The sequence below is a fragment of the Vibrio sp. 2CM40D genome (genome assembly GCF_023161825.1).
Lineage (GTDB): Bacteria > Pseudomonadota > Gammaproteobacteria > Enterobacterales > Vibrionaceae > Vibrio > Vibrio alginolyticus.
This window is the reverse complement of record NZ_JALNTL010000001.1, coordinates 436,203-493,873: the sequence shown is the minus strand read 5'-3', so window position 1 is coordinate 493,873 and position 57,671 is coordinate 436,203. Positions and strand designations below refer to the sequence as shown.

51 protein-coding genes and 1 riboswitch (1 of these 52 only partly in view) are annotated in these 57,671 nt (G+C 45.5%); of the genes, 29 read left to right on the top strand and 22 right to left on the bottom strand.

All coding sequences use genetic code 11. The features are described 5' to 3' along the window. The first annotated feature begins 209 nt into the window (after positions 1-209). Positions 210-1,574: a glycerol-3-phosphate transporter gene (gene glpT, locus MTF70_RS02320; protein WP_005380199.1), complete on the top strand. Its 1,365-nt coding sequence runs from the start codon at positions 210-212 to the stop codon at positions 1,572-1,574. A gap of 56 nt (positions 1,575-1,630) precedes the next feature. Continuing rightward, the gene (gene glpQ, locus MTF70_RS02315; RefSeq protein WP_054865661.1) at positions 1,631-2,686 is read left to right on the top strand and encodes a glycerophosphodiester phosphodiesterase; all 1,056 of its coding nucleotides are present in this window, start codon (positions 1,631-1,633) and stop codon (positions 2,684-2,686) included. Positions 2,687-2,767: 81 nt separating this feature from the next. Here the strand turns inward: glpQ and dapD are convergent, their stop codons facing one another. The 5 genes from dapD to MTF70_RS02290 all read right to left on the bottom strand — a co-directional run bounded on the left by dapD (position 2,768) and on the right by MTF70_RS02290 (position 7,541). After that, entirely contained in the window at positions 2,768-3,799 is a 1,032-nt protein-coding gene (gene dapD / locus MTF70_RS02310; RefSeq protein ID WP_206949395.1) for a 2,3,4,5-tetrahydropyridine-2,6-dicarboxylate N-succinyltransferase, read from the bottom strand. A gap of 324 nt (positions 3,800-4,123) precedes the next feature. Continuing rightward, complete coding sequence (locus MTF70_RS02305) at positions 4,124-5,107, bottom strand: GGGtGRT protein (RefSeq protein ID WP_206949394.1); 984 nt, start codon at positions 5,105-5,107, stop codon at positions 4,124-4,126. 23 nt (positions 5,108-5,130) lie between these two features. Further along, positions 5,131-5,823 (bottom strand): iron-sulfur cluster assembly scaffold protein, encoded by a 693-nt coding sequence (locus tag MTF70_RS02300; RefSeq protein ID WP_005380206.1) that lies wholly within the window; start codon positions 5,821-5,823, stop codon positions 5,131-5,133. A 131-nt stretch (positions 5,824-5,954) separates the two neighbouring features. Next, a riboswitch (Fluoride riboswitch) is annotated at positions 5,955-6,030 on the bottom strand. A 156-nt stretch (positions 6,031-6,186) separates the two neighbouring features. Next, complete coding sequence (locus tag MTF70_RS02295) at positions 6,187-6,486, bottom strand: YebG family protein (protein ID WP_005380208.1); 300 nt, start codon at positions 6,484-6,486, stop codon at positions 6,187-6,189. 128 nt (positions 6,487-6,614) lie between these two features. Then, the gene (locus MTF70_RS02290; RefSeq protein ID WP_005391712.1) at positions 6,615-7,541 is read right to left on the bottom strand and encodes a LysR substrate-binding domain-containing protein; all 927 of its coding nucleotides are present in this window, start codon (positions 7,539-7,541) and stop codon (positions 6,615-6,617) included. Between the two features lie 109 nt (positions 7,542-7,650). Here MTF70_RS02290 and MTF70_RS02285 point away from each other — a divergent pair, with 109 nt between their 5' ends. Then, a complete protein-coding gene (locus tag MTF70_RS02285) occupies positions 7,651-8,625 on the top strand; it encodes a TDT family transporter (protein ID WP_005391714.1) in 975 nt (324 codons plus the stop codon). A 75-nt stretch (positions 8,626-8,700) separates the two neighbouring features. Here MTF70_RS02285 and MTF70_RS02280 read toward each other — a convergent pair whose 3' ends face one another. Then, positions 8,701-10,524, bottom strand: coding sequence for a DUF3413 domain-containing protein (locus MTF70_RS02280; RefSeq protein WP_031780218.1), 1,824 nt, complete (start codon positions 10,522-10,524; stop codon positions 8,701-8,703). 252 nt (positions 10,525-10,776) lie between these two features. On the opposite strand from MTF70_RS02280, the gene recC reads away from it, so the two are divergent. From recC to recD, 3 genes are all read left to right on the top strand, one after another. Then, a complete protein-coding gene (recC, locus tag MTF70_RS02275; protein ID WP_248393838.1) occupies positions 10,777-14,268 on the top strand; it encodes an exodeoxyribonuclease V subunit gamma in 3,492 nt (1,163 codons plus the stop codon). 327 nt (positions 14,269-14,595) lie between these two features. Continuing rightward, complete coding sequence (gene recB, locus MTF70_RS02270) at positions 14,596-18,270, top strand: exodeoxyribonuclease V subunit beta (protein WP_213986769.1); 3,675 nt, start codon at positions 14,596-14,598, stop codon at positions 18,268-18,270. Beyond that, a complete protein-coding gene (gene recD / locus MTF70_RS02265; RefSeq protein WP_205461143.1) occupies positions 18,270-20,417 on the top strand; it encodes an exodeoxyribonuclease V subunit alpha in 2,148 nt (715 codons plus the stop codon). The genes recB and recD overlap by 1 nt, the downstream gene beginning before the upstream one ends. A gap of 34 nt (positions 20,418-20,451) precedes the next feature. On the opposite strand, the gene MTF70_RS02260 is transcribed toward recD, so the two are convergent. Both MTF70_RS02260 and argA read right to left on the bottom strand, forming a co-directional pair. After that, the gene (locus tag MTF70_RS02260) at positions 20,452-20,640 is read right to left on the bottom strand and encodes a hypothetical protein (protein WP_005380230.1); all 189 of its coding nucleotides are present in this window, start codon (positions 20,638-20,640) and stop codon (positions 20,452-20,454) included. A 416-nt stretch (positions 20,641-21,056) separates the two neighbouring features. Further along, entirely contained in the window at positions 21,057-22,394 is a 1,338-nt protein-coding gene (gene argA, locus MTF70_RS02255) for an amino-acid N-acetyltransferase (RefSeq protein ID WP_012841478.1), read from the bottom strand. Between the two features lie 162 nt (positions 22,395-22,556). On the opposite strand from argA, the gene MTF70_RS02250 reads away from it, so the two are divergent. The 5 genes from MTF70_RS02250 to MTF70_RS02230 all read left to right on the top strand — a co-directional run bounded on the left by MTF70_RS02250 (position 22,557) and on the right by MTF70_RS02230 (position 26,976). Continuing rightward, positions 22,557-23,012 carry a DUF2850 domain-containing protein gene (locus MTF70_RS02250; protein WP_005380234.1) on the top strand — a complete coding sequence of 152 codons (456 nt, stop codon included), beginning with the start codon at positions 22,557-22,559 and terminating at the stop codon, positions 23,010-23,012. A 273-nt stretch (positions 23,013-23,285) separates the two neighbouring features. Then, positions 23,286-24,389 (top strand): murein transglycosylase A, encoded by a 1,104-nt coding sequence (mltA, locus tag MTF70_RS02245; RefSeq protein ID WP_005391723.1) that lies wholly within the window; start codon positions 23,286-23,288, stop codon positions 24,387-24,389. 99 nt (positions 24,390-24,488) lie between these two features. Next, positions 24,489-25,298 (top strand): tRNA cyclic N6-threonylcarbamoyladenosine(37) synthase TcdA, encoded by an 810-nt coding sequence (gene tcdA, locus MTF70_RS02240; RefSeq protein ID WP_005380241.1) that lies wholly within the window; start codon positions 24,489-24,491, stop codon positions 25,296-25,298. Between the two features lie 19 nt (positions 25,299-25,317). After that, positions 25,318-25,746 carry a cysteine desulfurase sulfur acceptor subunit CsdE gene (gene csdE / locus MTF70_RS02235; RefSeq protein WP_064368728.1) on the top strand — a complete coding sequence of 143 codons (429 nt, stop codon included), beginning with the start codon at positions 25,318-25,320 and terminating at the stop codon, positions 25,744-25,746. Positions 25,747-26,055: 309 nt separating this feature from the next. Continuing rightward, entirely contained in the window at positions 26,056-26,976 is a 921-nt protein-coding gene (locus MTF70_RS02230; RefSeq protein ID WP_017636017.1) for a GGDEF domain-containing protein, read from the top strand. Positions 26,977-27,009: 33 nt separating this feature from the next. Here MTF70_RS02230 and csdA read toward each other — a convergent pair whose 3' ends face one another. The 4 genes from csdA to MTF70_RS02210 all read right to left on the bottom strand — a co-directional run bounded on the left by csdA (position 27,010) and on the right by MTF70_RS02210 (position 30,661). Next, a complete protein-coding gene (gene csdA, locus MTF70_RS02225; protein WP_205461144.1) occupies positions 27,010-28,221 on the bottom strand; it encodes a cysteine desulfurase CsdA in 1,212 nt (403 codons plus the stop codon). Further along, positions 28,221-28,820 carry a DJ-1 family glyoxalase III gene (locus MTF70_RS02220; protein WP_170890494.1) on the bottom strand — a complete coding sequence of 200 codons (600 nt, stop codon included), beginning with the start codon at positions 28,818-28,820 and terminating at the stop codon, positions 28,221-28,223. Before MTF70_RS02220 ends, csdA begins: the two co-directional genes overlap by 1 nt. Then, positions 28,817-29,707, bottom strand: a complete 891-nt coding sequence (panE, locus tag MTF70_RS02215; protein WP_054865702.1) for a 2-dehydropantoate 2-reductase — start codon at positions 29,705-29,707, stop codon at positions 28,817-28,819. The genes MTF70_RS02220 and panE overlap by 4 nt, the downstream gene beginning before the upstream one ends. A 108-nt stretch (positions 29,708-29,815) precedes the next feature. Continuing rightward, on the bottom strand, positions 29,816-30,661 hold the full coding sequence (locus MTF70_RS02210) for an outer membrane protein OmpK (RefSeq protein WP_005391741.1): 846 nt from the start codon (positions 30,659-30,661) through the stop codon (positions 29,816-29,818). A gap of 323 nt (positions 30,662-30,984) precedes the next feature. Here MTF70_RS02210 and MTF70_RS02205 point away from each other — a divergent pair, with 323 nt between their 5' ends. The 4 genes from MTF70_RS02205 to MTF70_RS02190 are packed head-to-tail and all read left to right on the top strand — an operon-like array spanning position 30,985 to position 34,221. Next, positions 30,985-31,581 (top strand): LON peptidase substrate-binding domain-containing protein, encoded by a 597-nt coding sequence (locus MTF70_RS02205; RefSeq protein WP_017636020.1) that lies wholly within the window; start codon positions 30,985-30,987, stop codon positions 31,579-31,581. Next, the gene (locus MTF70_RS02200) at positions 31,578-32,936 is read left to right on the top strand and encodes a DUF4397 domain-containing protein (RefSeq protein ID WP_205461145.1); all 1,359 of its coding nucleotides are present in this window, start codon (positions 31,578-31,580) and stop codon (positions 32,934-32,936) included. The genes MTF70_RS02205 and MTF70_RS02200 overlap by 4 nt, the downstream gene beginning before the upstream one ends. Positions 32,937-32,980: 44 nt before the next feature. Next, complete coding sequence (locus MTF70_RS02195) at positions 32,981-33,565, top strand: RNA polymerase sigma factor (RefSeq protein ID WP_005380255.1); 585 nt, start codon at positions 32,981-32,983, stop codon at positions 33,563-33,565. Then, on the top strand, positions 33,562-34,221 hold the full coding sequence (locus MTF70_RS02190; RefSeq protein WP_205461146.1) for a ChrR family anti-sigma-E factor: 660 nt from the start codon (positions 33,562-33,564) through the stop codon (positions 34,219-34,221). Before MTF70_RS02195 ends, MTF70_RS02190 begins: the two co-directional genes overlap by 4 nt. Before the next feature lie 63 nt (positions 34,222-34,284). Here MTF70_RS02190 and MTF70_RS02185 read toward each other — a convergent pair whose 3' ends face one another. From MTF70_RS02185 to MTF70_RS02170, 4 genes are all read right to left on the bottom strand, one after another. After that, positions 34,285-35,637, bottom strand: coding sequence for an MFS transporter (locus tag MTF70_RS02185; RefSeq protein WP_005380257.1), 1,353 nt, complete (start codon positions 35,635-35,637; stop codon positions 34,285-34,287). Between the two features lie 71 nt (positions 35,638-35,708). Continuing rightward, a complete protein-coding gene (locus MTF70_RS02180; protein WP_005380258.1) occupies positions 35,709-36,254 on the bottom strand; it encodes a peptidylprolyl isomerase in 546 nt (181 codons plus the stop codon). Continuing rightward, complete coding sequence (locus tag MTF70_RS02175) at positions 36,254-36,823, bottom strand: YajG family lipoprotein (RefSeq protein WP_005380259.1); 570 nt, start codon at positions 36,821-36,823, stop codon at positions 36,254-36,256. Before MTF70_RS02175 ends, MTF70_RS02180 begins: the two co-directional genes overlap by 1 nt. Positions 36,824-36,855: 32 nt before the next feature. Then, the gene (locus MTF70_RS02170; RefSeq protein WP_005380260.1) at positions 36,856-38,010 is read right to left on the bottom strand and encodes a methyltransferase; all 1,155 of its coding nucleotides are present in this window, start codon (positions 38,008-38,010) and stop codon (positions 36,856-36,858) included. Positions 38,011-38,253: 243 nt separating this feature from the next. Between MTF70_RS02170 and bolA the strand changes: the two genes are divergently transcribed. The 9 genes from bolA (at position 38,254) to nqrM (ending at position 46,297) form a co-directional block, all read left to right on the top strand. Further along, complete coding sequence (gene bolA, locus MTF70_RS02165) at positions 38,254-38,562, top strand: transcriptional regulator BolA (protein ID WP_005380262.1); 309 nt, start codon at positions 38,254-38,256, stop codon at positions 38,560-38,562. A 473-nt stretch (positions 38,563-39,035) separates the two neighbouring features. Next, positions 39,036-40,376: a Na(+)-translocating NADH-quinone reductase subunit A gene (locus tag MTF70_RS02160; RefSeq protein ID WP_005380264.1), complete on the top strand. Its 1,341-nt coding sequence runs from the start codon at positions 39,036-39,038 to the stop codon at positions 40,374-40,376. A gap of 5 nt (positions 40,377-40,381) precedes the next feature. Next, the gene (locus MTF70_RS02155; RefSeq protein WP_005380265.1) at positions 40,382-41,626 is read left to right on the top strand and encodes an NADH:ubiquinone reductase (Na(+)-transporting) subunit B; all 1,245 of its coding nucleotides are present in this window, start codon (positions 40,382-40,384) and stop codon (positions 41,624-41,626) included. Then, positions 41,616-42,386, top strand: coding sequence for a Na(+)-translocating NADH-quinone reductase subunit C (locus MTF70_RS02150; RefSeq protein ID WP_005380267.1), 771 nt, complete (start codon positions 41,616-41,618; stop codon positions 42,384-42,386). The genes MTF70_RS02155 and MTF70_RS02150 overlap by 11 nt, the downstream gene beginning before the upstream one ends. Beyond that, entirely contained in the window at positions 42,386-43,018 is a 633-nt protein-coding gene (locus MTF70_RS02145) for an NADH:ubiquinone reductase (Na(+)-transporting) subunit D (RefSeq protein WP_005380269.1), read from the top strand. Before MTF70_RS02150 ends, MTF70_RS02145 begins: the two co-directional genes overlap by 1 nt. A gap of 7 nt (positions 43,019-43,025) precedes the next feature. Next, positions 43,026-43,622: an NADH:ubiquinone reductase (Na(+)-transporting) subunit E gene (gene nqrE / locus MTF70_RS02140; protein ID WP_005380270.1), complete on the top strand. Its 597-nt coding sequence runs from the start codon at positions 43,026-43,028 to the stop codon at positions 43,620-43,622. 33 nt (positions 43,623-43,655) lie between these two features. Further along, on the top strand, positions 43,656-44,879 hold the full coding sequence (gene nqrF / locus MTF70_RS02135) for an NADH:ubiquinone reductase (Na(+)-transporting) subunit F (RefSeq protein WP_005380271.1): 1,224 nt from the start codon (positions 43,656-43,658) through the stop codon (positions 44,877-44,879). A gap of 157 nt (positions 44,880-45,036) precedes the next feature. Continuing rightward, on the top strand, positions 45,037-46,041 hold the full coding sequence (locus MTF70_RS02130; protein ID WP_005380272.1) for an FAD:protein FMN transferase: 1,005 nt from the start codon (positions 45,037-45,039) through the stop codon (positions 46,039-46,041). Between the two features lie 22 nt (positions 46,042-46,063). Beyond that, positions 46,064-46,297 (top strand): (Na+)-NQR maturation NqrM, encoded by a 234-nt coding sequence (gene nqrM / locus MTF70_RS02125; protein ID WP_005380273.1) that lies wholly within the window; start codon positions 46,064-46,066, stop codon positions 46,295-46,297. A gap of 158 nt (positions 46,298-46,455) precedes the next feature. Here nqrM and MTF70_RS02120 read toward each other — a convergent pair whose 3' ends face one another. Further along, entirely contained in the window at positions 46,456-47,673 is a 1,218-nt protein-coding gene (locus MTF70_RS02120; protein WP_005380276.1) for a response regulator, read from the bottom strand. 187 nt (positions 47,674-47,860) lie between these two features. Between MTF70_RS02120 and MTF70_RS02115 the strand changes: the two genes are divergently transcribed. Both MTF70_RS02115 and dinB read left to right on the top strand, forming a co-directional pair. Next, positions 47,861-48,094 (top strand): DUF2789 domain-containing protein, encoded by a 234-nt coding sequence (locus MTF70_RS02115; protein WP_005380277.1) that lies wholly within the window; start codon positions 47,861-47,863, stop codon positions 48,092-48,094. 112 nt (positions 48,095-48,206) lie between these two features. Next, on the top strand, positions 48,207-49,235 hold the full coding sequence (gene dinB / locus MTF70_RS02110; RefSeq protein ID WP_230238387.1) for a DNA polymerase IV: 1,029 nt from the start codon (positions 48,207-48,209) through the stop codon (positions 49,233-49,235). Here dinB and MTF70_RS02105 read toward each other — a convergent pair. Then, positions 49,232-51,157 (bottom strand): RecQ family ATP-dependent DNA helicase, encoded by a 1,926-nt coding sequence (locus MTF70_RS02105; RefSeq protein WP_205461147.1) that lies wholly within the window; start codon positions 51,155-51,157, stop codon positions 49,232-49,234. The genes dinB and MTF70_RS02105 overlap by 4 nt on opposite strands. Positions 51,158-51,233: 76 nt before the next feature. Here MTF70_RS02105 and MTF70_RS02100 point away from each other — a divergent pair, with 76 nt between their 5' ends. Both MTF70_RS02100 and MTF70_RS02095 read left to right on the top strand, forming a co-directional pair. Further along, on the top strand, positions 51,234-51,713 hold the full coding sequence (locus MTF70_RS02100) for a GreA/GreB family elongation factor (protein WP_005380280.1): 480 nt from the start codon (positions 51,234-51,236) through the stop codon (positions 51,711-51,713). A gap of 61 nt (positions 51,714-51,774) precedes the next feature. Further along, the gene (locus tag MTF70_RS02095; protein WP_005380283.1) at positions 51,775-52,518 is read left to right on the top strand and encodes a YggN family protein; all 744 of its coding nucleotides are present in this window, start codon (positions 51,775-51,777) and stop codon (positions 52,516-52,518) included. Between the two features lie 90 nt (positions 52,519-52,608). Here the strand turns inward: MTF70_RS02095 and MTF70_RS02090 are convergent, their stop codons facing one another. Continuing rightward, the gene (locus MTF70_RS02090) at positions 52,609-55,155 is read right to left on the bottom strand and encodes an Ig-like domain-containing protein (RefSeq protein ID WP_053304077.1); all 2,547 of its coding nucleotides are present in this window, start codon (positions 55,153-55,155) and stop codon (positions 52,609-52,611) included. Between the two features lie 378 nt (positions 55,156-55,533). Here MTF70_RS02090 and MTF70_RS02085 point away from each other — a divergent pair, with 378 nt between their 5' ends. Continuing rightward, positions 55,534-56,898, top strand: a complete 1,365-nt coding sequence (locus MTF70_RS02085; RefSeq protein WP_005391763.1) for a sodium-dependent transporter — start codon at positions 55,534-55,536, stop codon at positions 56,896-56,898. A gap of 104 nt (positions 56,899-57,002) precedes the next feature. Here MTF70_RS02085 and MTF70_RS02080 read toward each other — a convergent pair whose 3' ends face one another. The 3 genes from MTF70_RS02080 to MTF70_RS02070 form a co-directional block, all read right to left on the bottom strand. Continuing rightward, positions 57,003-57,194, bottom strand: coding sequence for a DUF4250 domain-containing protein (locus tag MTF70_RS02080; protein ID WP_033905530.1), 192 nt, complete (start codon positions 57,192-57,194; stop codon positions 57,003-57,005). Continuing rightward, a complete protein-coding gene (locus MTF70_RS02075; RefSeq protein WP_033905529.1) occupies positions 57,191-57,400 on the bottom strand; it encodes a YaeP family protein in 210 nt (69 codons plus the stop codon). Before MTF70_RS02075 ends, MTF70_RS02080 begins: the two co-directional genes overlap by 4 nt. A gap of 111 nt (positions 57,401-57,511) precedes the next feature. Continuing rightward, positions 57,512-57,671, bottom strand: partial view of a tellurite resistance TerB family protein gene (locus MTF70_RS02070; protein WP_042521399.1) — the end only. It continues 509 nt past the right edge of the window; 160 of the gene's 669 nt are visible here — the last part of the coding sequence; its start codon lies off the right edge, out of view; the stop codon is at positions 57,512-57,514.

The window sequence follows — 57,671 nt, the reverse complement described above, 5'->3', positions numbered from 1 at the left end:
TATTAACGAATCTTGAGTAAAGTTGAACGATGATCTAATTAATGCTCATATAATTTACTGTATTTACTTATATTTAATCCATGTGCAACATTTGTCACAGAAATAAAATCCTAACTCCATACAATTCATGAACTTTCGAACGAAGATTTATTTTGTTTCGTTCGCTCCTTTTGTGTTTTTACCATCGCATACAAAATAATGAGGTTCCTATGTTTGGAATATTCAAACCTAAGGCGCACATTGATCGTCTGTCCCCTGGCAGCATCGATAGCACCTACTCTCGCCTCCGTTGGCAACTCTTTATCGGTATCTTTGTTGGCTACGCCGGTTACTATCTAGTTCGTAAAAACTTCAGTTTGGCGATGCCTTATCTTATCGAGCAAGGCTTTAGCCGCGGAGACTTAGGTGTCGCCTTGGCAGCTGTTTCCATTGCATATGGTCTCTCTAAGTTTCTAATGGGCAGCGTTTCAGACCGCTCCAACCCTCGCTATTTCCTTAGTGGCGGCCTATTGATGTCTGCATTAGTGATGTTTTGCTTTGGCTTTATGCCATGGGCGACTGGTAGCGTCACTGCGATGTTCATTTTGCTTTTCTTAAACGGTTGGTTCCAAGGGATGGGGTGGCCTGCTTGTGGCCGAACCATGGTGCACTGGTGGTCACGTAAAGAGCGTGGTGAGATCGTTTCGGTTTGGAACGTGGCGCACAACGTGGGTGGCGGTTTGATTGGTCCACTATTTATTCTTGGCCTGTGGGCATTTAATGATGATTGGCGCACTGCATTTTATGTTCCTGCATTTTTCGCCACGTTAGTTGCTGTGTTTGTTTGGATGACGGTTCGCGATACCCCTCAGTCTTGTGGTCTGCCTCCTATTGAAGAATACAAAGACGATTACCCAGATGACTATGACAAGTCCCATGAACAAGAAATGACAGCGAAGGAAATCTTCTTCAAATACGTCTTCAACAACAAACTTCTTTGGTCGATTGCAATTGCAAACGCATTTGTTTACCTAATTCGTTACGGCGTACTGGACTGGGCACCTGTTTACCTAAAAGAAGCGAAGGATTTCTCGGTAGATAAATCGTCATGGGCTTATTTCTTATACGAATGGGCTGGCATTCCAGGAACACTATTGTGTGGTTGGATCTCTGACAAATTGTTCAAAGGTCGTCGTGCACCTGCTGGTATCTTATTTATGGTGTTAGTGACAGTTGCAGTGATGGTTTATTGGTTTAACCCTGCGGGCAACCCAACAGTAGATATGATGGCGCTTATTGCAATTGGCTTCCTAATCTATGGTCCGGTTATGCTGATCGGTTTGTACGCACTTGAACTCGCTCCGAAGAAAGCCGCAGGTACTGCCGCTGGTCTTACTGGTTTGTTTGGATACCTGGGTGGGGCAGTTGCCGCAAACGCGATTTTGGGCTACACCGTAGACCACTTTGGCTGGGATGGTGGCTTTATCATCTTAGTGGGTTCTTGTATTACTTCTATCGTGTGTTTGATGTACGCCTTCTTAGGTGAGCGTGCGCACCACGAGCAAAAAGAGCGCGAGAAGGAAGCGCTAGCGTAATATTTATTTAAAGAGGCAGTGGAATACTGCCTCTTCGCTTTATCAAGGAAATAACAATGAAAACAAAGTCAGTATGTCTTACTTTTTTAGCACTTAGCCTTTCTGCTGGTGCGATTGCGAAGCCGCTTGTCATTGCGCACCGTGGTGCATCGGGCTACTTGCCTGAGCACACGCTAGAAGCCAAAGCACTTGCTTACGCAATGAAACCTGACTACATAGAGCAAGATGTGGTAATGACGAAAGACGACCAGTTGGTCGTGTTGCATGACCATTATCTCGATCGCGTAACGGATGTTGCGGAGCGTTTTCCTGATCGTGCACGTAAAGATGGTCGTTATTACGCGATTGATTTCACTCTGGCGGAAATCAAATCCTTGCGAGTTACCGAAGGCTTTAATATCGATGACAAAGGCAACAAAGTAGCGGGCTATCCAACCCGATTCCCTATGTGGAAATCTGATTTCACAGTGCCGACGTTTGCTGAAGAGATTGAGCTGATCCAAGGCTTAAACAAAACGCTGGGTTATGACATCGGTATTTACCCAGAAATTAAAGCGCCTTGGTTCCATCGTCATGAAGGTAAGGAGATTTCTAAAGCAGTACTTAAAGTCTTGAAGCAGTACGGTTACGGCTCTCAAGACGACAAAGTCTACCTTCAGTGTTTTGATGCGAATGAACTTCAACGCATCAACAGTGAACTCATGCCTGCAATGGATATGGACTTAAAGCTCGTTCAGCTTATGGCTTACACGGACTGGAACGAAACTATGGTGTACAAAGGCGACAAGGCAACACCATACAGTTATGACTGGATGTTCGAAGCCGACGGAATGAAGAAAGTAGCGAGTTACGCGGAAGGAATTGGACCTTGGAAGCCGATGCTGGTGGATGATAAGTCAACCAAAGACAATATCATCATCAAGCCGTTGATGAAGGCTGCAAAAGACGCTGGCTTGCAAGTGCATCCATACACGTTTCGCGCCGATCCAGGACGCATTCCAGCGTACACTGACAGCTTTGAAGGCATGATGGATGTGTACTACAACCAAGTAAAAGTGGATGGTTTGTTTACTGATTTCCCAGATAAAGCGGTCAGCTTTTTAAATCAGTAATCACGCATTTTGCTGTAAGCTAAAAAATCCCCCAACAGTTTCCTGCTGGGGGATTTTTCGTAGGGCTAATTCACGAATGAATTAGTTGTTTTTATGCAGTTCGCTGTTCAGTTCAACCGCGCTCTTGTTAGCAAGACACTCGATTTGACCTGTTACAGAGTTACGACGGAACAGTAGGTCAGAAACACCTGCAAGATCGCGTGCTTTCACTACTTCTACTTCTTGGCCAGCAGAATCTAGCATGCGTACTTTAGAACCAGCAGTTACGTACAGACCTGATTCGATAGTACAACGGTCACCCATTGGGAAGCCAAGACCTGCGTTCGCGCCTAGTAGAGAGTTTTCACCGATAGAAACTACAACTTTACCGCCGCCAGATAGTGTGCCCATGATAGATGCGCCGCCGCCGATGTCAGAGCCGTTACCAACCACTACGCCAGCAGAGATACGACCTTCAACCATGCTCACGCCTGTTGTACCCGCGTTGAAGTTGATGAAGCCTTCGTGCATTACTGTTGTGCCTTCGCCAACGTGTGCGCCAAGACGTACGCGAGAAGTGTCAGCGATACGAACACCAGTTGGTACCACGTAGTCCACCATTTTAGGGAACTTGTCTACGCAATCTACGCTTAGTGCACGACCCGCTAGGCGAGCTTCGATTTGACGCTCTGCTAGTTCAGGTAGGTCGATTGGACCTTCGTTAGTCCATGCGATGTTGTGCAGTAGACCGAAGATGCCGTCTAGTACCGTACCGTGTGGTTGAACTAGGCGGTTAGAGATAAGTTGAAGTTTTAAGAAACCTTCAGCAACGCTTTGTGGCTGCTCGTCAGTTGCAAGAATAACCAGTACAAGTGGTTGTGCTGATTCTGCTGCTTTTGCTGCGATAGATGCGTTTGCTGCATCGCCGTTTGCTTCAAATGCTGCAGCCAGTTCTGCGCTTTGTGCTGCAGAGATCTCGATAGCTTGGTTGCCTTGCTCGTAACCTGCTACTGCTGCTAGTGCGTTAACAAGCGCTTCGCTTGGGTTAAGAACTGGGTTTGGGAAAAACGCTTCGATGATTTTGCCGTCGCGGTTTTTAGTTGCCGTACCAAAGGCTAGAGAGAAGAAAGCCATAGTTGATCTCCATGTGTTGAGTCTTGTGTCTCGTCTGTTCACTGACAAGAAATAATTAAGTTGTCAGTCATCATAAAGAGAGTGTTGAGGAGTTTAAAGAGGGGAAATGGAGAAAGTCTGTAGATGGATACCTTTTGTCTTTTTATAGATATGTTTGTCTGATGAGAAATGTGTCGCAAAAGCCTTATCAGACCGATTTTGGGCAGAGACACAGTGAAGTTGGAGAAGGGGGCATCGCAAAAAATAAGGGGAGGACCGAAGTCACTCCCCCTACACTGGGTTTGTTGGATTTACTGGCTTTGGATAGTAAAGCGATAAATCAACTTAGAGGCTTAGCTCACCGACCTCTACTGCAAGTGCAACCGTTGCCCCTACCATTGGATTGTTGCCCATACCGATGAAGCCCATCATCGCTACGTGTGCTGGTACTGAAGAGCTACCCGCGAATTGCGCATCGGCGTGCATGCGACCCATGGTATCGGTGATACCGTAGGATGCAGGACCTGCCGCCACGTTATCTGGGTGTAGAGTACGACCAGTACCACCACCTGATGCCACAGAGAAGTAAGGCATGCCTTCACGGTTACGCTCTGCTTTGTAGATACCGGCAACTGGGTGTTGGAAACGAGTCGGGTTTGTTGAGTTACCTGTGATGCTCACATCCACTTGTTCTTTATGCATGATAGCCACGCCTTCACGTACATCGTCTGCCCCGTAGCAAAGGATCTCACCACGTGGACCTTGGGAGAAACGGCGACGTTCTACTTCCACTAACTCACCAGTTTGGTAGTTGTACTGAGTGCGTACGTAAGTGAAACCATTGATGCGTGAGATTAGGTAAGCGGCGTCTTTACCCAAGCCATTTAGGATAACTTTCAACGGATTTTTTCGTGACTTGTTCACGTTCAATGCGATTTTGATAGCGCCTTCTGCCGCTGCGAATGACTCATGGCCCGCAAGGAAAGCGAAACAGCCACTTTCTTCATTCAATAGACGAGCCGCCAATGCACCGTGACCGATACCCACTCGGCGTTGTTCTGCGACGCTGCCTGGTTTTGTGCAGGCTTGAAGGCCTTCACCGATGATGTTTGCAGCTTCTTCAGCTGTTTTTGCTACGCGGAAAATCGCCAAAGCAGTGCCTAGCGTGTAGGCATCGGCAGCGCTTTCAAACGCGATAGGTTGAGTGTCCATCACTAGTGCTTTAGGGTCGATACCACGATCCATACAGTATTGGTAAGCCTCTTCCAGAGAAGAAAGTTGCATTTCGTCTAATGTGCGACGTACAGATTCAGTAATTGGAGTGTTCATAATCTCTTTCCTCTTGGTGGCAATTATTGTTGGCGTGGGTTGATGGTAGTTACGGCTTCGTCAAAACGACCGTAAGTCCCCGTCGCTTTGTCTGCGGCTTCTGCAGCAGATACGCCTTCGTTGATGGCTTTCATCATCTTGCCGAGGTTGAGATATTGGTAACCAATCACTTCTTTGTTTTCGTCTAGCGCGAGTTTTGTTACATAGCCTTCAGCCAACTCCATGTAACGCACGCCTTTTGCTTTGGTTGAGTAGCTAGTACCCACTTGGCTGCGTTGAGTTTGACCAAGATCTTCCAGTGCCGCACCAATTTCCAAGCCACCTTCAGAGAAAGCAGATTGAGTACGACCGTAAACAAATTGAAGGAAGATTTCGCGCATCGCGACGTTGATAGCATCACATACCAAGTCGGTATTCAGTGCTTCCAGAATGGTTTTGCCTGTTAGAATTTCTGCGGCCATCGCGGCTGATTGAGTCATGCCTGAACAGCCGATCGTTTCGATCAAAGCTTCTTCGATGATGCCGTTTTTGATGTTAAGAGTCAGTTTTGCTGCACCTTGTTGAGGAGCACAAGCGCCAACGCCGTGGCTAAGACCAGAAATCGCGATAACGTCTTTTGGATTGATCATTGCGCCTTCAACAGGGATCGGTGCAGATGCATGAAGATCGCCGCGTTGAATCGGGCACATTGATTGGATTTCGTGTGAATATTGCATAATGTTTTCCCAGTGTATTTTTATTTTTTGAGAAAACAGGAGCGGGGTTGGAGAAGAGTTGAATTGCTCACTACAGAACTCTTGCTTTAACAACATTGGTAAAGCATTTCCAACAGGGCTGACCTGTTTTCGTTTCTGTAGGAGTCATTAGCTGTAAAAGCGGTTCGAATCTTTCGATTCCGGTGGCACCCCATCACCGAACCCATTTAGACTAGATCTAAGTCACACTAATCTGCAACATGAAATTTAGAGCAATTTGGGATATTAAATCGGTTCTTTATATTCTCAGAGATATATGGAGATAAACGGAAGGAATAAAAAAACGCCGCATAATGCGACGTTTTTTCTAAACAAATGAGAGGCTTATGCAGCGTCTTCTTGCTCGCTATCTTCTTCAACAGCTTCAAGCTTCTTTGCTTTTTTTGGTGCAGGTTTACGTTTTGCACCAAGAGCGTAAAGCACTTCTTCTTTGTTTTGCGCAAGGAACATTGCAAGATCTTCTTGCTTACCTTCGTCTTCTAGAAGTTCACTTTTACCCAGCAGTGAGAATAACTCGTCTGCCATATCCAGCATTTTGTCGTATGCGTCAGCTTCCGCTTTAGAGGTAAAAGTCATTTTCTCTTCTCCATTGCGTTCTACCACGTACTTGACGATTACAGCCATGGTTGGTCCCCTAATTTGGTGTATTGATACTGGCTTTTTATACAGTTTTTGACCAATCAAGTCTAGCGACAAGCCTCAGAATGAGAGACACGTACAACTAACTGACTAGCATTTAAACTATCTTGGTTTCACTTTGCGGATTTGTCCGCCAAAGGAAGGTTTGTTGGTCGCTCCCAATCTTGGCAAAATTCGATAAACGTTCTGAGCAATGGGCTTTGATATTTCTCTTTATGAACCAGTAACCAGAAGCGACGTTTCATATCTAAAGGCATGTCGAGCAGTTTTACGCGGCCGTCACGAATAGCAGGTTCTGCAGACAAACGTGACAAACAGCCCAAGCCTAACCCTGCCGATACTGAGTTGATCAACGCTTCGGTGGTATTGAGCTGAAAAGCTTCATGCCAATGTTCCAAGCGCGGCGCGACAACGCGCATAAAAAATTCGCGTGAACCAGATCCTGCCTCTCGCAATATCCATTCACTGTTTTCTAGCTCGGTTAAGTTTACTGGCCCTTCGTGCGCGGCTGGGGAATTGGGCGCGCAAATCACGCACATTTCATCTTCGCTAAACTGGGTAGACTGCAATTCAGGGTGAAGTGTTTTGCCTTCAATGAGGGCTATGTCTAACTCGTAATCGGTCAGCATGTCGCAGATTTGTGCGGAGTTAGAAATGAACAGACTTTGAGAACGATGGTTCGTTTGCTGACGAAATTCGCTAAGCAAATAGGGCGCGACTTGGTTGCCAATGGTGTCGCTGGCACCAATGCGAAGTTGGCCCGATAGCGCTTGGTCACCATCGAAAATGCTCTCGATGTCCTTGGCTCGGTTGAGTAATTCATCCGCCAGTGGCAGTAGTTTTTGACCTTCTTGGTTCAAAATCAGTCGGTTATTAACACGATCAAATAAGTGATGGCCGATCTGCTTTTCTAATTCTGAGAGTGCCATGCTCACTGCGGCTTTCGATAAAAAGAGACTATCAGAAGCCGCTGTGAGCGTTTTGTGCTGCGTGATCGTCGTAAACACTTTCAGTTGTTTAAGAGAAATGTGACTTGCCATACCCCACCGTTAAGTAATTCTGAACGTTTGTTTTAAATAATTAGATATATCGGAACGAAGTGCAAGCGTATTATACGTCCCATCAAGAGTGAGTCTGGTTGAGGTCATCATGATTCAAAGAACAAAAGCAAAAGTAATGGGAGCACCAACTCCAATGGCGGGTTTGGCTCTTGGTATTGCAAGCTTGGGCTGGAGTTGGGAGAACTTCGCCGAATTACATGGCTACGGACAGTGGATTAGTGCGGGTATCGCGAGCATATTGTTGGCTATATTGGCAACCAAGTTTTTGCTACATAATCATCTATTGAGACAAGATCTTGCTCATCCGGTTGTGGGCAGCGTGGTTCCGACATTTGCGATGGGCACTATGGTGGTATCGAACTCTCTCGGCCATTTTTACCCATTAGCTGGCGATGCGCTTTGGCTGATTGCGGTGGTTTTGCACATCGTATTCTTGGTGAGCTTTGTTTACCATCGCGCCAAAGATTTTGAATTGCACCACATGGTTCCTAGTTGGTTTGTACCGCCTGTGGGTATCATCGTTGCGGATGTGTCTTTCTCTGGCAACCCGATGTTAGCACCAGTGGCACAAGGTGCATTGATGTTTGGTATGGTGGCGTACGCGATCATGTTGCCGATGATGATTTACCGTTTTATGTTTACCCATGAAATTCCGGATGCAGCGAAACCAACAATGGCAATTATGGCGGCACCAGCAAGTCTATCATTGGCAGGGTACTTAACGGTCACTGCGACACCATCACCAGTGATCATCGCTATGCTATTTGGTATCGCGGTATTGATGACAGCCATCATTTACCTCGCATTCTTTAAATTGCTTAGACTGCCATTTAGCCCAGGCTATGCGGCGTTCACTTTCCCGATGGTGATCGGTGCGACGGCGCTGTTTAAAATGGCGAATTGGATGGAGTTGCAAGGATTGGCTGCGCACTATGTTCAACAAGTGCGAGGCTTAGCTAGTCTTGAGTTGATTGTGGCAACATTTGTTGTCTCTTATGTGGCCTTACAATACATCAACAACTTGTTGATTCAGCCACGCTTGATGCACGCTCATCACGCTTAAATAGCAGATAGGAAAAAGCCTCTTGGTCTTACAACCAAGAGGCTTTTTTATTTCAATCGGCGTCGATGTTGGACACTAGCCTTTTTTGTAAAATCGCGACATCTCATCCAGAGAATGACGAATGATATCGACAGGAATTTTCTGTTCTTTCTCGACTTTTAACTGGCGATTCAGTTGCTGAGAGTGCCCGCCAGGGTTGACCACAAGCATCAGTTCTTTGCCGACCAATGCATAGTTGTAGTAGCTGCCTGCAATATACCAATCGCGAGAGGCAGAGCTATCAAACAAGTTATGACCAACGCTGTATGAACTCGTTGTGCCTTGAACGTCAAACAGCGTATTCATCATGGTTGGCACGACGTCAAAATGGGTCGTGCGGTAATCAACTTGCTCTGGCTGACGATTTGGCATGTACACGTAAAGAGGCACATGTACTTGAACGTCACTGTAGTTACCCGTGTGGCCCCAATAGTTCATCTTATGGTCGTTAAACTCTTCACCATGATCTGATGAAATCACCACAATGGTGTTGTCTAAGTCGACATTTTTCAGCACATCACCAATCAAGCTGTCGATGTAGTACAACGAGTTCTTGTATCGATTGTGGTAAAGCGAAGCGTCAAAATCGTTGTTGAGCAAAATGTGGTCAACGCGTTCCCAGTATGGTTTGAATTTCGCAAATTCAGGTTCAGGAAACACCGTGCCGTGGGCGGCATCGTAGAACAGAAAACCAAAGTACGGCTTGTCGCTGTCCTGCTTTTGGAACTCGATGAACTTGTCTGTTATCTGCTGATCGCGCTCGACAGCTGTTTCTCCAGTTTGTTTCAGGGTCAAGTCCGACACTTTTTTGAATACCGTGCGAGAAAGTGGCGGGCTGGTGAGCGGTGCTGAGCCAAAAATGCCCATGCGGTAGCCTTCTGCTTGCAGCGTATCCATAAACACAGGAGAGCGTTGACTTGCGTAAAAGCTTTCCCAGTAGGTCGCTGGCAAGCTGTAAAACAGGCTGAAAATACCCGCTTGAGTTGAGTTGCCGCCGCTCATATGTTGTGTGAAATTCACCGTTTTTTCGGCGAACTTGCTGACATTTGGCATGACTTCCGGCGTCGCATCACTGTAGCGCCACGCGTCAACCAAGATAAACAAAACATTGGGCTGTTTCTCTTTGCTTTGCACTTGAATCGGCGCAAGCGGGTAGTTGAGTGAGCTACGTTCAATGTTGGTTAACTCTACGCGGTTCTTCGATGCAATGTTCTCATCCACTAGGTCGTGTTTGTAAATAAATTTACGAGCCGTCAGCGGGTAGTAAAGTGGCCAGTTATTCGAAAACTGACTGACTTCATCGTCGTAAAGTGCGTTTTTGTACGCATGAATCATCTGCGTGCTAAGCAATACAGCAAACCAGACGCTGATCAAAACGAACTTAGCTCGGCTTTGTGCCAGTTGATTACTTACCCAAACGGTACAAGCGAGCCCGATCACCAGAACGGCAATTTCACTGATGAAGATTAGCCAACTCATCCACGAAATATCGAAGACATCATCACCACCTTCGAAAAACATACGGATTAATAGAGCGTTGATGTGAAGTTTGTATTGCTGAAAAACGAGGATATCGACTTTAAACATAATCAATAGACAGATCGCGATAGCGATCACGATGCCTTTGAATGCTCGAGTCGGTAGAAAAGAGAGCAATAAACTCAACAACATAAATGGAAGAGCGATCAAGCCCAGCCAGCCATATTGAGTCGAAACCAAATAGTAACCTTGCAACAAGGTTAGTGGTTCATTCTGATTGTTAGACAACACAAAAGGATAACAAGCGATCGACAGGTACACTGTAAAGCAAGCAAAAAAAGCAATCAGCCAAGCGCTGTTGGAAGACAGTTTGCGAAACATACTTTTTGTTTGTTTATAAATTATGGGTAGAGGGAGTATAAAACAGTGTTTTTTATTATGGAATAGTTGCGACGAATGTCACATTTTGTATGGAAGTGTCAGACTTGATTGACATGTGAAAATTCAGAAGATTCATACTCTATTTGAGTGATATATAACCTTTTGTTTTTTCCGAACGCGAGATCACTGCGGGTTTAAATGGGGCTGTGCTAAGCTAGCTAACAGTTTCAATCGGCGCTCGGTATTCCCAATTTGTTTACTGTTTATCACTCCAACCAAGTTGACGTTCTTAAATCACTCCTTGTCGAACTGATTCGAATCAGTCCGCTGGAAAACCCGTTCGAAAAAGAACAAATTCTGGTTCAAAGTCCAGGCATGTCCCAGTGGCTAAAAATGGAATTGGCCAAAGAGTTTGGTGTTGCCGCGAACATTGATTTTCCGCTCCCTGCGACTTTCATTTGGGAAATGTTTACGCAGGTATTGCCAGACGTGCCAAAACGCAGTGCGTTTAACAAAGAAGCGATGACGTGGAAGTTGATGCATTTGCTTCCGGGGCTTCTCAACCAAGAGGTGTTTTCGCCGTTAGCGCAGTACCTCAAAGATGACAGTGACCACTCTAAGCTGTATCAGCTGGCTGAGAAAATTGCCGATATTTTCGATGGTTACTTGGTGTATCGTCCGGAATGGATCGCAAGTTGGGAAGCCGGGAAGAGTGTGGCAGAGTTGGAAGATGAGCATCCGTGGCAGCCGATCTTATGGCAAGCGTTGTATGATCACACTGTGTCGTTAGGGCAGTCTCCATATCACCGTGCCAACCTTTATGAGCACTTTATCGACACGTTAGCGAGTTTTAACGGCAATTTTGACCATTTACCCAAGCGTTTGTTTGTTTTTGGCATTTCTTCGTTGCCGCCTCGCTATATGGATGCGCTAAAAGCAATTGGCGAACACATCGACGTGCATCTGATGTTCACTAACCCTTGTCGTTATTACTGGGGTGAAGTTCGAGATCGCAAATATCTGGCTCGTTTGGCGGCGAAACATCGTCAGCACGTTGTGTGGCAGGACGATCACTCGGAAGTGCAAGGTGAAACTGAGCAACTGAAAGGATCACTGGAAGATAATGTGATCGATGAGCTGCACACCGATGTGGTCGGAAACAGTCTGTTGGCGTCCATGGGTAAACTCGGGCGCGACAATATGTATCTGTTGTCTCAGCTGGAATCTCATGAAATTGAAGCCTTTGTTGATGTTGAGCGCGACAGTCTGCTCCATCAATTGCAAGCGGATATTCTCAATCTTGAAGAACATCAAGATGACCAACAGATTGAAAACAGTCGTCACAAACAAGTGGTTAGCTTGGGTGATAAATCACTGAGCCTACACGCTTGTCACAGCCCGATGCGTGAAGTGGAAGTGCTGCATGATCAACTATTGGCGATGTTCGATGCTGACTCAACGTTAAAACCGCGCGATATTATCGTGATGGTCGCGGACATCAACGCTTACAGCCCTGCGATTCAGGCGGTCTTTGGTAACGCACCGGGTGAGCGTTTTATTCCCTATTCGATTTCTGACCGAACCGCCGATCAAGAGAGCCCAATTCTGGCCGCATTTATGCAGTTGGTGAACTTACCCAATACGCGCTGTTTGGCATCAGAACTACTCGAACTTTTGGAAACTCCGGCGATATTAAAGCGTTTTGAACTCAGCGAAGATGATTTCTTACAAGCCAAACAATGGGTTGAGGAATCGGGGATTCGCTGGGGGTTGGATGCCAATACCGGACGCGAATTTGAACTGCCGGAAACCCGTCAAAACACATGGCAATTTGGTATTCAACGCATGTTGCTTGGCTACGCGATGCCAGAATCCGCAGGTTTGTTTGAAACCGAGCAAGGCAGTTTATCTCCGTACAACGAAGTGCAAGGCATGGGTGCAGAGCTGGCGGGCAAGTTGGCACACTTTATCCAACAAATTAGCACTTATCGAAGCAAACTTTCTCATGTTCAGACTATTGATGGTTGGCGAGAGACTTTGGTTTCACTGCTGGATGACTTCTTCTCAGTTGAGTTAGAAGGCGAAATGGCGCTCAAATCCATTCGCGATACGCTCAGCCAACTCAAAGAGCAATTAGCTGATGCCGCATTTGATGATGCGTTGTCGCCGTCGATCATCAGCCAATACCTTCAAAACAAATTATCTGGCACACGAGTCAGCCAGCGCTTCCTGGCTGGTCAAGTGAACTTTTGTACCCTGATGCCGATGCGCTCTATTCCGTTTAGAACCGTTTGTCTACTGGGGATGAATGACGGCGTGTACCCACGCTCCATGCCGCCAGAAGGCTTTGACTTGATGACCGGAAGAACCAAACCGGGCGACCGTTCGCGTCGAGATGATGACCGTTACCTATTCCTCGAAGCAATGCTATCGGCACAGCAAACGCTCTACATCAGTTATGTTGGCCGTTCAATCCAAGACAATACCGAGCGAGTACCTTCGGTTCTGGTTTCTGAGCTGATGGAATACTGCCACCAAAACTATTGTTTAAGTGGTGATGAAGCGTTGCCCGTTGATGAGTCTGGCGACAACTTATTAAATGCGTTGGTGAATACCCACGCCATGATGCCGTTTAGCCCAAGTGCGTTCCAAGGCATGCACGCCAGCTACGCGAAAGAGTGGATTCCAGCGGCATTAACTCAAAGTAGTCAATCGCAAGGCTATGTTCGTCGTGATTTTAATCGGGCATTAGACGACTATCTGTTAGGAGCGACGTTCCCACTTGAGCTCGACTTAGTCGAGTTGCAACGTTTCTGGCGCTTACCTGTGCAGTATTTTTTCAATCGTCGTTTAAAAGTAATCTTTGAACCGCCACTACCGGTGATGGAGGACGACGAACCCTTTGTTTTAGGTGGTTTGGAGAGCTATCAAATGCGTGATGAGCTGTTAGAAACCTTGCTTGAAACGACATTGATGCAGCCAGAGAAAAAAACAGAGGTACTTAAACACTTTATGAGTCAACAGCGCGCGCAAGGCAAACTGCCGGTGGGGGCGTTTGGTGATATCGAATTTGAAACTAACCGAGTTCAGGCGGAAGAGCTGGTGGATAAACTGGCGTTTTTATCTGGTGCGCCTCAAGACGATTTGGAAATCGACCTGACGTTTGATTCCTTGTTTGAGCGAAATGAAGGCGAAGAGAAAAACGTTCGCCTAACAGGTTGGCTGACTCAATGCTACCAATCCGGTTTGATTCGCTATAGAAGCGGTAAGATTCGCTCGCAGGATTACCTTGCTGCGTGGATCGATCACCTTGCCATGTCGGCGTCGGGTCATGCTAAGAAAACTCACATCATTGGTTACGATCGTAAAGAAGGCGCGCTGCATTTGATCTACCCAGAAATTGCCGATGCGCAGTATGCCAAACAGCTACTGACTGAATTAGTTCGCTTATTTTTCGAAGGCATGACTAAGCCTTTGCCTTATTTCCCGAAAACGGCGTTGGCTTGTGTTGAAGCGGGCTTTAGCCGCGGTCAGTGGGTCGATGACGAAGAGAAATCTTTGAAGAAAATGGCTGACGCATTCAATGATGGCTTCATGAGCCCGGGCGAAGGCAGTAATGCGTACATCTCTCGAATTTGGCCTGCTTGGAATGATGAGTTGGCCTCAGAAGTTCGTTTGCTGACAGCATTAGTACTGCAAGGTGCGCGCTTAGCGGTTCAAGACGCTGATGATGTAAAAGCGTAATAAAGACAGCTGGATAAAGAGAAGGAAGAGTAGGGTGGCCGCCAGAAAATCATTATTTTTTGTAGGGCGTTCGCTGTACGGCCACAAGGTCAGAGGGACCATGATACTTTTGTTTAATTCATTTGAGTTGTGCCGCCAAAAAGGTTTGGCTTATCTCGTGGGGCGCATACTAACGGTACGTCTTATGGATAACCGTGAGAAAGATCTCACAAAGCTCTAAATTATCCAACTTGTTAAACATATTAATAGAATTTTTAACTATAGATCACATTTATTAGGTGATACGTCCTAGTAAATAATCCGGAGAGATTCAGCGTTATGGATCAAATGTCAGGTGCAGAGTGTCCTCTACATACATTAGACCGCACAGAGCAACCTCAACCAACGCCACTAGAACCGATGACGTTTCCTCTGCATGGTGCGAGGTTAATCGAGGCATCAGCAGGTACAGGTAAAACCTTCACTATTGCAGGTTTATATCTGCGCCTTTTGCTTGGTCACGGCAGCGCGGAAACTCGACATCGCGTACCGCTTACGGTCGACCAAATTCTGGTTGTAACCTTTACCGAAGCGGCAACTGCGGAATTACGCGATCGTATCAGGGCAAGAATCCATGATGCGCGAATCGCGTTTGCGCGTGGACAGAGTTCCGATCCGGTGATCCAACCTTTGCTTAATGAGTTTGACGATCACAAGCAAGCCGCAGAAATTTTATTGCAGGCAGAGCGTCAGATGGACGAGGCGGCGGTCTACACCATTCACGGTTTTTGCCAACGTATGCTAACGCAAAATGCGTTTGAATCTGGCAGCCGATTTAATAACGAGTTTGTGACCGATGAAAGCCACCTAAAAGCGCAAGTTGTAGCCGATTACTGGCGCCGCAATTTCTACCCATTGCCATTTACTTTGGCGGGAGAAATCCGCCAGCTATGGGGCTCTCCATCTGCGTTGTTGTCTGACATCAGCAATTACTTAACCGGTGCGCCGTTAAGCCTTTCTGTTCCAGCAATGAAAGGCAGTTTGGCTGATCTTCATACTGAAAATCTGAAAAAAATTGATGGATTAAAAGCACAGTGGCGAGAAAGCCAAGATGACTTCTTAACGCTAATTTCAGATTCAGATATTAACAAACGTAGCTATACCAAAAAGTCTCTGCCGACGTGGTTGGAGGCGGTAAACGCTTGGGCGGCAACGGAAACTACAGGTTACGATTATCCAGACAAGCTGGAGAAATTCGCGCAAAACGTCTTGTTGGAAAAAACACCGAAAGGCAGTGCGCCGCAGCATGCAGTATTTGAAGTCATTGAAACATTTCTTGCCAACCCAATCAGCTTAAAAGCGCCACTGCTTGCTCATGCAATTGAACATTGTCGAGTGATGCTGGCTAACGCGAAAAATCAAAAACAGTGGCTCTCTTTCGATGATTTGCTAACGCAACTTTCTGCTTCTATCGATACGGACGAAAGCGAGCTTTTAGCGGCGCGTATTCGTACTTTGTATCCCGTCGCAATGATTGACGAATTCCAAGATACCGACCCGCTTCAATACAGTATTTTCAGCCGTATTTATCTGAACAACCCGGAATGTGGTTTGTTTATGATCGGGGACCCCAAGCAGGCGATTTATGGCTTTCGTGGCGCAGACATTTTCACTTATATCAAAGCGCGTAACCAAGTAAGTGCCCACTACACGTTAGGAACCAACTGGCGTTCTAGCGCAGATATGGTGCAGGCGGTAAACCAAGTATTTGCTTTGCCAGACAGTCCATTTATCTATGATTCGGATATTCCGTTCTTACCCGTTAGGTACAGTCCCAATGCCGAAAAACGCATTTGGACTATGGGTGGCCAAAAGCAACCGGCGCTGACTTATTGGTTGCAAGAAGCGGACGATAAACCGCTACCAAAAGGCGAGTATTTGACTCGAATGGCAGAGGCGACCGCAAGCCAAATCCAAACTATTTTGACGCAGGCTCAACAGGGGCAAGCGTGTCTGGTGAATGGCGAAAAACAGAAAGCGGTTCAAGCGGGCGATATTGCGGTGTTGGTTCGAACAGGTAGCGAAGGTCGCATGATCAAACAAGCGTTGGCTGATCAAGGCATTGCCAGCGTGTACCTGTCTAACCGAGACAGTGTGTTTACCAGTTCAGTGGCGCAGGATTTACAGCGTTTGCTGCAAGCGGTGCTGACTCCAGAAAATGATCGTGCGCTGCGTGCAAGTCTTGCCTCTGAGCTATTTGCCCTCGATGCAGCAAGTTTGGATGCGCTTAATAACGATGAAGTAGTGTGGGAAAATGTCGTAAACGAATTCAAAGAATATCGCAAACTTTGGGTTCAGCGTGGTGTGCTGCCGATGTTACGCGCGGTGATCAGCAAACGCCATATTGCCGAGCGATTACTAGAAGAAGGTGCGAGTTCACAAGGTGAGAATGGTGAGCGAGTGCTTACCGATTTAATGCACATCGGTGAACTGCTTCAACAAGCCAGTAATGAACTGGATAGCGACCACGGTCTGCTGCGTTGGCTCGCTCAGTCTATCAGTGATGCGGAAAACGGTTTGGGCGGCAGTGATGACCAAATCCAACGTTTAGAATCGGAACGTAACTTAGTACAGATCGTGACTATTCACAAATCAAAAGGCTTGGAGTATGACCTCGTATTTCTGCCGTTTGTGTTCAGCTATCGAGAAGCCAGCGAAGCCAAATATTACGATGCAGCCAATGACCGCACGGTACTGGATATCACTGGCAACGATGCGTCCATGAAGCAAGCGGATAAAGAGCGTTTGGCGGAAGACTTACGCTTGATATACGTGGCACTAACGCGTGCTGTGTATGCGTGTTTTATTGGAGCCTCGCCTTTGCGCAATGGTCGTTCGACCAAAGAGCCAACTGGCGTACACCGCAGTGCGATTGGCTATTTGATTCAAAATGGTCAAGAAGGTGGCATTAACGATTTGCACCAAGGTTTAACAAAGCAACAAGACGAGCTTGATTGTGTCGTTGTGGCCGATCCGCCGCAGCAACTCGAAGACAAGTACGTAGCGCCACAAGAAGAAGTACACGATCTTAGTGCGAAAGAACTGCAAAACCCTATCGACAGAAACTGGCGCATCACCAGTTACTCTGGCTTGGTCAAGCAAGGCTCTCATCACGCCGAGCATGATGCCACGATTGAGATTACAGGTTTCGATATCGACTCATCTGAAGAACAAGACGAAGCGGATTTGGTGGAGCCAGAGCGTTCGATTTTTACCTTCCCTCGTGGTGCGCGTCCGGGTACGTTCCTGCACAGCCTGTTTGAGGAAATTGAATTTACTCAGCCAGCCACGACGGAAGAGAATACACAAATCATCCTTGGCTTGATGGAAAGCGAACAGCTCGATGAAGAGTGGTTGCCCATTTTACAGCAATTGATTGATACCGTACTCGCAACGCCGTTGGATGGTAAGTCTTTGCTGCTGAATCAAAAAGCACCGTCGCAACGTTTGGTGGAGATGGAGTTTTTGCTGCCGATTGAAGTTTTGTCTGCACCGGCGTTAAACCGAGTCATTCAACGTCACGATCCGTTGTCGGCGAAAGCGGGGGATTTAGGTTTCCAAACCGTGCAAGGCATGCTCAAAGGTTTTATCGACTTGGTGTTTGAACATCAAGGTAAATACTACGTGCTTGACTGGAAATCGAATCATCTTGGCGACGATGTGACGAGCTACCATGGTGAGGCTCTGAAATCGGCGATGGCGGATCACCGCTACGATTTGCAGTACCAGATTTATGCGTTAGCACTGCATCGTTTCCTACGCAGCCGATTGGCCAATTATGATTATGAACAGCACTTCGGTGGCGTGTATTACTTGTTCTTGCGCGGCATGGATGGGCAGAGTGACCACGGCATTTTTGCCGCGAAACCAACCTTAGACTTCTTACAAGAGATGGATCGTTTGATTGATGGTCAAGCACTTGAAACGCGCTCAACTCAAGCCGGGCAGATGGAGCTACTTTAATGACGACAAATCGCAATCTTCATTCTGGCCAAGATAGTCTATTGGTAGTGCTGGAACGCTTGGCGCACAAAGGTGCTATTCGTCAGCTCGACTACCAATTCGCCTGCTTTATTGATTCTCAAGCGCATGATGAATCGTCGGACAGCCAAGCATTGGCGTTTATCGCTGGTGTTGTCAGTAGTGAGCTCGGCAAAGGACATATCTGTCTGTCTCTGTTCGATGCACAAGGGCAATCTGCGGATTTAGCCAGTAAGTTAGGGCTGTTTGGTGAGTCGGCATTGGCGCTCAACACACAGTTGCAAGGCATAGACTGGATTCAAGTATTACAAAATTCCAGCGTGGTCGGCGCGCAAGGAGAAGCCTTGCCTTTAATGTTCGATGGTGAGCGTCTGTATCTGCATCGCTATTGGCATTATGAAGTGACACTGGCGGAAAAGCTCAATCAGTTGGGCGCCGCAGTTAACTTGCAACCACAAGAGTTTGCGCGATTATCCGAGTTGCTCAACTATTTGTTTGCACGCCAATACCATTTTCTGTTTAACGCGTTAGGCAAAGCAGTAGAAGCGGGAAGCAGCAACCAAGTGTTGCGTCAACAATTGGTGTGTGACCACCTTGATGTGGTCGCAAGCGAATCGTTGGATTGGCACGCGATTGATTCCGTGCTTAGCAATGCGCGTAAGGTTCAAGATTTGCAAACACTGGATGAACTCGTGCCACTCTCAGCTTGTGTGAACTGGCAAAAAGTCGCGGCGGCGGTTGCGTTAACTCGTCGATTTGCTGTGATTTCTGGTGGCCCTGGTACGGGTAAAACGACGACAGTAACCAAATTGCTTGCTGCTTTGATTGAACAGGCGACGCAAGAGAAAAATCTAACCATTAAGCTGGCGGCCCCGACGGGGAAAGCGGCGGCGCGATTAACCGAGTCCATTGGTAAAGCGGTGCAAGAACTGCCAGTTTCTCCGGAGCTAAAAGCCAAAATTCCGACTGAATCGAGCACTTTACATCGGTTGCTGGGCGCGATTCCTAATAGTGCAGAATTTCGTCACAACAAGCAAAATCCACTGCATTTGGATATTTTAGTTATCGACGAAGCGTCGATGGTCGATTTACCAATGATGTACAAAGTGGTCGATGCCTTACCGAAACATGCGCGGCTGATTTTGTTAGGTGATAAAGACCAACTTGCCTCAGTTGAAGCTGGGGCTGTGTTGGGTGATATCTGTTCGTTCCATGCATTGGGTTATGGCAAAGAGCAGGCGTCAGCCATCGCAAAACTGACGGGCTTCGATACTTTAGCCCATACGGGTAACAGTGCATCTAGCATTGCTGATAGTTTATGTATGCTGCAAAAGAGCTACCGATTTGACGCTCGCTCAGGCATTGGTCAGTTGGCAAAAGCGGTTAATTCCGGTTCTGCTGCGAGCGTAGATAACGTCTGGGCGCGTGACTTTTCCGATATCGAACATTTCGCACTAAGTAGTCAACATTACAACCAAATGATGCAGACGTTGGTGCAGGAATACGGTCGTTACCTCAAACGCATTGGACAACAGGAAACTGATCCTAAAACCGGAGAGCCAGAGTCGCTAACGCACAAAGCCAAAGCGGTGTTAGATACCTTCAACCAATGCCGACTGCTGTGCGCGATCCGTGAAGGTGACTTCGGTGTGGCTGGGCTAAACCAACGCATCGAGAAAGCGCTTGCGGCGCGCAAGTTAATTCAAGTTCAGGATGAAATTTGGTATCACGGCAGACCTGTCATGGTTACGCGTAATGATCACGGTTTAGGTTTGTATAACGGTGATATTGGTATTTGTATGCGAGATGACAGTGAAGAAGAACCGCGTTTGAAAGTCTTTTTCGAGTTACCTGACGGCAGTGTGAAATCGGTCTTGCCAAGCCGAGTACCTGAACATGAAACGGCTTACGCCATGACCATCCATAAATCGCAAGGCAGTGAATTTGATTACACCCTTATGATTTTGCCACCAGACTTTAGCCCGATATTAACCCGTGAGTTGATTTACACAGGCATTACCCGCGCGAAAAAGCGTTTAGCTCTTTACGCCGAGCTCAATGTTCTGAAGCGAGGCATTAAGGTGAAAACCACTCGCGCGAGTGGGTTAGTAAAGCGGCTTACCAACTAAAACAAGAAGACCGAGCTTATGGCTCGGTCTTCTTTTATGCATGTTTTGCAAACGCATTGGTAAAAGACACGCTGCGTATTTTGTATTGCTGTTGATAAGCAAGAATAAAATCTCGGATAGCGTCATTTACGGGGAAAACACAGTGGACGTCTAGGCCTTCTAAAAACTGATTGTCAGCCATATCCCAGAAGCTTTGAAGCGAATTACAAATGATTGTTCTCATAACAGTGCTCGTCTCGGCTTATTTAAAGTCAGATTAACAACTGTCCTTGGTGTGCAATACGGAGCTAACTAGTTTTTCAATTGCCCAGTATTTTAGGGTGAAGGCTAATTACATCACCTAGATCCATTCGTATTGGTTAAAAACCAATCACTAGCGAGCAGAGTATAGCCAACCAAATGTATATTTAAAAGATAAAATTGGAACAAAAATCAAGCAATGGTTTGCGCATTTCTAAGTTGGGTTTACATGATGACCCGCTAGTCCGGAGTAGGGTTTATGTGTGGCCTTACTCCTAAACAAACTCGTTCCTAAACAAGCTCGATGTGCAGGGTTGAGCGTGAATGAACTGAATCCTGCCCTTTGAGGTTAGTTGGTATAGTGGAACGTCAAGTTTCGCTCCCTGATTTAAGGTTAAGCTATAAATCTAACGCTAAGATTTTGGACTTACGCTGGAAGTTATATAACCCTTGTTTGGCTCCAGGCAAATAGTCGACACTGACTTCGTAAAAACCTTGCTCTCTGAACCAATGCAAACTGTGTGTCGTGAGGACAAAAATTTGATCAATGGTTTCGGATTTAGAACGATGTTTCATGTAGTTGAGCAGTAACAAACCTCGGTTGCCATCACGATAGTCAGGGTGAATCGCTACGCAAGCCATCTCAGCTTTACGCTCTTCTGGGTATGGATAAAGGGCAGCACAGCCAATAATCAAGCCGTCTTTTTCGATGATGGTAAATTTTCCAATCTCTTGCTCTAGCTGCTCTCGAGAGCGCCTAACCAGTACACCTTGTTCTTCTAACGGGCGAATGAGGTCTAAGATACCGCCAATATCGTCAATATTAGCTTGCCTCACTTGTTCAGCACTCGCCATAACAACTTGGGTTCCGATGCCGTCGAAAGAGAACAACTCCTGAATTAGGGCTCCATCCACTTTATAGCTGATCAAGTGGCTACGAGGCACTCCGGCACGACAAGCGGCAATAGATCCTTTAAGAAAGCGCAGTGTTCCAGTGTTGTAATCTAGGTCAGGAGACGTATTTTCAGAGAGCGTTTTGATGACATGCTCCGCCTCAATTGGTAGTAACTCGGCGACAGCATTGCCGTTGTCATCAATGACACCTTGTTCGGAGCAAAAACCAATCAGCTTATCCGCACCCAGCTTTATCGCTAGTTGGGTGGCGACTTCTTCCGATAATAAATTGAAGCACTCGCCAGTCACAGAGCTAGCAATGGGACCTAGCAGAACAATTGAACCTTGATCAAGAGTGCGGTTGATAGCATCGGTGTCAATGCGGCGAATGCGTCCACTATGGCAATAGTCCACACCATCATCAACGCCGAGTGGCTGAGCAATGATGTAGTTTCCGCTAACGACATTGAGCTGGGTGCCTGCCATCGGAGTGTTGTTGAGGCTCATTGATAGGCGCGCAGTAATCGCAAGTTGAAGTTGTCCGGCAGCTTGCATAACAACAGATAAAGCCGATTCATCCGTAATGCGGATATTTTTGTGGTAAGGCGTAGTGAGGTCTTGTTTTTCTAGCAGCTGATTAATTTGAGGACGTGCACCATACACCACCACGACTTTGATTCCGAGGCTGTGCATGAGTGCGATATCATTAATAATATTGCCAAAATTTTTGTGTGCGACGGCTTCTCCGCCCAGCATGATCACCATGGTTTTTCCGCGGTGAGCATTGACATAAGGTGTTGATTGACGGAATCCTTTTACGAGAGCAGTACTACGAATTTTCACTACAGCCATTCCTTTGTTTAATTATGTTAAAATAATGCCTTTTTATTCATTGAGTGGCAAGGCGAAATTTTGGAATAAAGCACAAACATATTGAGGTAGGTTCTTGGTCCCGTTAAGATGGAAGGTTACAATGGTGGCGTCTTTCCTCAATACGTGAACCTCATGTCTTCTGCTGTTAATAAGAATGCTGCGATCACTGCTTCAAATCTGTCAAAAACGTCATCTAAATCAATGCTTCGTAAGTGGCTAGAGCGTTCTCTCATGCTTATAGCGATAGTTGGAACCGTTGTCGTGTGCATGCTGTATAGTGATTTGATTACTCGAACCATTAATCCGCCCATTCCCAAATCGACAATTTATGGTCGCTGGGTTGAGCAAGATGTTGCGCCTTATGCTCGTGAAGAATTTGTGTTGAGTGAGCGCGGTGTTACCGTAAATGGTTCTACAGTGGCGACCAGTTTTGAATTCGATGGGGATTCGTTTTCGTATCGAGTGGGTTCAAATGAGCGGCACTTCAATTTTGTGGGTAAGCAGCATGCAGAAATGAAGCTGGATGCCAATGCTCATTATCTACCTGTATTCCGTTTAGAGGGACGTGCAAGGATAGCGGTAAGATAGTCGTTTTTATTATTGTCTTTTAAGCAGAGCTCTCTTGCGTCTGTGAGCCATATGGATGATCACAATTTCATCTCTCAATCAGTAAATTTTACTTCCAAACATAATCCGGACAATTCCGTAATTCTTCCGCTGTTATCATGTTGCATTAACTGAATGAATTCACAACGAGTAAACGGATTGGCTTAGCGTTGAAACATTTTGTCGTTGCTTTTCAATTGCACCGTATGCATTTGTTTGCCATCCTTTTGCTATTCTCTTTTACGGAAAAGACACGTGTTAAAAAAACTCCTTCCTATTATCTCTTTGAGCCTACTCTTTGGCTGTGCTCAACAAAATGATCGTGCTCAGCAATATCTTGATGGTGAGTTTCCTCAGATCCTCAATCAAGTGGATGTGGTTGAGTCTAACAAACCACGCGATTTTACTGAATTTAACAAGCAAGCTGAGCAAGTGGTGATAAAGTCACCATCCATGGCGAAGATATACCAACCGCTATATCAACGATTAAGTGAGTGGGCGCAACAGAGCGGAGATACCAGTGCGTTGAGTGCGTTTGGCATTCAAGCCGCGCAATTGGGTGGTGGTGATAAAAAAGGTAATGTGCTGTTTACCGGATACTTTTCTCCCGTGATGGAACTGCGTCATACACCAAACGACATTTTTAAGTACCCAGTTTATGGCAAGCCAAACTGCTCATCAGATTGTCCGACTCGCGCGGAGATCTACAACGGGGCATTAGATGGCCAAGGTTTAGTGCTAGGTTATGCACCTAACCGTATTGACCCGTTTATGATGGAAGTGCAGGGCAGTGGCTATGTGCATTTTGAAGATGATGATACGTTGGAGTACTTCGCGTACGCAGGGAAAAATAATAAAGCTTACGTTAGTATTGGCCGCATTTTGATTGAACGTGGTGAAGTGCCGCGTGAAAAAATGTCTCTCAAAGCGATTAAAGAATGGGTAATGGACAACGACGACGCAACAGTACGCGAGTTGTTGGAGCAAAACCCTTCTTACGTCTTCTTTGCGCCAAAAGCGGAAGCGCCAGTAACGGGATCGGCTGGTATTCCTTTGTTGCCAATGGCCGCGGTCGCGGGTGACCGTTCTATCTTACCAATGGGGACTCCAATCTTGGCGGAAGTGCCACTGCTGAATGCCGATGGTACGTGGAGTGGTGCGCATCAACTGCGAATGCTGATCGTTTTAGACACTGGTGGTGCTGTAAAACAGAACCATTTGGATCTGTATCATGGCATTGGTGCGAGAGCAGGAACGGAAGCAGGGCACTACAAGCATTTTGGTCGAGTTTGGAAACTTGGGCTGGAAAACTCACCAACTCAAGCGCCTTGGGCTTTGCCGCCAGAAAAGCTACAATAGCCATCCAAGAAAGAGGAACCGCCTCTTATCTAGACATTTCATCAAAGAGTGCGTATAAATCGCACTCTTTGTTTTTCTATCGATCATCTGGACTTCAATATGCGTGAACTCGATACCCCAGCATCTGACAGCTACAATCAACGCTTTGGCGGCACTCGTCGTCTTTATGGCAACAGTGAAGTGGACATTCTTCGCGCTGCACACGTTTGTGTTATTGGTATTGGTGGCGTGGGTTCATGGGCGGTCGAAGCGCTGGCCCGTACTGGGATCGGTGAGTTGACTCTGATTGATATGGATGATGTTTGTGTCACGAATATTAACCGCCAAATTCATGCGATGACGGGCACCGTTGGCCAAAGCAAAATTGAAGTGATGGCCGAGCGTGTCAAATTGATCAACCCAGAGTGTAAAGTCAATCTGATTGATGATTTCATCACGCCAGACAATCAACATGAGTACTTAAGCAAAGAGTTTGATTACGTGCTAGATGCGATTGACAGCGTAAAAGCGAAGGCGTCTTTGTTGGCGTATTGCCGCAGCAACAAGATCAAAGTGATCACCACGGGGGGCGCTGGTGGTCAGGTTGACCCAACGCAGATCATGGTCGCTGACTTAACGAAAACGATCCAAGATCCTCTAGCGAAGAAAATCAAAGACACCTTGCGTCGTCATCATAACTTCCCTAAGAATCCGGCTCGTAAGTTTGGTATTGATTGCGTGTTTTCAACCGAGCAGCTGAAGTACCCTCAAGCAGACGGTTCAGTGTGTGGTGTGAAGTCGACAGCGGAAGGCCCAAAACGTATGGATTGTGCTAGCGGTTTTGGTGCGGCGACTGTGGTAACTGCAACGTTTGGCTTTGTCGCGGTATCGCGAATCGTTGAGAAGTTGATTTCAAAATATAAGAAGTAAACTAGAAGAAGAGCGCATCATGACAGATTTTCCCGTTTCTCCATTTGGTACAGATATCACCAGCGAAGACATTGTAGCGACTATGCAGCAATTTCAAGGCTGGGAAGATCGCTACCGTCAGGTTATTCAGTGGGGTAAAAAGCTGCCACAAATGCCAGAAGAGCTGAAATCAGAACAAGTTACCGTTTCGGGTTGTGAAAGCTTGGTGTGGTTAGTGAGCCAAGAGCAAGATGGCGTTTGGCATTTTTGTGCGGACTCCGATGCGCGTATCGTCCGTGGATTGATTGCCTTGGTGATGGCGGCTTATGACGGAAAAACGGCCGATCAAATTCAAGCATTTGATATTGATGCTTATTTTGGTCAACTGGGGCTTGTCTCCCATTTAAGCCCGTCACGTGGTAATGGCTTGAAAGCTATTGTAGAGCAGATTAAGCAAACCGCCGTGTAACGAGTCATTTTCCCAATTCTTAAAAACGCCGAATAACCTAGCTGTTTGGCGCTTTTTTGTATCTGAGTTGAGACATTTTTTGCATATGGATAAAAAGTATGCAAATAGTCGACTATTTTAGTGTTAATTAACCTTTCTATTGATCCTGGTTCATTATATTGCCCACTTGGTTTTTATAAACTCAATTGTATTTAAAATTTGTCTATATTAGATAGTAGACATATGCCTCATTCGCTCCTGTTCCCCAATGCTGACACGCATTTGGAGGCGATTGGGATATTTAGGTACAAACGCTAGGAACCTCCCTATATGCAATTCACCTTGGAACATGCGCAAGACGTATTATCCGGAATGCCAGACCCCACTTTTATTCTGAGTGAAGATGGTATCTATATTGATGTTTTTGGAGGAACAGATAAAAAAGCCTATCACGATGGAAGTAATTTGATAGGTGAGACGCTGCACAGCGTACTCGAGAAAGATAAAGCTGACTGGTTTATCGAGCAGATCAGTCGATCACTGAAACAAGACAGTATTGTGACGATCGAGTACAAGATGTGCGCCGACAGCATTCAGGGAATAGATGCTAACAGTGGGCCAAGAGGCGACCTATACTACGAAGGCAAGATCTGCCCACTCGCTATAAAATACCGAGGTCGTCGCGTTGTCCTTATTCTTACACGCAACATCTCCAATCGCCACCGAGTTGAAACCCTTCTTCGCCATCAAAGCCAAATTGATGCTCTTACCAACATCTACAATCGACGTGTTTTTTTCGAAAAGCTCACAGAAGAAGTTATTAAATCCCAAGCTCCAGATTATCACTCCGCGTTGTTATTGTTTGATTTGGACTTTTTTAAAGTCATCAATGATAAACGTGGTCATGATGCGGGGGATTATGTCTTAGAGACCTTAGCTGATTTGGTTTCTCACTTACTCGTCAAAGACGAAATTTTTGCAAGAGTCGGAGGGGAGGAGTTTGCGATTATTTTGCCAGAAACTTCTCTGTCGGCGGCGAAAGAGGTAGGAGAGGAAGTACGTTCCCACATTCAAAATTGTCAGTTCGAATTTGAAAAGATTGAAATTCCGGTCACGGTGAGTGTAGGCGTGGTGGAAATAGGCAGAAATGAAACCACCAAACGTTTGTATGCGCATGCAGATAAAGCGCTTTATGCTGCGAAAAGAAATGGCAGAAATTGCGTGGCGACTCTGGATAGGCAGATGGAGTAACCTTGTTGGTTACTCCAAATCAAACCGTTGGCGTTATAGCATGTCGACGGCTTTTTCTACGGCGGCGATGAGTCTATCCACATCTTCAGCCGTGTTATAAATACCAAAAGAAACGCGTACCGTGCCTTTAACGTTTAGCGCATCCATCAATGGGTGAGCGCAGTGGTGTCCTGCTCGTACCGCAATGCCTTGTTGATCGAGCAGCGTCGCAATATCTTGGTGATGAACGCCGTCCATGACGAAGGTCAGTACAGAGGCATTCGGTTGATAGCCTAGAATATGGATGTCATCCAAAGCGCTTAGTGCTTGGTAGGCCTTATCCTGAAGCACATGGAAATGAGCCTCTACTTCGTGATGGTCAAAACCTTGGTACCACTCAATGGCTTTCGCTAGAGCAATCGCGCCCGCAACGTTTGGTGTGCCCGCTTCAAATTTACCAGGAAGTGCAGAAAACGTCGTTTTCTCGAAAGAAACGCGTTCAACCATTTTGCCGCCGCCGTGCCATGGTGGCATGGCTTCCAAAAGTTCAAGCTTGCCGTATAAAACCCCAATGCCTGCTGGTGCATAAAGTTTGTGACCTGAGAAAACGTAGAAATCGATATCTGATGCCGATAAATCAAGTTGCTCATGTATGATGCCTTGCGCGCCATCAACTACAACAACCGCGCCAACGTTGTGCGCCAGTTCAGTGATTTTTTCGATAGGTTGGCGTGTGCCTGTTACGTTGGTTATTTGTGCGCAAGTAACAATTTTACAGCGGTCAGACAGAAGCGCCTCAAATGCACTGATGTCGAACTGACAATCTGATGTCATCGGAACTTTAATGACTTTAGCACCCGTTTGTTCTGCCACGATTTGCCAGGGCACGATGTTGGCGTGGTGCTCCATCTCGCTAATCAAGATCTCATCACCTGGTTGTAACGTGCTACGGGCGTAGGTTTGAGCAATTAAGTTCAGTGCTTCGGTTGCGCCCCGTGTCCAAATGATCTCTTTAGAGCTGTTTGCACCAATAAAGCTTGCCACTCGTTCTCGTGCCGCTTCAAATTGGCTGGTGGCATTAGCCGTTAAACTGTGGCTGCCACGGTGAACATTGGCATTTTGCGCACTGTAGTAATGACTGATGACATCAATCACACATTGCGGTTTTTGCGTTGTCGCTGCGCTATCTAGATAAACTAAGGGCGTATCGTTGACGGATTGATTTAGAGCGGGAAATTGCTCACGTACAGCATTTACGTCAAACATTATTCTTCACCAAGCTTGTGGTAGTGCAGAGTAGGCAGAGGGATCATTGGTTCAGCAACTGACCATGCGTGTTTTTTACCTGAGAGTTGAATGATTACTTCCATCGCGAACTCTAAAGCTGTACCCGGACCTTGACTAGTGATCAGGTTGTGGTTGATATCAAAGGTCACGCGTTTGCTGCGCCACTTCTCTTCCGGGATATGTGACTGAAAGCTCGGGTGACAGGTCATCAGTGATTGTGGGAAAAGATCATGGTGTTGCAATACCAACGCTGGTGCTGCGCAGATAGCAGCGACCAATTTTCCCTCGTAGATGTGCTGCTTAAGGATTTCTATCATCACCGTGCTATCACGAAAAATTTCTGCACCACCAACACCACCAGAAAGCGCTATGGCGTCAAACTCATTATCAGCGATATCGACCAGTTTACAATCGGCTGTTAGTGTGACTCCGCGAGAAGCTTTCATCGTCAATGAGCCATCAAAAGCAGCACTCGCTACCGTAACGTCATAACCCGCGCGAACCATCATGTCGATAACGGTGACGGCTTCCATTTCTTCGGTGCCCGGAGCGATTGGCACTAAGATTTTCTTACTCATTGTTCTGTCCAGCTTTGTTCTATTTGTTTGATGCGTTGGTAAAGTTTTAAATTCTCAGGCGTATTGATGCGATGTTTCTCGGCAGCCTTTAACAAGTATCCGGTTATAAAATCAATTTCCGTTCGACGCTGATGGAATACGTCTTGTCTCATTGAAGAATAGTTCTCAGCTGTGGCGTTCACCACTTGCAGTACCGTATCGAAAAGAGAGCGAAACTCGATAGCAATACCTTCTTTACTCATTACTTCAACCAGTTCTTGAGTGATGCTTTCGAGTTGTATCTTAAACTCGGGCTTCGCAAGTTCACCATTCTTACACTGCTGAATCGCAGTCAGTGGGTTAATCGCGCAGTTAATTGCTAACTTAGTCCATAACGCAGATTGGATGTGTGGATTCCAAATGGCCTCTGGAAGAGCATGATGCATAACATCTTGCAGAAAAGCGCACTGCATTCCTTTGTCATTATAACCACCCACTTGCGTTGTTCCGTGACCGGTATGCAGTACGTGTTGGTTATCTGGTTTGTATGCGCCGTGCGTCGTTGTGGCGAGCACGATAGGATTGTTTGGCAGAGCCTTCTCCACGCCAGAGGCGGTACCCATACCATTGTGCATCAGCATGATAATCGTGTCTGCGTTGGTATGAGGCAGTAAAGGCTGAATGGCGTCTTCCATTTGCCAAGCTTTTACCGTGATCAAAATTAGATCTGCTTTATTTACGGAGGAAATATCTTGATTACTGAATACGATTGCGGGTGTGTCATCCAACTGAAGTGATTGTTGTCTCTCTGAACTTCTTCCCCACAATGAAACATTGTGCCCGGCAAGCTTAAATTTTGTTGCCCAGAGTGAGCCCACCGCACCTGGACCGAGGATAAGGATATTCACCAAACGCTCTCATTAAAAAGGTTTGCTGCAAGGATAATGAGGGAAAAAAGGAAAGCAAATAAAAATGGCGCCGAAAGGCGCCATTTTTGAGCAAACTTAGTGGTTCAATTAGAACTTGTAAGTTACAGCTAGGTAGTGGCTTACACCAGTCGATTCTAGCTCAACACCTGGAGCAACTTGTAGACCGTCTTTTACGCCATATACTTCTTTGTATGCTTTCAGGCCGTAACCAACCGCGAAGCGATCTGAGTGCCAGTAAATGCCGTTGAACATTGCACCACCGTTTGACGCGGTAGTACCAAATTTGTTACCAGCATCATCATCCATACCGAATTGGTAATCAATGTAACCTTGGTAAGAAATGAATGAACCATTGTCGAAGAAGTAGAATGGTTTGAACCAGTTAGTCGAGATTTGGAAACCGTTCCAACCTTTGTTGTTGCCATCGTAAGTGCTGTACAGGTTTAGGCCGATTTTACCTAACCAAGGAACCATTACATCAGAACCTAAACCGATTTTCTGGTTGTTTACACCACCGTTGTTACCGCCCCATTCCATTAGAGATGCAATGTATAGCTCTTGAACTGGACCGAAAGATAGGTCTTTACCAGTTACGGCATCTAGAGACATACGTGGTGCAAATTTCATGAACATCTTGTCAGGAGCGCCGTTCTCAATTGACTTATCTTGGTTATCTTTAGTCGCTAGGTTAAATACGTCTACGTAACCGTATAGGTCGAAAATACCAGAGCGACCGCCAAATTCCATTTCTAGGTAATCGTGAGCGTTGTCGTCAGCGCCTTTAACTCGTGGCATTTCATCAATTGAGTACATGTAGTTGAACTGCATCCACTTGTAATCGTTTTTGTGGATATCGCCGTCAGAGTAATCTGCCGCCATAACTGGAGCTGAAGTAGCCGCTAGAAGGCTAAGAGCTAAAAGTGATTTACGCATAAGGGGACTCTCTATGTTTGTAATGATTCAGAACACGCAATCTATGCTGCGCTTTCCAATTGGCGGGAATAATAGCGATAAAAATCCCAAATGAAAGTGATAAAGGGTGCAAAACTGAACGTTTTTGGTGAGTTGTGTCACGAAATTATCTTTATTTACGGAACTTTTTGTTTGTTGCATTTGATTGCAATAAATGTGTGATTTGGATCGTTTGCGTAAGCGATTTTATGACTTTTTAAGCCAGTCGATTAACCAACATAAATCGTTAGTGATCGGAGTGATAAGGGATTCGTATGTATCCGTGAATCAAAGAGGACGTTTGAATGAAAGAAGTCATGTTATTCCCACTCACTTCAGTTGTACTCCCTGAGGGTAAAATGAATCTGCGCATTTTTGAGCCACGATATAAGCGAATGGTAAAGGAATGCAGCCTACAAAATGTGGGCTTTGGAGTTTGCCTGGTAGGAAGTGAAGGTGACCCTAAAGACGTGGGTAACGTTTCATCTATCGGAACTTTGGTCAGGATCGTTGATTTTGAAACACTCAGTGATGGCCTTCTTGGTATTACAGTTGCTGGTGAGCAACGCTTTGTTGTCAAACGCGTCCGTGCAGATGCGGATGGCTTACGTCATGCAGAGGTTGAATGGTTAGACAATTGGCAACATCTAGACAACTCACCAGATTTCTTCTTTTTAAGCCAGCAGTTATCCCATGTTTATGAAGAGTTTCCTCAACTTGGAAGCCTCTACCAGCATCGTTTTTACGATGACTCTGCTTGGGTTACTCAGCGTTGGCTTGAGTTACTACCCCTAGACTGCAATCTGTTCGAACAGCTAGTCGGCGCAGAGGACTGTATTCCTGCGTTGCAATTTCTGACAGAAGCCATAGAAGCCCCGACTAACAAAGAGGCAAGGATATGAAAGGATTTAATAAAGCTGCGCTAACTATTGTTGCGACATTAGGACTGGCGGCGTGTGGCTCCGACAGTGACACTATCGAGTATTCCAATTTACAAGCAGTGCACGCTTCTTCTGATGCGCCGCTTGCAAATGTGTGGATCAACGATAAACCATCTTTAACGAATGTTGATTATGGTGTGGGATCTGGCTACGTTAAATTGCGAGAGGGGATGAATTCGATTCAGGTCGATGTACAGCTCCCAGGTAATGAAACCGCGACCGTAGTACCTAAAACAGAACTAGATCTTGATTCCGACCTCAATTATAACGTGTTCGTTGTTGGCGATGCCGATGGTTCGCCAAACCCAGTTGAGCCTTTAGTTGTGACTCGCAGCGCCGATTCAATGGCTGATGCCAATAGTCTAGATGTTCAAGTTGTTCATGCAGCTTCAGGCGTTCCTGCTGTTGATCTTTATGTCACTGAGCCAGGTGTTGCTCTTGCTAGCGCGACTCCAATAACTAACCTTGCTTACAAAGCTTCTACCGACGTATTGAACATCCCAGCTGGTGAGTATCAAGTTCGACTTGCCGTAGGAGACAGCGTTGCTTTTGACTCCGGCACAGTACCTCTTGCGGCTAACTCCAACTTGACGATTGCCGCTATCGGCACAGGAGATTCGAATAGCACGTCACCTGTCAAACTCTTGGTGTTGGACGGTTCGGGCTCTTCTATAATTGAAGATATGGGCAGCCAAGCTGAAGTAAGAGTCGGACACCTTGTCGATGGAGCGCCAGTCGTCGATGTTAACGTTAACGGGGCGGCCTTCGCTCCTCTTGCCGACTTAGCGTTCAAAGAGATTCGTGGTTATTTGGATCTTGCTGCTGGGGCTTACGATATTGATGTTTACGTGGATGGCACAACAACCAATCCGATGATAGATGTTGACGGGTTAATGGTTGCAGGTGGAATGGATTACAGTGTTTATGCAGTCGGTGTTGTTAGCCCAGCGATTGATATCGAAGCTCTGGTTGTTGAAGATATGAGACGCGCTGTGGCGACTAGCGCGACATTGAATGTGACACACGCGGCGGCTAATCCTATAGCGGAAATGGTGGATATTTACCTCACTACGAGTGCAGGAATAGATGGAAGTGATCCAACTATTGCTAATTTTGCGTATAAAAATAGTGTACAAGGATTATATGTCGCTGAAGGTACATATTATGTAACGGTAACAGTGGCTGGTAACCCAAGTATTGTTGCGGTTGACTCAGCACCAGTCAATGTAATGAACGGTGTTGTGTACCAAGTCGTTGCCATTGATGATGGGAACAACGGTGGTTTCAACTTGTTGGTCGATGACGTGACCGATTAGGAAGAATGGGAGGAGGAAACTCCTCCCACAAATTAAGGCCGATTATGATGAGTGATAGCCCGAAAAAACTGGGGCGCAGTGATTGGAACGATTACATGGATAAAGTGAAGGCTCGAGACAAAGACGCGTTCGCTTTTGTATTCCGTTTTTACGCACCCAAGCTGAAGCAATTCGCTTACAAACATGTTGGTAATGAGCAAGTTGCTATGGAGATGGTGCAAGAGACCATGGCGACAGTTTGGCAGAAAGCGCACCTCTATGATGGTGAAAAGAGCGCGTTATCGACTTGGATATATACCATAATCCGAAACCTTTGTTTTGATTTGCTGAGAAAACAGAAAGGTAAGGAATTACACATTCATTCTGATGACATTTGGCCGTCAGAGTATTATCCACCTGATCTTGTTGATCACTATTCACCAGAGCAAGATATGTTGAAAGAACAGGTGGTGAAGTTTTTAGATATATTACCGAAAAACCAGAGAGATGTTTTACAAGCGGTATATCTTGAAGAGCTACCTCATCAACAGGTCGCGGAATTATTTGATATACCCCTCGGTACTGTAAAATCCAGGCTGAGGCTTGCAGTAGAAAAGCTAAGGCATTCAATGCATACGGAGCAACTATGAACAAACACCCAGATAACAGCTTGTTAGAAGCATACGCTTCGGGAAGCATTGATGCAGTTTCTGGTCTTGTGGTCGCAACCCATTTAGAAACATGCACCAAGTGCCGAGCTTATGTGAACCAAGTCGAAGCAAGTCAAGCGAACATCGTAAGTGACATACCTTCTGAGTATGTTTCTGGATTTGACGACATGTTTAATGACATCATCAATGCGGAGCCAGCGACTGATAATATCGTGATCCGCGACCCTGCTGCTGTTAATGTGGCAGGAAAAAGTTTCGCTCTTCCTAAAACTCTAGCGCGTTTCTCTGACCTCGTAGGGTCATGGAGAAGTTACGGAGGCAAGGTTTTCAGTGCTCAGATTGACCTAGGGGAAGACGCTCGTGTCAGCTTAATGTACATCGGGGAAGATGTGCAAATTCCTCAACATACGCACAAAGGCCTGGAGTCTACATTGATCCTACATGGCGGATTTAGTGACGAGGATGGCCAATATGAAGAAGGCGATTTGATGATTAGAGACGCATCAGTGAAGCATAGCCCTTACACTAAGGCCGGAGAAGACTGCTTGTGTTTAACCGTATTGACTGAGCCGATGATCTTTACTCAAGGCGTGGCACGTATATTTAATATGTTTGGTAAAGGGTTATACCCATAGACCTCTTATCTTATATATCGCAAAACAAAAACCACCGAATTCGGTGGTTTTTTATATGCTTCGTTAATGCTTGTGACGTGCTTTTTCCAATAGAGCATCAAAGTAATGTCGTAGCGAGTACAACATAATCAAGCTTGGCACGACCATGACAGCGGTAAGCACGAAGAATGTGCTCCAATCATTAAGATAATCCACTAGCTCGCCACTGAAAGAAGCAAGAGTCGTCCGTCCGAAGTTTCCTAGAGAGGCAAGCAACGCATACTGAGTTGCCGAAAATGCTTGCCCGGTTAGAATCGTCAAAAATGAAACAAAAGCGACGGTTGAGAAAGCAGTCGTAAAGTTATCGACAATAATCGTGGCTAAGTACAAGTGCTCGTTTGGGCCTACCGAAGCAATCCATGCAAACATCAAGTTACTGGCAGACATAGCAATACCGCCGATCATTAATCCACGTACAATACCAAACCTAACGTTGAACATGCTTCCGACAAAAGTAAAGAAGATGGTGGCTCCCCAACCAATCAGTTTGGAGTAATAGCCAATTTGTTCATTGCTAAAACCAATATCTTTATAGAACGCGATCGACATCCTGCCCAAAAACGCTTCGCCAATTTTAAATAGGAAAACGAACAGCAACAGAGTAATCGCGACACGGACGCCATTGCGATTAAAGAAATCAAGGAAAGGTTCTACAACAGTCACGGTAAACCAAGCTACGACTTTTGAACCAACCACTTCTTTGTGTCGTTGTTCAGCGGCAGACTGAAGTTGTTCGCGTTGAGTCTTCGGTTCACCGACTAAAATCGTAAAGACCATTAGAATGCCGACTATCACCGCCATCCCGTAATACACACCATTCCAACCGACGCTATCAGCATTAACAAACGCTAAATAACCCGGTAGTGAATAACCTGTCCACCAGCCAATGACCGCCATTGCAGAAGCTTGAGGCAGTTTAGACTCTTCTGACTTTGGGAAAGTATCAATACGAAAAGCATCAATTGCGATGTCTTGTGTCGCTGAAGCCGTTGCAATACACAAGGCGAGTAGTGACGCAAACACCAAGTTTTCCGCTGGATTTACGCCGGCAATAAATAGGGTAGCGACGAGTACGATACTTTGACAAAAGAAAATCCAGCTACGTCTTTGCCCCAGCAGTCTAAAGAGGACTGGCAGCTTCACGCGGTCAACCAGAGGTGCCCACAGAAAGTTGATCGCATAGACCGCAAAAACGCTACCAAAATAGCCAATTGCGGAGAGGGTCAAGCCGGCATCTTTTAGCCAACCTGACATGTTTGAGCCGATAAGAACCCACGGAAAGCCGCTAGAGCAGCCCAGCATGAAAACCCACATGAGTCGTTTATCGAGGTAACTTTTTACCGTTTCCAACCAAGTGATGGAAGGTAATGAAGACATAAATCAATCCAATAAAATGAAGCCGTTGAAAGAGAAAGCCCTTCGATTATTCAAAGGGCTTATCGTTTTGGCTATTTAAGTAGTGTAGCTTTGGTGATGACGATTTGCGTCTCTGGTACATCACGCATTCGGCCTACCGTCGTGGTCGGCTGCTGAGCCATTTTCTGGATAACGTCGAACCCCTCAGTAACCTCACCAAATACAGCATAACCTGGTGGTCGAGCGCCATAGTTGAGAAAGTCATTGTCGACTAAGTTGACGAAAAACTGACGAGTTGCAGAGTTTGGTGCATTAGTTCGTGCCATGGCGATGGTAGCACGGTCATTGTTTAGACCATTATTTCCTTCGTTTTTGATTGGCGCGTATGTTTTCACCATCTGCATATCTTGGTTAAAGCCGCCACCTTGTGCCATGAAGCCTGGGATAATACGATGAAAAATAGTACCTTCGTAGCTCCCATCTTCTACATATTTCAGAAAATTAGCGACAGTGATAGGTGCTTTCTCTTCGTTTAACTCAACCGTAAATGAACCAAGTGTCGTTTCAAACGCTACTTTTGGTCCAGCCCAAACGCTGCAGCTGAGTAATGCTAAAGACAGAATCGCTTTGCGTAACATTAGAAACGCTCCTGCATGTATTGACGAAGCTCAGGGTCATTGGCAATCTCTTTAAGCGTCAATGTCACCACATCATTCAATGTCTCTTCAATATCGGCATCAGAGGCACTCAATGTGCCAGAGCGCTTTGCTGTACCTGTATAAGTTTTGACTAGCTTGCCCTCAGGTGTCTCTGCTGTGATTTCCAGCACAACTTTAGCGTCCATCTCATTTTCCATCACCGAATGCTTCACGTTGACCAACGCTTCTTGAACGCTCAATTCAATCGCGTTGTTGCTGTTTAGATCCGCATGGAAACCTTGAGATGAGAATTGCTTCTCTAATGCTTCTTCTAACGCAATACGTAAATTCTGTTTAGCATGAAGAGGAAGAATGTTCGAACGGCCGTTATCCACCAACGCCACGTACTGCGCTGCACGTACATCTTTGCTGGTCAAACTGTAAGTCTTGCCTTGAACAATTGGATTGGTGCTCAATGTGCTTTCTGGCATCAGGTTCAGCTGAGGTTGTTGAGGGGCTGAACACGCAGCAAGCAACGCAACCGAAGCCGCAAGTACCAATTTTCTCATTTTATTATTCCTTTTAACTATTTTGCTAAAGCTTATTTTGCGCTTAATTTAGCAGGATTTTTTGTAGCCTGTAAAATCACAAACTTATTGTTGGAAGCGATAAGTTTCACATTTTTATCGCCAAACAGACGTTTGAGTTTTGCGTCGTACCCGAGGTGACGATTTCCGATAACCAGTAAACGGCCATTTTCACTTAATACTTGTTTAGCATCGCAGAACATTTGCCAAGCAATATGATCGGTGATTGCCTGTTGTTGATGAAACGGTGGATTACACATAACCATAGAGCTGCTGCTGTGTTTAAAACCGTCCAAGCAATTGTTCGCTATACACTGTATGTCTCTATTTTCACCAAGGTTGTCGCGTAGGTTCTGTTTTGCTGATTCAAGCGCCATAAAACTTTCATCAACACATGTTAGCCGAGCATTTGGATTCAACTGACCAAATTTAACAGACAGAACACCATTGCCGCAGCCGAGGTCGATGACATTGTCTATTGAAGGGTCTTGAGGCAGGTGCTGCAGCATAAAGCGTGCACCTAAATCTAAACTTTCTCCTGAATAGACATTTGGCATGTTCTTGAGTTCGATATCTTCGCCATCAACGCGCCAAGTCGTGAAAGGCATTACTTCAATCGTAGGCTCAACTGTTGCTTGAGAAAACACCAATCTGTGCTTTTTCCAGGCCAAAGATGTTTTTGTTTCGCCTAAGTATTTTTCAAACAGTTTTAGCGTCGAAGTATGAATGTCTTTCGCTTTATTGACTGCAATGACGGGGCAGGAAGCCGGTAGCGCCTTTCTTAATTGGCTTAGTATCCACACTAGATGGCGGTTACTTTTGGGCAGTTGCAGCAAGACGAGATCAATATTGGCAGGAACGAGGTCCATCGTGGTGGCAAACGCTACTTTATTGCACTGGTTTTGCTCTAGATTTTGCTGTGCACCTTTATGTGAGATGAATGAATCACTCATTAGCGTTACATGGTGCTTTTCCGAAAACCAGCAGGAGAGGGCACCAAAGCTGTCATTAATCACGAGGATGTTTTGATTGTCTGGCAAAGCAAGCTCTTCAACATGATTAATAAGATACTCATCACCGGCATCCCACGCTTGTAGCGTTTCGTTACTACGTTTTGGGAAACGATGAAGTGTTAAGCTTCGCTCGTGAAGGTTCAGTTCGGTTTTCATAGCTAAATGTAAGTTGATTTAGAAATTAAGTGTTATTGTCGCAAATGATGACGTGTCGAGATACAAAAAGCTGTCAAATTTTACGAGTTCAGTGATGGCTGCTCTTTAGACATGTTCGTGGAGTCAAGCGCCTTGAGACAATATGTCTACAAAGTGCGTCAATAATGAGAGTGACGTTTGAGTGATGCATGTCTGCTTTACTTAGGTATATACTTATGGAATTCGCATCAATGAGGAACGAATATGATCCAAGAAATCATAGAGAAGAAACTACACAGTGAGCTGCAACCCAGCTATCTCAAAGTCATTAATGAGAGCTACATGCATAATGTGCCACCAGGCTCAGAGAGTCATTTCAAAGTGATTGTTGTGAGTGATTCGTTCGCGGGACAGCGTTTGATTGGGCGCCATCGTCAAGTTCATCAAATTTTGGCAGATGAACTGGACAACCACATTCATGCATTAGCTATTCATACATATACTGATGAAGAGTGGAAGCGTGAACAAGATGGCGCCCCTGATAGCCCGATGTGTATGGGTGGTGGTCACTAAAAACGCAAGATATAAAGGTGCAGAGAAAGGTGGCTTAAGGCCATCTTTTTTCGTTTTACATTCTTTAGGGACATTAACGTGGCACAAATTCTGGTTAAAAAATGTGTTAACAGTGTTTCAACAAATGAATGGAAATTGCAGAATATTTCAGGCGATGAATATCACTTTTCCATAAGATATGTATGGAATATGGCATTTGTGCGATGGGTCAAAGTTATGACTATTCTTTGACCTTTTAGACGTGATTCTACCGAAATAACCCCTCTATTCTAATGATTGATCATGGCATCAAGTTCCTAAAAAATGCTAGACTACGGCACCTGATAAATCTCGCGTATTCCTTGTGACGAGATTTTTAATAGGATGTTGCGATTTTGATGTTTAAAACAACATCAAAACCGGACACTGATGTCGTGTCTAAAAGTTACGCAATCAAAAGAATCTTTTTCCCGATAAAAGTAGTGCAAGTGCGTATGATTACAATAAAGAAGGGCTTGGATCTTCCTATCGCAGGAACTCCATCCCAGGTGATTAATGATGGTAAGACCATCAAAAAAGTCGCCTTGCTTGGCGAAGAGTACGTTGGCATGCGACCTACCATGCATGTCCGCGTTGGTGATGAAGTGAAAAAAGCGCAAGTTCTTTTTGAAGATAAAAAGAACCCAGGCGTGAAATTTACTGCACCAGCAGCCGGTAAAGTGATCGAAGTTAACCGTGGCGCTAAACGTGTCCTTCAATCTGTAGTGATTGAAGTGGCAGGTGAAGAGCAGGTGACATTTGATAAGTTCGAAGCCGCTCAACTTTCAGGTCTAGATCGTGAAGTGATCAAGACTCAGTTGGTTGACTCTGGCTTATGGACCGCTTTACGTACTCGTCCGTTTAGCAAGGTTCCTGCAATCGAGTCTTCTACTAAGGCTATTTTCGTAACTGCAATGGATACTAATCCACTAGCAGCTAAGCCTGAGTTGATCATTAATGAGCAACAAGAAGCATTCATTGCTGGTCTAGACATTCTTTCAGCCCTGACAGAAGGCAAGGTTTACGTATGTAAATCTGGCACTAGCTTGCCACGCTCTTCACAGTCTAACGTAGAAGAACACGTCTTCGATGGCCCTCACCCAGCAGGTCTTGCTGGCACCCACATGCATTTCCTATACCCAGTAAATGCAGAGAATGTGGCATGGAGCATCAACTACCAAGACGTTATCGCGTTCGGTAAGCTGTTCCTAACTGGCGAGCTATGCACAGATCGTGTTGTGTCTCTAGCTGGCCCAGTTGTGAATAACCCTCGTCTAGTTCGTACCGTAATGGGTGCAAGCTTAGATGACCTAACAGATAACGAGCTGATGCCTGGCGAAGTTCGTGTGATCTCTGGTTCAGTACTAACAGGTACACATGCAACTGGTCCACACGCATACCTTGGCCGTTACCATCAACAGGTTTCTGTATTACGTGAAGGCCGTGAAAAAGAACTATTTGGCTGGGCAATGCCTGGTAAGAATAAGTTCTCGGTAACTCGCTCTTTCCTTGGTCACGTATTCAAAGGTCAGTTGTTCAATATGACAACGACGACCAATGGTAGTGATCGTTCAATGGTTCCAATTGGCAACTACGAACGCGTAATGCCTTTAGATATGGAGCCTACTTTGCTGCTTCGTGATCTATGTGCCGGCGACACAGACAGTGCTCAAGCACTGGGTGCGCTTGAACTGGATGAAGAAGATCTAGCATTGTGTACCTTTGTATGTCCAGGTAAGTACGAGTACGGTACGTTACTTCGTGAATGCCTAGATACTATCGAGAAGGAAGGGTAATTTTCATGGCTCTTAAAAAGTTTCTTGAAGACATCGAGCATCATTTTGAGCCTGGTGGCAAACACGAAAAATGGTTTGCCCTGTACGAAGCTGTAGCAACAGTTTTTTACACGCCAGGTATCGTAACAAATAAAAGCTCGCACGTTCGTGATAGCGTTGACCTAAAACGTATCATGATCATGGTTTGGTTTGCGGTGTTCCCAGCAATGTTCTGGGGTATGTACAACGCAGGTGGCCAAGCTATTGCAGCACTTAACCACATGTACGCTGGTGACCAACTAGCGACAGTTATCGCAGGTAACTGGCACTACTGGCTAACAGAAATGCTTGGCGGCACTATCGGTGCGGAAGCGGGTGTTGGCAGTAAGATGCTACTAGGTGCGACTTACTTCCTGCCAATCTACGCAACAGTATTTATTGTTGGTGGTTTCTGGGAAGTGTTGTTCTGTATGGTGCGTAAGCACGAAGTTAACGAAGGTTTCTTTGTAACTTCTATCTTATTCGCACTTATCGTTCCACCAACGCTACCTCTATGGCAAGCGGCGCTAGGTATCACATTTGGTGTTGTTGTAGCAAAAGAGATCTTCGGTGGTACAGGTCGTAACTTCCTTAACCCTGCACTTGCAGGTCGTGCATTTCTATTCTTCGCTTACCCAGCGCAAATTTCGGGTGACGTAGTATGGACTGCAGCTGACGGCTTCTCTGGTGCTACTGCTCTTAGCCAATGGGCTCAAGGTGGTAACGGTGCTCTAGTTAACACAGTAACTGGCGCTCCTATCACTTGGATGGACGCGTTCATCGGTAACATCCCTGGCTCTATTGGTGAAGTATCGACTCTAGCTCTAATGATCGGTGCAGCGATGATCGTTTACATGCGAATAGCTTCATGGCGCATCATTGCGGGTGTAATGATCGGTATGATCGCAGTATCGACTCTGTTTAACGTGATCGGTTCTGACACTAATCCAATGTTTAATATGCCATGGCATTGGCACCTAGTTCTAGGTGGTTTTGCATTCGGTATGTTCTTCATGGCAACGGACCCAGTATCAGCGTCATTTACTAGCAAAGGTAAATGGTGGTACGGCATCCTAATTGGTGCAATGTGTGTGATGATCCGTGTAGTTAACCCAGCGTATCCAGAAGGTATGATGCTGGCGATTCTATTCGCGAACCTATTCGCACCTCTGTTCGACCATGTAGTGATTGAGAAGAACATCAAGCGGAGACTAGCACGCTATGGCAAGTAATAACGACAGCATTAAAAAGACGCTGGGTGTTGTTATCGGGTTGAGCCTTGTTTGTTCAATCATCGTATCAACAGCAGCAGTAGGTCTGCGTGATAAGCAAAAAGCTAACGCTGTCCTAGATAAGCAATCAAAGATCGTTGAAGTTGCAGGCATTGACGCAAACGGTAAGAAAGTACCAGAGCTATTTGCTGAGTACATCGAACCTCGTCTAGTAGACCTTGAAACAGGTAACTTTACTGAGGGTAATGCATCTACGTACGATCAACGTGAAGCATCAAAAGATGCAGAACGTTCAATCGCATTGACACCAGAAGAAGACGTAGCTGATATCCGTCGTCGCGCGAATACAGCAGTGGTGTACCTTGTAAAAGATCAAGATGAAGTCCAAAAAGTTATCCTGCCTATGCACGGTAAAGGACTATGGTCGATGATGTATGCCTTTGTAGCCGTTGAAACTGATGGTAACACTGTGTCTGCTATTACTTACTACGAGCAAGGTGAAACTCCTGGACTTGGTGGTGAAGTAGAGAACCCTTCATGGCGCGATCAATTCATTGGCAAGAAATTGTACAATGAAGATCACCAGCCAGCGATTAAGGTCGTGAAAGGCGGCGCACCGCAAGGTTCTGAGCACGGTGTTGATGGCCTATCAGGAGCGACGCTCACTAGTAATGGTGTTCAACACACATTTGACTTCTGGTTAGGTGATATGGGCTTTGGTCCTTTCCTAGCAAAAGTTCGTGACGGAGAACTTAACTAATGTCTAGTGCACAAAACGTTAAAAAGAGCATTCTAGCGCCAGTATTGGATAACAACCCAATCGCGCTACAAGTTCTTGGTGTATGTTCTGCTCTTGCAGTAACAACTAAACTAGAAACAGCTTTTGTAATGACACTAGCGGTAACATTTGTAACTGCGTTGTCTAACTTCTCTGTTTCATTGATCCGTAACCACATTCCTAACAGTGTGCGTATCATCGTTCAGATGGCAATCATCGCATCGTTAGTAATCGTGGTAGACCAAGTGCTAAAAGCTTACCTATACGATATCTCTAAACAGCTATCTGTATTCGTTGGTCTGATTATCACTAACTGTATCGTAATGGGTCGTGCTGAAGCATTCGCAATGAAGTCTGCGCCAGTACCATCTCTTATTGACGGTATTGGTAACGGTCTAGGTTACGGCTTCGTTCTTATCACTGTAGGTTTCTTCCGTGAGCTATTTGGCTCAGGCAAACTATTTGGTCTAGAAGTTCTACCTCTAGTGAGCAACGGTGGTTGGTACCAGCCTAACGGCCTAATGCTACTAGCACCATCAGCATTCTTCCTAATCGGCTTCCTTATCTGGGTAATCCGTATTCTGAAACCAGAACAAGTAGAAGCGAAGGAGTAAGGACGTCATGGAACATTACATTAGTCTGTTAGTTAAATCGATTTTCATCGAAAACATGGCTCTGTCTTTCTTCCTAGGTATGTGTACTTTCCTTGCCGTATCTAAGAAGGTTAAGACCTCTTTCGGCCTAGGTGTTGCAGTTGTGGTAGTTCTGACTATCGCTGTTCCTGTGAACAACCTGGTATACAACCTAGTTCTGAGAGAGAACGCGTTAGTTGAGGGCGTGGACCTTAGCTTCCTAAACTTCATCACCTTTATCGGTGTAATTGCAGCACTTGTACAGATTCTAGAGATGGTCCTAGACCGTTTCTTCCCACCTTTGTACAACGCGCTAGGCATCTTCCTACCGCTGATCACAGTAAACTGTGCAATCTTCGGTGGTGTATCTTTCATGGTACAACGTGACTACAACTTTGCTGAATCGATCGTTTACGGTTTCGGCTCTGGTGTGGGCTGGATGCTAGCAATCGTTGCTCTTGCAGGTATCCGTGAGAAGATGAAGTACTCTGACGTACCTCCAGGTCTACGTGGTCTTGGTATCACATTTATCACTGTAGGTCTTATGGCGTTAGGCTTTATGTCTTTCTCTGGTGTTCAACTGTAAGTCGGGTAAACCGCAACAATTAAGGAATAGTCAATGGACATTATTCTTGGTGTAGTGATGTTTACTCTGATCGTACTTGCACTAGTACTAGTGATTCTTTTCGCTAAGTCTAAGCTTGTACCAACAGGTGACATTACAATTTCTGTGAACGATGACCCTTCTCTGGCGATCGTTACACAACCAGGTGGTAAGCTACTGAGTGCTCTAGCAGGTGCTGGCGTATTCGTATCTTCTGCTTGTGGTGGCGGTGGCTCATGTGGTCAGTGTCGCGTAAAAGTTAAATCAGGTGGTGGCGACATCCTACCAACCGAGCTTGACCATATTACTAAAGGTGAAGCGCGTGAAGGTGAGCGTCTAGCGTGTCAGGTTGCAATGAAAACTGACATGGATATCGAGCTTCCTGAAGAAATCTTCGGCGTTAAGAAGTGGGAATGTACTGTTATCTCTAACGATAACAAAGCGACATTCATCAAAGAGCTTAAGCTACAAATTCCAGATGGCGAATCAGTACCTTTCCGTGCTGGTGGTTACATCCAGATTGAAGCTCCTGCTCACCACGTGAAATACGCAGACTACGATATTCCTGAGGAATACCGTGAAGACTGGGAGAAGTTCAACCTTTTCCGTTACGAGTCTAAAGTTAATGAAGAGACCATTCGTGCATACTCTATGGCTAACTACCCAGAAGAGCACGGTATCATCATGCTTAACGTTCGTATCGCAACTCCGCCGCCGAACAACCCAGACGTACCACCAGGCATCATGTCTTCGTACATCTGGTCTCTAAAAGAAGGCGACAAGTGTACTATTTCTGGTCCATTTGGTGAGTTCTTTGCGAAAGATACAGATGCAGAAATGGTATTCGTTGGTGGTGGTGCTGGTATGGCTCCAATGCGCTCACACATCTTCGACCAACTTAAGCGTCTGCACTCTAAGCGTAAGATGTCTTTCTGGTACGGCGCACGTTCTAAGCGTGAAATGTTCTACGTAGAAGACTTCGATATGCTACAAGCTGAGAATGACAACTTCGTATGGCACTGTGCACTGTCTGATCCACTTCCAGAAGATAACTGGGATGGTTACACTGGCTTTATTCACAACGTTCTTTACGAGAACTACCTACGTGATCACGAAGCGCCAGAAGACTGTGAATACTACATGTGTGGTCCACCTATGATGAACGCTGCTGTAATCGGCATGCTAAAAGATCTAGGTGTAGAGGATGAAAACATCCTACTAGATGACTTCGGTGGTTAATTCCTCCAAGTGATTGAATCTATGGCTAGCTCTCCAAGAGAGCTAGCCATTATTTTTTATAGACATAAAACTGATACTCAACAGTTGATATAGGTAATCGGATTGAAAGGATTGATCCTATTTCCCATATCAATTCAACAACATTGGGAGTTAACAAGTGAAAAAGTGGCTTGTTGCATTTGCTTCTCTATTGATTTTGGCTGGCTGTGAGCAGCCAGCCGATCAAATTCATTTAAGTGGCCCTACCATGGGGACTTCTTACAACATCAAGTATATCGAGCAAGATGGTATTCCAACGCCAAAAGCGATGCAGACAGAAATTGATCGCTTATTGGAAGAGGTTAATGACCAAATGTCGACCTATCGTGACGACTCAGAGTTAAGTCGTTTTAATCAGCATCAAACGAGCGAGCCATTTACAGTTTCGACACAAACTGCAACGGTAGTGAAAGAAGCAATTCGCCTTAACGGTCTTACTTTAGGTGCATTGGATGTGACGGTCGGCCCTCTAGTTAACCTGTGGGGGTTTGGTCCAGAAGCTCGTCCAGATGTAGTTCCAACCGATGAAGAACTCGCTGCTCGCAAAGCAAATACCGGTATTCACCACCTATCTGTTGATGGTAATACACTGTCCAAAGACCTTCCTAACTTGTACGTCGACCTATCGACGATTGCGAAAGGTTGGGGGGTTGACGTGGTTGCTGACTACCTTCAATCTGAAGGGGTACAGAACTTTATGGTCGAAGTTGGCGGTGAAATGCGTCTCAAAGGTGTCAATCGTGAAGGTGTGCCTTGGCGTATCGCAATTGAAAAACCGACCGTTGATGAACGTTCAATTCAAGAAATTATTGAACCAGGCGACATGGCAATTGCAACAAGTGGTGACTATCGTAATTACTTTGAGAGTAATGGTGTGAGATACTCTCATATTATTAATCCACGAACAGGCAAACCAATTCATCATAAAGTGGTGTCTGTAACGGTATTAGATAAATCGTCGATGACTGCTGATGGTCTTGCAACTGGTCTTATGGTGCTAGGTGAAGACAAAGGCATGGCAATTGCGAACGAAAATAATATTCCTGTTTTCATGATTGTGAAAACGGAAGATGGTTTTAAAGAGTTGGCTTCGGAAGCATACAAGCCATTCATGAAGAAATAACAACAGAAGTGAGCATGTTTTTATGAATACATTTCTAATTACCTTTGCTGTGTTTGTCGCGGTAATCACTGCAATGGCTGTCGGATACATTTTCCAAAAGAAAGTCGTGAAAGGTAGCTGTGGTGGCTTAGGGGCAGTTGGCATCGAAAAAGTGTGTAATTGTCCAGAACCCTGCGATGCGCGTAAAAAACGTGAAGCGCGCGAGGCTGCGCGTGCTGAGAAATTGGCGGCGTGGGAAAAAGATAGAATTGCTTAGTATTGGTTAATCGTACTAAGAAAGTGATAAAGCTCAGCGTTCTGCTGAGCTTTATTTTTAGGCAGCTAACCAAAGCTCAGATGTCCGAGAAAGAGCCCAATACCGTGTTTTGTTGTTTCTTTCTCTCATGTTACAGAGCAAGACCACACCGATAGTCATTAGGACGAAGAAATGATTTGGTTACGTCCGTTCTCTTTGGCCATGTAAAGTCGCTCATCCGCCACTTTTATTTGTTGTTCCAGCTCCCCCTCGATGTTGCTTACACCAATACTCGCGGTCACAAGAATGTTTTTGTCCAAATAAGTTATTGGCGTTTTTTCTATGCGCTGTCTCATTTGTTCTAAGCGTGTTAGAAAGCCGTCATAGTCGCCACTGGCTTGAATACAAAACTCCTCGCCACCAAGCCTAGCGACAATATCATTTGGAAAATAGATTTTTAGAATATTCGCTATCATGACTAACACTGCATCGCCGCCCTCATGTCCGTGTGTATCATTTACTTGCTTAAAGAAATCGATATCAAGCATCGCGATGTTTCTTTGAGCGTTTTCTACATGGGGTTGCTCAAACAGAAAGCGGCGGTTCCATAAGCCCGTTAGCGCATCTTGATTTGCCATTTTAAACAGTTCAGATGTTGCGTCTTTGATATCTAACAGTTGGTGAATACGGCAAAAAAATTCTTCTTGATTAAATGGCTTGTATAAAAAGTCATTGGCCCCTGCTTTTAGAAACCTAGCCGTCATAGTCTTAGAGTTACTACCCGACAAGCCGAGAATGGCTAATTGATTTTTATCCCACTTCCGACGTAATTCACGCACCATAGTAATGCCATCTTTAACGGGCATATCATGGTCGGTTAAAACGAGAGTGATATCTGGATTTTGCTCGACAAGCTCTAGGGCTTTTTGCCCATTGTCAGCTTCCAACGTCTGAATATATTGATGCTCCAAAAGTTGGGCAATGTGTCTTCTTACGGTGTGTGAATCATCAACGACTAAACATTTGTGTTGTTGATTGTTGGTTAGTCGCTTGAGGAGTGGTAATAGATAGGAAACGGACGCCATGCTGTCTTTCAAAATATAGTCGAGGACACCTTTTGCAAGCATCTTTTCGCGAGTGTCTTCTTGAAATCGAGCCGTTAAAACAATGACACGATGACCATGTTCCAAAACGAGGTCAATAATCTCGCCATCTTGAGCATCCGGTAAACAATAGTCTAAAACCGCACAGAAGAGGTCCTGTGCTGAAGATAACAAGTTCTTTGCCTCCGCGTAGCTTTCCGCTGCGATGACCTCATAACCAGCTTGGCTTATTGTTTGGCAAAGAAAGTTTTTAAATGCACGACTATCTTCAACAACCAGAATCTTATTACTCAAGCGCAGTCCCCAAAATTAATTGTTTAAAATCAATGATAACTAAAATTAAACTTATCGCCATCAAAAAACACATGTCAACCAAAAGTAGAACAACTACTCAAATGTTTGACACGCATCCGTTAACATCACATCATTATTCCTGTCTTAGTTATATAATTATGTTTAGCTAACGTAGGGAGAAAGTAGTATGGAAATGCATCAACATGGTATGGCTGAGCTATTTCAACAACTGGGCCTCGGTAGCTCTCCTCAAGAAATGAAAGATTTTATTAATCAACATCGACACAAAAGAGATTCTGCGCCTTTACATGAAGCTAGCTTTTGGACGATGTCACAGGCGAACTTTCTAAAACAAGCCATCGAAGAAGATGCAGATTGGGCCGAATTAGTCGATCAATTGGACGTAATGCTTCGAGATTGACGTTCGCTTAAACACGCCCATTTCTCTTCAGGTAGATTTGATTTATACTGTTTTTTTGAACAGTGCTTTGATGGCTATGTCAGATCGAATTAGAAAAATTATTCATGTCGATATGGATTGTTTTTATGCTGCCGTAGAGATGAGAGATAACCCCAGTTACCGTGGCATTGCACTCGCTGTTGGCGGACATGAAAAGCAGCGTGGAGTGATTAGCACCTGTAATTATGATGCGCGTAAATATGGTGTTCGCAGTGCAATGTCAACGGCGCGCGCGCTGCAACTCTGTCCTCATTTGTTGGTTGTGCCCGGTAGAATGCATGTATATAAGCAAGTCTCTCAGCAGATTCGTGCTATTTTTGAGCGTTATACGCCTATCATTGAACCTCTCTCATTGGATGAAGCATACCTCGATGTCACGGACTCGACAGCTTGCCGTGGCTCCGCTACGTTGATCGCAGAGTCAATTCGCCGCGATATCTGGAGTGAACTTGGGTTGACGGCATCGGCGGGCATTGCTCCGATAAAGTTTCTTGCCAAGGTCGCGTCAGACATGAACAAGCCCAACGGTCAGTTTGTGATTCCGCCAGAGAAAGTCCAAGAGGTTATCGATAGTCTTCCGCTAGAGAACATTCCTGGTGTGGGGAAGGTGAGTCTTGAGAAGCTCCACCAAGCCGGTTTTTATCGATGTGAGGACATTAAAAACAGTGACTATCGAGAGTTGTTGAGGCAGTTTGGTCGTCAGGGTGCCTCCTTATGGCAGCGAAGCCATGGAATTGATAATCGAGAAGTCGTTGTTGAGCGCGAGAGAAAGTCCGTCGGTGTGGAAAGGACATTCAGCCAGAACATCGCAACCTATGATGAATGTTGGCAAGTGATTGAGGAGAAACTTTATCCTGAACTCGAGAAACGTTTAGAGCGTGCAAGCCCAGATAAGTCGATTATTAAACAAGGTATTAAAGTCAAATTTGCCGACTTTCAACTGACAACAATTGAGCACATCCATCCGCAATTAGAGCTTGAGGACTTCAAGATCTTGCTAAGAGATATTCTTAAACGCCAAAATGGACGGGAAATTCGCCTTTTAGGCTTGAACGTGATGCTCAAGCCCGAAGACCAAGCGCGTCAATTGAGCTTTTTTTAGGCCCTTACCGTTTCTACCTGCGTTAATACCTGCTCAAAACTTACATTTGCCATTGCACCATAACCTGCTAGCTTTGAGGCTTTTAGCTGGCTAATCAAAGGAGTGCTGATTCCGCACAAGAAGCGAGCAACGGCATCATTACTGATGGCCGATGGGGAAAGCTGAATAAACTCCCGCGCCCATATCGATACTTGAGATTGTTCAATATCTTCAGGTTCTGGTGCTGTGAATGTGGCGACGTGACCACGACACACGGAGCAGTGACCACATTGCTTTGGTGCATCGTGATCCGCAAAGTAGTTCGCCAATTGTGAGCTCAAACAGTGCTCGGACTGGAACAAGTGCAGCATGGTGTGGATTCTTTCGATATCTTTGCTTTCTTTGGATTGGAACAGTTCATACAGTTGTTGGATTAAAACATCCGAGCTCTGTTTGGTTGGCATAACTGAGTACACGTCCGTCAGTTGTTTGCTCTCTAGTTCTATCCAGCCGTTCTGGTGAAAATAGTCGAGCGCTGCGACAACTCGGCTGCGTTCCGATTGATAGTTCATCCATAGCGCTTCTAGATCAACTTGGCACCACACTTTGGCTTTTTGTGAGCAGGAAAAAATAGCCTCCACAAATTGACGTCGCTCGCCTTGAAATTGATTCACAATAAATTGCTGATCGTGCAAAAACTTAAACCGATATTCCGCAAAGTAACTGTACTTTGCTTCAATGACATTATGTAGCTCCAAATAAACCAACAAGGTTTTGAGTGGCAATTGGCGGATATTACTTTCACGCGACAAACGCAGTGGCACTACCTCCCATTGTGGAGCATGTTCTTTCGCTTGCTCGACTACATAGTTAATTGACGTAAATTCTGGTGTGTCACCATAGACAAAATTCTCCAACACCGTTAGGCCGGACGTATTGCCTAGCAGAATGCACTCCGAGCGTTGCCCGTCCCTGCCTGCACGTCCAATCTCTTGTGCGTAGTTCTCGATTGATTTGGGTAAGTCGAAGTGAATGACGCGTCGAATATCAGATTTATCGACCCCCATACCAAATGCAATCGTTGCAACAATACAGTCAATTTGGCCATCCATGAACTGCTGTTGGATTTGTTCACGAACGTCGCTTTTCATGCCAGCGTGGTATGCGTGAGCGTTAATGCCAATATGGATTAATGACTTTGCTACTCGTTCTGCTGTTTGCTGCTGCGTCACGTATACGATGGTCGGAAGCTTAGGTGAAGAGGCGATGATCTCACTGAGCTGTTCTTGTTTCTTTGTTGCCTCACACGGGATCACCGAGATATCCAGATTAGAGCGGTAGAAGCCTGTAACGGTAATATGTTCACTGGAAATATCGAACTTTTTTTGCATGTCTTCAATAACTGCAGGCGTTGCCGTTGCGGTGAGAAGTAAAGACTGTGGGATGTTCAGTTCACGTTGATATTGCGGTAGTTTGAGATAATCTGGACGAAAGTTATGCCCCCATTCGGAAATACAGTGCGCTTCATCAATGACCATCAAAGAAATCGGTACTTGGCGAATGAATTCACGAAAACGCTCATTTTTTAGTCGCTCAACAGAAATCATCAAGATTTTGATTTGTCCATTCTTCACGCCAGCCATGACCTGTTGTGCTTCTTCTCTACTTTGACTGCTATCGATAGAAGCGGCCGCGATTCCTTTACTTTGTAAAAAGCTCAGTTGATCCTTCATTAACGCCAACAACGGAGAGATCACCAACGTAAGGTTGGGTAATATGGTTGCAGGTAGTTGATAACAGAGTGACTTCCCCGAGCCTGTAGGAAAGATTGCCGCAGCAGAGTAACCATTCATAACGGCTTCAATAACGGGTTGCTGACCTTGGCGTAATGAGTCAAAACCAAATACAGATTGAAGTGTTTGATGCAGCGAGTCACTTTGCATAATAGGGAAACCTTTCTTTGATGGTAAACTTGGCTACATTAACACACCCCGAATACTAAACGCGCGTCCTAAAAGTATGAACAAAGCTGACTTAGTCCAAATTATCATCCAACATCTGGAAGAAAAACTTCAAGTTGCCCATTCATCGGCTCAGCGAGCTATCGATGCCGCCACAGATGAAGAAACTGTTCCCGAGCACAAGTACGATACATTGGCACTTGAAGCCGCGTATCTTGCTCATGGACAAGCCATGCGAATTCAAGATAGTGAAGAGGAGTTGCGTCAATATCGTTCTTTAGTGACTCGTAACTTTAAGAATGCGCCTGTTGGTGTTGGTGCTTACGTTGTTCTCGCAGATGAGAATTTGATCGAAAAGCACTTCTTTGTAGGCCCTTGCTCTGGTGGTTTGACTGTTCAATATCAGACTCTGGAAGTCTTTGTCTTAACAGCCAAATCTCCTCTGGGTCGAGCGTTGTTCGGGAAAGAAGAGGGTGATGAGGTTGACGTGAAAATAGGAGATAAAACAACTTGTTACGAAGTCGTGACGATTTGCTGACATCTCATGTATCACTCAGTGTTATGTTTAACACGAGTAATGTTAAATAAAAGAGAATGACATGAAAAAGCTTTTTACACTCTCATTGCTGATGGTCAGTGCTACTGGTTATGCAGCGCAGTGTCGTGTGGACATCAATAATGAAGTCCGTATGGATGGGCAAAGCTTGGAAATTCGCCAAACGACAGGTGATAAAGCTGTCGTGGATGAGGATAACAACCTCTTCATCAAAGGTGAGCTAATTGAACTCAATGCCGACCAAAAAGCGGCAATTGAAGACTATCGCGAAAAAATGAACGCGTATATTCCACAAGCAAAGCAATTGGCGAGTGATGGTTTAGCGCTTGCGAATGATATTATTGATGATGTTGCGGAAAGCCTCGATGCACCTGGTGCGTTTGATAATGTAAAAGTCGCAGTAAAGGACTTTTTCGCTGATGTTGAATCACGTTACTACAAAGATGGTGATTTCATCCTGCCTGCGGAGAGTTTTGAGTCTATGACACAAGGGTGGACTGAAGACTTTGCAAAAGCACAAGAGATCTTCAATAAAGAGTTTTTAGCCAGTTCGTTGGATGCTTTATCGAAAAAAATGAAGGAAGAGGGAGGGATAAACCTCACTGCATTATCAGAGAGTATGGCTGAACTCAGCGCGAAAGTAGAAGAGCGTTTAGCCGAGCATTCGAAAGAGGTAGAACAACAAGCAGAAGACTTGTGCGATTCGCTGGATGACATGGCAGGGCAAGAAAACGATCTGTTGAAGAAAATCCCTGAGCTAAAAGATTACCGAGTATTTACGATTTAATTACTCATTAAAAAGCAAAAACTCGATGAGATAAAGAAAGAGAGCACTATTGTGCTCTCTTTGCGTTTTACTCGCTTATTCTTTGATAGCTTATTGCGCATTCATCTCGGTGAGTTTATCGCCGACAGGTTTTGAGAAGTTAAAGCCATCATGCTGATCCCAGTTGATAGACCATGTCATTACTCCTGCATAATTCGGGTAATGGTACGCTGGTTTAACGGTGCCACATGAAGTGCCTTTGGTTAAACAATCTAGTGCGTTGATAATATTCTGTGTTGGAGCCTGCCCTGAATTTGCCGAGCTAGGACCTGAAGGTAAACCGATTGCGACTTGATCATCGCGCAATGGTGCAAATTGAGTGCCGTCGGCCAACTCAAAACCTTCGATAAGCATTTTAGATTGCGCTACCATCATATCCACAGAGCCTTCTGGTGCACTGCCTGGCAGGTATGGGTTTGGCAAACCGCCGTTGTTATATAACTGGACGTGAAGCAAGTCGAGCGTGCTGCGTGTCTCGTTTATCACAGGAATGTAAGCTCCCCAAATACCGCTGTAAGCCACATAGCCGCCTTGAACATAAGGGTGCTCAGGCGCCATGGTTAGGTACATATCTCCACCCATGTTTTGCTCTATTTGAAGCAAAGCACGACCAAGGCGAGCTTGAATTTGCGAGCCATGAACTAAGTTAGAACCACTCTCTAAATCCACATCTAGACCATCAAAGCCCCACTCAGCGATAAGACCTGTTAGGCTAGAGACAAAGTTGGCTTCATCTTGGTCGGTATTCAGCGTAATCGTGCCTTCTGCGCCGCCAAGAGAGAGAACAAACTTCTTACCTTTAGCTTGAAGCGCTGCCATGTCCTGCTTGAATTGTGTTGGATCGAGTGCTGGACAATCGCTGTAAATATCGCCTGAATATAGATTAAAGTGCACAGTGCCATCACTGTTGCGATCATTTTCAGCAAAGGCAATATCAATCACATCCCAAGCATCTGCCATATCTGCTAGACGAATTGGACAGCCCGCACCATTTACAAAATTGTGCCAGTAACCGATGAGTTTATGGCGTTTCTCTACTTGCTCAACCACCGTTATTGCTGCGGCGTCAGACAGTGCATTGCTTCCTGACAAATCCACAGCTTGGGCGCTAACTGTAAAGTTACCAAGTGCAGTTGGTGTCCAGTTGGCTGTGTAAGGTGCTGTGGTATCGGTTGCAACAATAGAGCCGTTGATCATGAAATCAACGTGTTTAATGCCTGAAGTTAAAGACGTTGCATCGGCGCTTAATGCGAGACTTTTGCCTAATCCGACGGTTTGACCGCTGCTTGGTGAAGTCAGAGAGACGACCAAATCTTTATCGCTGACTTCCACACCAACCAGGGACTCTGACGTGTTGTTATCATTATCGGTTGCGACGGCTTTAAGCTGGTTAGCGCCAATAAGTGTGGCGTTCCAAGTAACGGAATATGGCGCTTGAGTGGTGACCCCTAAGCTGGTGTTGTTCGCAAAAAACTCAACTTGCGTGACTGTGCCATCAGCATCGCTTGCGTTTGCCGTGATTTCGTTATTGCTGCCAGCGAGCACGACTTGTCCATCCGTTGGTGCCGTAATGGTAACTTGCGGTGGTGTCGAACAAGCACCTAGGCCACTCCAAGCATCTTGCCAGTATAGCCCTTCACCAGGCTCGTAAGCCCATGTCGCATCCGAGGAGCACCAACCAGCAACATCACAACGATATTTTTGGTTGAAGTGAGAAATCAGGTCGCCAGCTTGATAACTTGTGCCTGCCACATAAGGTACTGCATCTGCACATCCGCCCGTTCCGGTTTCTGAATTACTAATAACCAGCGCTACTTCTTGGCTCATCGTTGCGAGGTTTGTATCATCAGTCGCTTGTGCTTTGAACGAGTATGTACCTGGACTAGCGGTCCATTGATATTCGTAAGGTGCGCTAGTATCAATGGCGACAGATTGATTGTTTACGAAGAACTCAACTTGTGTGACCACACCATCAATATCGTCAGCTTGAGCGGCTACGGTTAGGTTATCGCCTACATTAAGCACTTCTGTGCCTACTGGGCTTGTCAATGAAATGCTTGGTGGCGGTAATTCGACTTGTGGTTGAACTTGGATAGAAATCGTCGTGGTGCTAACAGCTCCCTCATTATCTGTCGCAATTGCGGTCAATTGCGAGATCCCTTCAATAGCTGTCCAAGAAGCTTCGAATGGTGCTTGAGTTACCACAGCAACGGTTTGGTTGCCTGCAACAAACTCAATTTGTGTGATTTGGCCATCTTCGTCAGTTGCGTTGGCTAACAAAGTGATCGCACTGCCTTCGGGAATTTGTGCGTTGTTTATTGGAGAGGAGAACGACACCGTTGGTGATAAATTGTTGCTTCCACCATCACATTGCCCTAACGCTTTCCATGCTTCCCAAGATCCTGAGTTGGTCACGGGATCATTGCCTTGCGTCCAATATGCAGCCTCATAAGCGGCTCCTTGCGTTTTTACTAAAGCGCCCGATGTATAAGTCGCAGTGCTGTCCCAGTCGGGTAAACTTTGACAGTTATAGGCTTGAGCTTGGTAGCTGGCGCTGAGTGCTACAACCATCGCTCCGTGAAGTAGGGTGACCTTCATTTTCCTCTCCTTGAATCATGGGTATAAATGAGAACAGAGTAATAACTAGCTGATAAATAGACATTAGGGGGAAAAAGCGAAGCACAATATTCTGCTTTTCGACACAGTATCACGAGGAACAGTTCGTCCCTTACACCAGAGCTCATTATTTTTCGGCTCACTTCACGGCAGAAGGATTGGTAAAATTCAGCCACGTAAAACGAACAACAGTCGCGAGGCTTTTGAGCGATGAATATGAGATGTACGTTAAAATTTACAAGCTGAATGACTACAAATTGTTTCAACTGTCGAGGATTTAACCGAGGTGCTCTTGTTGAATAGTGAATATTGCTATAGTGTACTAGTTAGCTAGTTCAATGATATTTTTGTGTGAGTAGTATGACACAGCAAACCTCTTCTCAGCCTCGCGAGCATTTTGGCTCTCGTCTCGGGTTCATCTTAGCTGCCGCAGGTGCCGCAGTTGGCCTTGGCAATATTTGGGGCTTCCCAACTCAAGCAGCCAGTAATGGTGGCGGTGCTTTCCTGTTAGTTTATTTGGTGATGATTCTTATCGTCGCATTTCCGATGCTGGTGGTTGAAATGGCGATTGGTCGCCATGGTCAAGCCAACCCTGTAGACAGTATGCGTGCAATCACAGATAACCCTGCCGGTAAAAAGCTCGGCGGCATTGTGGGTTGGATTGGTTTAAGCGTACCAAGCGCTGTCTTAGCGTTTTATTCAATTGTTGGTGGTTGGTTGATCTGCTTTTTACTGGGTGCAATCACAGATCTAATGGGGTTAGAAGCTGCAACTCAATGGCTAAAGGGCTTTAGTGTTGAACGTAACTTGTTCGGAACCATTACTTTTTATGTACTGACGATTCTCATCGTACAAGGTGGCGTAAAACAAGGTATTGAGAAGTGGTCCACACGTTTGATGCCAGCATTGTTTGTTTTGTTTGCTCTGCTATTTGCTTACATCATGACGCAAAACGGTGCGATGGAAGGTCTGAAACATTACCTAGTGCCGGATTTTGAAAAGGTATGGGACCGCAAGTTGATTCTTGCTGCAATGGGGCAGGGCTTCTTCTCGCTTACGATCGGTGGCTGTTCAATGCTGATTTATGGCTCTTACTTGAGTAAGAAAGAGAACCTACCAAAGATGGCGATGAACGTGACCATGGTAGATACTGCCGTTGCTTTCATTGCAGGATTAGTGGTGATGCCAGCGATGTTTGTGGCAATGCAAAAAGGCGTTCAGATCTATGCAGAAGATGGCTCTCTATTAAGCTCTGATACGTTGGTATTTACCGTATTGCCATTGATGTTTGATAGCTTAGGTTTGCTTGGTCAATTGTTCTCTATTGTGTTCTTCTTATTGCTGACGATTGCGGCGCTAACGTCCTCCATTTCAATGTTAGAGTGTCCAGTGGCTTTAGTGAGTGAGCGCTTCAATACTAAGCGCAGCGCAACGAGCTGGGTTTTAGGTGGTCTCATTGCCTTGTTCAGTGTGGTGATTGTTTATAACTTTGGCGCTCTGTTTGGTATGGTCGCGACGGTTGCTACTCAGTATCTACAACCAACCGCTGCGCTCTTATTCTGCTTATTTGGTGGTTGGGTATGGAATCGCAACTCAAAAATCAAAGAGCTTGAGCAAGGTTGCCCGGAGTTTACGCAAGGTTGGTTTGGTAAGTTATGGCCTGCGTATGTGAAGTTTGTATGTCCAATTCTTGTGGCGACAGTCATCTGGGCTTCATTTGGCTAACCGGGACGCCTATCGAATAAAAGAAAAGGGCTTGATGGTAACTCATCAAGCCCTTTTTGATATTGGTTATTCTCGTTTCGGTTATCCGCCAAGAATGGTGTTGATTAACGGAATTGTCCTGCTTCTGGAAGAAAGTCAAAACCAGCAGAAGCCAGTTTTGTCTCCAGTGCTGTGCGCTCGATATCGAAGAAAGCCACCAGTTTGTCCAGATCACCTCCGAAGTCATCGCGTAGCTTCATATTCACAATGCTCATCAGCATGACAGGGTCCATGGATTCAAAGTTCGTTAGATTCATGACTTATCCTCAAAATCTGAAATCAGTAGGTTTGCCGCAGCAAATGCCGCTTTTTCACGCACTTCTTTTGGTAGCGATTCATCCGCTGCAACATCGTTCAGTGCTTTAACTGCACATGAAATTGCTTGGGGAATATAAGCTTGATCGCCACTACCAATCTGAGCATAAAGCTCACGAACCAGTTCACAACAGCCGTATACTTGCATGTTTTCTTTCCACTAAATGATAACTTATCTCAATATACACACAGCGGATTTGAAACTCAAAGTACAGAGTTGTTTTGGCTCAAGTTGAAGGTTTGCTTGAGCGAGATTTAATCACTGCATTTGTGCTTCTAACTGCTGAGTGACTTCTGGTGAAAGTTGAAGTTGTTTTGCTAGTTCTTGCAGATACGCTTTTTCCATAAAGTTTTGTTCATCAGCGACGATCAAAGACGCTAGGTAAATTTCTGACGCTTGTTGAGGAGAGGTCGCCTGA

Coding starts and splice junctions, on each gene's coding strand:
- glpT (WP_005380199.1), top strand. CDS start 210: ATGTTTGGAATATTCAAACCTAAGGCGCACATTGATCGTCTGTCCCCT.
- glpQ (WP_054865661.1), top strand. CDS start 1,631: ATGAAAACAAAGTCAGTATGTCTTACTTTTTTAGCACTTAGCCTTTCT.
- dapD (WP_206949395.1), bottom strand. CDS start 3,799: ATGGCTTTCTTCTCTCTAGCCTTTGGTACGGCAACTAAAAACCGCGAC.
- MTF70_RS02305 (WP_206949394.1), bottom strand. CDS start 5,107: ATGAACACTCCAATTACTGAATCTGTACGTCGCACATTAGACGAAATG.
- MTF70_RS02300 (WP_005380206.1), bottom strand. CDS start 5,823: ATGCAATATTCACACGAAATCCAATCAATGTGCCCGATTCAACGCGGC.
- MTF70_RS02295 (WP_005380208.1), bottom strand. CDS start 6,486: ATGGCTGTAATCGTCAAGTACGTGGTAGAACGCAATGGAGAAGAGAAA.
- MTF70_RS02290 (WP_005391712.1), bottom strand. CDS start 7,541: ATGGCAAGTCACATTTCTCTTAAACAACTGAAAGTGTTTACGACGATC.
- MTF70_RS02285 (WP_005391714.1), top strand. CDS start 7,651: ATGATTCAAAGAACAAAAGCAAAAGTAATGGGAGCACCAACTCCAATG.
- MTF70_RS02280 (WP_031780218.1), bottom strand. CDS start 10,524: ATGTTTCGCAAACTGTCTTCCAACAGCGCTTGGCTGATTGCTTTTTTT.
- recB (WP_213986769.1), top strand. CDS start 14,596: ATGTCAGGTGCAGAGTGTCCTCTACATACATTAGACCGCACAGAGCAA.
- recD (WP_205461143.1), top strand. CDS start 18,270: ATGACGACAAATCGCAATCTTCATTCTGGCCAAGATAGTCTATTGGTA.
- MTF70_RS02260 (WP_005380230.1), bottom strand. CDS start 20,640: ATGAGAACAATCATTTGTAATTCGCTTCAAAGCTTCTGGGATATGGCT.
- MTF70_RS02250 (WP_005380234.1), top strand. CDS start 22,557: ATGTCTTCTGCTGTTAATAAGAATGCTGCGATCACTGCTTCAAATCTG.
- tcdA (WP_005380241.1), top strand. CDS start 24,489: ATGCGTGAACTCGATACCCCAGCATCTGACAGCTACAATCAACGCTTT.
- csdE (WP_064368728.1), top strand. CDS start 25,318: ATGACAGATTTTCCCGTTTCTCCATTTGGTACAGATATCACCAGCGAA.
- MTF70_RS02230 (WP_017636017.1), top strand. CDS start 26,056: ATGCAATTCACCTTGGAACATGCGCAAGACGTATTATCCGGAATGCCA.
- csdA (WP_205461144.1), bottom strand. CDS start 28,221: ATGTTTGACGTAAATGCTGTACGTGAGCAATTTCCCGCTCTAAATCAA.
- MTF70_RS02220 (WP_170890494.1), bottom strand. CDS start 28,820: ATGAGTAAGAAAATCTTAGTGCCAATCGCTCCGGGCACCGAAGAAATG.
- MTF70_RS02210 (WP_005391741.1), bottom strand. CDS start 30,661: ATGCGTAAATCACTTTTAGCTCTTAGCCTTCTAGCGGCTACTTCAGCT.
- MTF70_RS02205 (WP_017636020.1), top strand. CDS start 30,985: ATGAAAGAAGTCATGTTATTCCCACTCACTTCAGTTGTACTCCCTGAG.
- MTF70_RS02200 (WP_205461145.1), top strand. CDS start 31,578: ATGAAAGGATTTAATAAAGCTGCGCTAACTATTGTTGCGACATTAGGA.
- MTF70_RS02195 (WP_005380255.1), top strand. CDS start 32,981: ATGATGAGTGATAGCCCGAAAAAACTGGGGCGCAGTGATTGGAACGAT.
- MTF70_RS02190 (WP_205461146.1), top strand. CDS start 33,562: ATGAACAAACACCCAGATAACAGCTTGTTAGAAGCATACGCTTCGGGA.
- MTF70_RS02185 (WP_005380257.1), bottom strand. CDS start 35,637: ATGTCTTCATTACCTTCCATCACTTGGTTGGAAACGGTAAAAAGTTAC.
- MTF70_RS02180 (WP_005380258.1), bottom strand. CDS start 36,254: ATGTTACGCAAAGCGATTCTGTCTTTAGCATTACTCAGCTGCAGCGTT.
- MTF70_RS02175 (WP_005380259.1), bottom strand. CDS start 36,823: ATGAGAAAATTGGTACTTGCGGCTTCGGTTGCGTTGCTTGCTGCGTGT.
- MTF70_RS02170 (WP_005380260.1), bottom strand. CDS start 38,010: ATGAAAACCGAACTGAACCTTCACGAGCGAAGCTTAACACTTCATCGT.
- bolA (WP_005380262.1), top strand. CDS start 38,254: ATGATCCAAGAAATCATAGAGAAGAAACTACACAGTGAGCTGCAACCC.
- MTF70_RS02160 (WP_005380264.1), top strand. CDS start 39,036: ATGATTACAATAAAGAAGGGCTTGGATCTTCCTATCGCAGGAACTCCA.
- MTF70_RS02155 (WP_005380265.1), top strand. CDS start 40,382: ATGGCTCTTAAAAAGTTTCTTGAAGACATCGAGCATCATTTTGAGCCT.
- MTF70_RS02150 (WP_005380267.1), top strand. CDS start 41,616: ATGGCAAGTAATAACGACAGCATTAAAAAGACGCTGGGTGTTGTTATC.
- MTF70_RS02145 (WP_005380269.1), top strand. CDS start 42,386: ATGTCTAGTGCACAAAACGTTAAAAAGAGCATTCTAGCGCCAGTATTG.
- nqrE (WP_005380270.1), top strand. CDS start 43,026: ATGGAACATTACATTAGTCTGTTAGTTAAATCGATTTTCATCGAAAAC.
- nqrF (WP_005380271.1), top strand. CDS start 43,656: ATGGACATTATTCTTGGTGTAGTGATGTTTACTCTGATCGTACTTGCA.
- nqrM (WP_005380273.1), top strand. CDS start 46,064: ATGAATACATTTCTAATTACCTTTGCTGTGTTTGTCGCGGTAATCACT.
- MTF70_RS02115 (WP_005380277.1), top strand. CDS start 47,861: ATGGAAATGCATCAACATGGTATGGCTGAGCTATTTCAACAACTGGGC.
- dinB (WP_230238387.1), top strand. CDS start 48,207: ATGGATTGTTTTTATGCTGCCGTAGAGATGAGAGATAACCCCAGTTAC.
- MTF70_RS02105 (WP_205461147.1), bottom strand. CDS start 51,157: ATGCAAAGTGACTCGCTGCATCAAACACTTCAATCTGTATTTGGTTTT.
- MTF70_RS02100 (WP_005380280.1), top strand. CDS start 51,234: ATGAACAAAGCTGACTTAGTCCAAATTATCATCCAACATCTGGAAGAA.
- MTF70_RS02095 (WP_005380283.1), top strand. CDS start 51,775: ATGAAAAAGCTTTTTACACTCTCATTGCTGATGGTCAGTGCTACTGGT.
- MTF70_RS02090 (WP_053304077.1), bottom strand. CDS start 55,155: ATGAAGGTCACCCTACTTCACGGAGCGATGGTTGTAGCACTCAGCGCC.
- MTF70_RS02085 (WP_005391763.1), top strand. CDS start 55,534: ATGACACAGCAAACCTCTTCTCAGCCTCGCGAGCATTTTGGCTCTCGT.
- MTF70_RS02080 (WP_033905530.1), bottom strand. CDS start 57,194: ATGAATCTAACGAACTTTGAATCCATGGACCCTGTCATGCTGATGAGC.
- MTF70_RS02075 (WP_033905529.1), bottom strand. CDS start 57,400: ATGCAAGTATACGGCTGTTGTGAACTGGTTCGTGAGCTTTATGCTCAG.